Annotated in this window: 51 protein-coding genes and 2 pseudogenes (1 of these 53 cut by a window edge); 19 read left to right on the top strand and 34 right to left on the bottom strand. The window is 53.0% G+C overall.

Annotated features, from left to right (window positions below; genetic code table 11):
- Together H0248_RS22600 and H0248_RS04825 are read right to left on the bottom strand one after the other, a co-directional pair.
- A pseudogene (locus tag H0248_RS22600) lies at positions 1-46 on the bottom strand (IS110 family transposase) (it extends 967 nt beyond the left edge of the window).
- Positions 47-144: 98 nt separating this feature from the next.
- Positions 145-306, bottom strand: a pseudogene (locus H0248_RS04825) (IS630 family transposase); the annotation flags it as partial.
- 292 nt (positions 307-598) lie between these two features.
- On the opposite strand from H0248_RS04825, the gene mutS reads away from it, so the two are divergent.
- Positions 599-3,163: a DNA mismatch repair protein MutS gene (gene mutS / locus H0248_RS04820; RefSeq protein WP_180784955.1), complete on the top strand. Its 2,565-nt coding sequence runs from the start codon at positions 599-601 to the stop codon at positions 3,161-3,163.
- 56 nt (positions 3,164-3,219) lie between these two features.
- On the opposite strand, the gene nlpE is transcribed toward mutS, so the two are convergent.
- Positions 3,220-3,915, bottom strand: a complete 696-nt coding sequence (nlpE, locus tag H0248_RS04815; RefSeq protein ID WP_180784962.1) for an envelope stress response activation lipoprotein NlpE — start codon at positions 3,913-3,915, stop codon at positions 3,220-3,222.
- A 73-nt stretch (positions 3,916-3,988) separates the two neighbouring features.
- A complete protein-coding gene (locus tag H0248_RS04810) occupies positions 3,989-4,543 on the bottom strand; it encodes a YaeQ family protein (RefSeq protein WP_180784954.1) in 555 nt (184 codons plus the stop codon).
- Positions 4,544-4,783: 240 nt separating this feature from the next.
- Here H0248_RS04810 and H0248_RS04805 point away from each other — a divergent pair, with 240 nt between their 5' ends.
- Together H0248_RS04805 and rof are read left to right on the top strand one after the other, a co-directional pair.
- A complete protein-coding gene (locus tag H0248_RS04805; RefSeq protein ID WP_010285748.1) occupies positions 4,784-4,984 on the top strand; it encodes a YaeP family protein in 201 nt (66 codons plus the stop codon).
- Complete coding sequence (gene rof / locus H0248_RS04800; protein WP_029367608.1) at positions 4,971-5,231, top strand: Rho-binding antiterminator; 261 nt, start codon at positions 4,971-4,973, stop codon at positions 5,229-5,231. Before H0248_RS04805 ends, rof begins: the two co-directional genes overlap by 14 nt.
- A 141-nt stretch (positions 5,232-5,372) precedes the next feature.
- Here the strand turns inward: rof and tilS are convergent, their stop codons facing one another.
- From tilS to rpsB, 19 genes are all read right to left on the bottom strand, one after another.
- On the bottom strand, positions 5,373-6,707 hold the full coding sequence (tilS, locus tag H0248_RS04795; RefSeq protein WP_180784953.1) for a tRNA lysidine(34) synthetase TilS: 1,335 nt from the start codon (positions 6,705-6,707) through the stop codon (positions 5,373-5,375).
- The gene (locus H0248_RS04790; RefSeq protein ID WP_180784952.1) at positions 6,697-7,086 is read right to left on the bottom strand and encodes a VOC family protein; all 390 of its coding nucleotides are present in this window, start codon (positions 7,084-7,086) and stop codon (positions 6,697-6,699) included. Before H0248_RS04790 ends, tilS begins: the two co-directional genes overlap by 11 nt.
- 126 nt (positions 7,087-7,212) lie before the next feature.
- Entirely contained in the window at positions 7,213-8,172 is a 960-nt protein-coding gene (gene accA, locus H0248_RS04785) for an acetyl-CoA carboxylase carboxyl transferase subunit alpha (protein ID WP_010296434.1), read from the bottom strand.
- A gap of 12 nt (positions 8,173-8,184) precedes the next feature.
- A complete protein-coding gene (gene dnaE / locus H0248_RS04780; protein WP_180784951.1) occupies positions 8,185-11,667 on the bottom strand; it encodes a DNA polymerase III subunit alpha in 3,483 nt (1,160 codons plus the stop codon).
- Between the two features lie 85 nt (positions 11,668-11,752).
- Complete coding sequence (gene rnhB / locus H0248_RS04775; protein ID WP_180784950.1) at positions 11,753-12,349, bottom strand: ribonuclease HII; 597 nt, start codon at positions 12,347-12,349, stop codon at positions 11,753-11,755.
- A gap of 20 nt (positions 12,350-12,369) precedes the next feature.
- Positions 12,370-13,521, bottom strand: coding sequence for a lipid-A-disaccharide synthase (gene lpxB, locus H0248_RS04770; protein WP_180784949.1), 1,152 nt, complete (start codon positions 13,519-13,521; stop codon positions 12,370-12,372).
- Positions 13,522-13,524: 3 nt separating this feature from the next.
- Positions 13,525-14,313, bottom strand: coding sequence for an acyl-ACP--UDP-N-acetylglucosamine O-acyltransferase (gene lpxA, locus H0248_RS04765; protein WP_010284845.1), 789 nt, complete (start codon positions 14,311-14,313; stop codon positions 13,525-13,527).
- 4 nt (positions 14,314-14,317) lie between these two features.
- Positions 14,318-14,791 (bottom strand): 3-hydroxyacyl-ACP dehydratase FabZ, encoded by a 474-nt coding sequence (gene fabZ / locus H0248_RS04760; RefSeq protein ID WP_172644777.1) that lies wholly within the window; start codon positions 14,789-14,791, stop codon positions 14,318-14,320.
- An 83-nt stretch (positions 14,792-14,874) separates the two neighbouring features.
- A complete protein-coding gene (gene lpxD, locus H0248_RS04755; RefSeq protein ID WP_180784948.1) occupies positions 14,875-15,897 on the bottom strand; it encodes a UDP-3-O-(3-hydroxymyristoyl)glucosamine N-acyltransferase in 1,023 nt (340 codons plus the stop codon).
- A 3-nt stretch (positions 15,898-15,900) separates the two neighbouring features.
- Positions 15,901-16,398 (bottom strand): molecular chaperone Skp, encoded by a 498-nt coding sequence (gene skp / locus H0248_RS04750; protein ID WP_180784947.1) that lies wholly within the window; start codon positions 16,396-16,398, stop codon positions 15,901-15,903.
- Positions 16,399-16,575: 177 nt separating this feature from the next.
- The gene (gene bamA, locus H0248_RS04745; protein WP_180784946.1) at positions 16,576-19,020 is read right to left on the bottom strand and encodes an outer membrane protein assembly factor BamA; all 2,445 of its coding nucleotides are present in this window, start codon (positions 19,018-19,020) and stop codon (positions 16,576-16,578) included.
- Positions 19,021-19,055: 35 nt separating this feature from the next.
- Positions 19,056-20,411: a sigma E protease regulator RseP gene (rseP, locus tag H0248_RS04740; RefSeq protein WP_180784945.1), complete on the bottom strand. Its 1,356-nt coding sequence runs from the start codon at positions 20,409-20,411 to the stop codon at positions 19,056-19,058.
- Positions 20,412-20,432: 21 nt separating this feature from the next.
- Positions 20,433-21,290 carry a phosphatidate cytidylyltransferase gene (cdsA, locus tag H0248_RS04735; RefSeq protein ID WP_010296412.1) on the bottom strand — a complete coding sequence of 286 codons (858 nt, stop codon included), beginning with the start codon at positions 21,288-21,290 and terminating at the stop codon, positions 20,433-20,435.
- A gap of 9 nt (positions 21,291-21,299) precedes the next feature.
- A complete protein-coding gene (gene ispU, locus H0248_RS04730) occupies positions 21,300-22,061 on the bottom strand; it encodes a (2E,6E)-farnesyl-diphosphate-specific ditrans,polycis-undecaprenyl-diphosphate synthase (RefSeq protein WP_039467050.1) in 762 nt (253 codons plus the stop codon).
- A 198-nt stretch (positions 22,062-22,259) separates the two neighbouring features.
- On the bottom strand, positions 22,260-23,456 hold the full coding sequence (gene ispC, locus H0248_RS04725) for a 1-deoxy-D-xylulose-5-phosphate reductoisomerase (RefSeq protein WP_180784944.1): 1,197 nt from the start codon (positions 23,454-23,456) through the stop codon (positions 22,260-22,262).
- A gap of 236 nt (positions 23,457-23,692) precedes the next feature.
- Positions 23,693-24,250: a ribosome recycling factor gene (gene frr / locus H0248_RS04720; RefSeq protein WP_005975911.1), complete on the bottom strand. Its 558-nt coding sequence runs from the start codon at positions 24,248-24,250 to the stop codon at positions 23,693-23,695.
- A 124-nt stretch (positions 24,251-24,374) separates the two neighbouring features.
- Complete coding sequence (gene pyrH, locus H0248_RS04715) at positions 24,375-25,100, bottom strand: UMP kinase (RefSeq protein WP_005975910.1); 726 nt, start codon at positions 25,098-25,100, stop codon at positions 24,375-24,377.
- Positions 25,101-25,269: 169 nt separating this feature from the next.
- Positions 25,270-26,121: a translation elongation factor Ts gene (gene tsf, locus H0248_RS04710; protein WP_010296401.1), complete on the bottom strand. Its 852-nt coding sequence runs from the start codon at positions 26,119-26,121 to the stop codon at positions 25,270-25,272.
- Between the two features lie 134 nt (positions 26,122-26,255).
- Positions 26,256-26,981, bottom strand: coding sequence for a 30S ribosomal protein S2 (rpsB, locus tag H0248_RS04705; protein WP_010284816.1), 726 nt, complete (start codon positions 26,979-26,981; stop codon positions 26,256-26,258).
- A gap of 344 nt (positions 26,982-27,325) precedes the next feature.
- On the opposite strand from rpsB, the gene map reads away from it, so the two are divergent.
- The 4 genes from map to H0248_RS04685 all read left to right on the top strand — a co-directional run bounded on the left by map (position 27,326) and on the right by H0248_RS04685 (position 32,207).
- The gene (gene map / locus H0248_RS04700) at positions 27,326-28,120 is read left to right on the top strand and encodes a type I methionyl aminopeptidase (protein ID WP_014914446.1); all 795 of its coding nucleotides are present in this window, start codon (positions 27,326-27,328) and stop codon (positions 28,118-28,120) included.
- A 42-nt stretch (positions 28,121-28,162) separates the two neighbouring features.
- Entirely contained in the window at positions 28,163-30,877 is a 2,715-nt protein-coding gene (glnD, locus tag H0248_RS04695; protein ID WP_039502955.1) for a bifunctional uridylyltransferase/uridylyl-removing protein GlnD, read from the top strand.
- A gap of 28 nt (positions 30,878-30,905) precedes the next feature.
- A complete protein-coding gene (gene dapD / locus H0248_RS04690; protein ID WP_039276072.1) occupies positions 30,906-31,733 on the top strand; it encodes a 2,3,4,5-tetrahydropyridine-2,6-dicarboxylate N-succinyltransferase in 828 nt (275 codons plus the stop codon).
- Between the two features lie 84 nt (positions 31,734-31,817).
- A complete protein-coding gene (locus tag H0248_RS04685; RefSeq protein ID WP_010296391.1) occupies positions 31,818-32,207 on the top strand; it encodes a DUF3461 family protein in 390 nt (129 codons plus the stop codon).
- A 72-nt stretch (positions 32,208-32,279) separates the two neighbouring features.
- On the opposite strand, the gene H0248_RS04680 is transcribed toward H0248_RS04685, so the two are convergent.
- The 4 genes from H0248_RS04680 to syd form a co-directional block, all read right to left on the bottom strand.
- Positions 32,280-32,735, bottom strand: coding sequence for a flavodoxin (locus H0248_RS04680; RefSeq protein ID WP_039284042.1), 456 nt, complete (start codon positions 32,733-32,735; stop codon positions 32,280-32,282).
- 67 nt (positions 32,736-32,802) lie between these two features.
- Entirely contained in the window at positions 32,803-33,588 is a 786-nt protein-coding gene (gene truC, locus H0248_RS04675) for a tRNA pseudouridine(65) synthase TruC (protein WP_010284807.1), read from the bottom strand.
- Positions 33,581-33,931, bottom strand: coding sequence for a YqcC family protein (locus H0248_RS04670; protein WP_039467057.1), 351 nt, complete (start codon positions 33,929-33,931; stop codon positions 33,581-33,583). The genes truC and H0248_RS04670 overlap by 8 nt, the downstream gene beginning before the upstream one ends.
- Positions 33,932-34,752: 821 nt before the next feature.
- On the bottom strand, positions 34,753-35,301 hold the full coding sequence (gene syd / locus H0248_RS04665) for a SecY-interacting protein (protein ID WP_039467062.1): 549 nt from the start codon (positions 35,299-35,301) through the stop codon (positions 34,753-34,755).
- 70 nt (positions 35,302-35,371) lie between these two features.
- Here syd and queF point away from each other — a divergent pair, with 70 nt between their 5' ends.
- From queF to xni, 3 genes are all read left to right on the top strand, one after another.
- Complete coding sequence (gene queF / locus H0248_RS04660) at positions 35,372-36,220, top strand: NADPH-dependent 7-cyano-7-deazaguanine reductase QueF (protein ID WP_180784943.1); 849 nt, start codon at positions 35,372-35,374, stop codon at positions 36,218-36,220.
- 311 nt (positions 36,221-36,531) lie between these two features.
- Positions 36,532-37,896, top strand: coding sequence for a nucleotide 5'-monophosphate nucleosidase PpnN (gene ppnN / locus H0248_RS04655; protein ID WP_014914436.1), 1,365 nt, complete (start codon positions 36,532-36,534; stop codon positions 37,894-37,896).
- Positions 37,897-37,963: 67 nt separating this feature from the next.
- On the top strand, positions 37,964-38,746 hold the full coding sequence (gene xni, locus H0248_RS04650; RefSeq protein ID WP_180784942.1) for a flap endonuclease Xni: 783 nt from the start codon (positions 37,964-37,966) through the stop codon (positions 38,744-38,746).
- 53 nt (positions 38,747-38,799) lie between these two features.
- On the opposite strand, the gene rlmM is transcribed toward xni, so the two are convergent.
- From rlmM to H0248_RS04630, 4 genes are all read right to left on the bottom strand, one after another.
- Complete coding sequence (rlmM, locus tag H0248_RS04645) at positions 38,800-39,900, bottom strand: 23S rRNA (cytidine(2498)-2'-O)-methyltransferase RlmM (protein ID WP_039276084.1); 1,101 nt, start codon at positions 39,898-39,900, stop codon at positions 38,800-38,802.
- Positions 39,893-40,288 (bottom strand): DUF423 domain-containing protein, encoded by a 396-nt coding sequence (locus H0248_RS04640; protein WP_039276086.1) that lies wholly within the window; start codon positions 40,286-40,288, stop codon positions 39,893-39,895. The genes rlmM and H0248_RS04640 overlap by 8 nt, the downstream gene beginning before the upstream one ends.
- Before the next feature lie 323 nt (positions 40,289-40,611).
- Positions 40,612-41,535 (bottom strand): transcriptional regulator GcvA, encoded by a 924-nt coding sequence (locus H0248_RS04635; RefSeq protein ID WP_010296350.1) that lies wholly within the window; start codon positions 41,533-41,535, stop codon positions 40,612-40,614.
- Between the two features lie 536 nt (positions 41,536-42,071).
- Positions 42,072-42,293 (bottom strand): YgdI/YgdR family lipoprotein, encoded by a 222-nt coding sequence (locus tag H0248_RS04630; protein WP_005975888.1) that lies wholly within the window; start codon positions 42,291-42,293, stop codon positions 42,072-42,074.
- A 183-nt stretch (positions 42,294-42,476) separates the two neighbouring features.
- On the opposite strand from H0248_RS04630, the gene csdA reads away from it, so the two are divergent.
- Both csdA and csdE read left to right on the top strand, forming a co-directional pair.
- Positions 42,477-43,682 (top strand): cysteine desulfurase CsdA, encoded by a 1,206-nt coding sequence (csdA, locus tag H0248_RS04625; protein WP_180784941.1) that lies wholly within the window; start codon positions 42,477-42,479, stop codon positions 43,680-43,682.
- Positions 43,683-43,685: 3 nt separating this feature from the next.
- Complete coding sequence (gene csdE / locus H0248_RS04620) at positions 43,686-44,159, top strand: cysteine desulfurase sulfur acceptor subunit CsdE (protein ID WP_110163567.1); 474 nt, start codon at positions 43,686-43,688, stop codon at positions 44,157-44,159.
- 15 nt (positions 44,160-44,174) lie between these two features.
- Here the strand turns inward: csdE and tcdA are convergent, their stop codons facing one another.
- Complete coding sequence (gene tcdA, locus H0248_RS04615; protein ID WP_010284764.1) at positions 44,175-44,993, bottom strand: tRNA cyclic N6-threonylcarbamoyladenosine(37) synthase TcdA; 819 nt, start codon at positions 44,991-44,993, stop codon at positions 44,175-44,177.
- 68 nt (positions 44,994-45,061) lie between these two features.
- Positions 45,062-47,320 (bottom strand): molybdopterin-dependent oxidoreductase, encoded by a 2,259-nt coding sequence (locus H0248_RS04610; RefSeq protein WP_180784940.1) that lies wholly within the window; start codon positions 47,318-47,320, stop codon positions 45,062-45,064.
- A gap of 534 nt (positions 47,321-47,854) precedes the next feature.
- Here H0248_RS04610 and H0248_RS04605 point away from each other — a divergent pair.
- From H0248_RS04605 to H0248_RS04575, 7 genes are all read left to right on the top strand, one after another.
- Positions 47,855-49,441, top strand: coding sequence for an ABC transporter substrate-binding protein (locus H0248_RS04605; protein ID WP_180784939.1), 1,587 nt, complete (start codon positions 47,855-47,857; stop codon positions 49,439-49,441).
- 53 nt (positions 49,442-49,494) lie between these two features.
- A complete protein-coding gene (locus H0248_RS04600; RefSeq protein ID WP_180784938.1) occupies positions 49,495-50,481 on the top strand; it encodes an ABC transporter permease in 987 nt (328 codons plus the stop codon).
- A 1-nt stretch (position 50,482) separates the two neighbouring features.
- Positions 50,483-51,418 (top strand): ABC transporter permease, encoded by a 936-nt coding sequence (locus H0248_RS04595; RefSeq protein ID WP_180784937.1) that lies wholly within the window; start codon positions 50,483-50,485, stop codon positions 51,416-51,418.
- The gene (locus H0248_RS04590) at positions 51,415-53,136 is read left to right on the top strand and encodes an ABC transporter ATP-binding protein (RefSeq protein WP_180784936.1); all 1,722 of its coding nucleotides are present in this window, start codon (positions 51,415-51,417) and stop codon (positions 53,134-53,136) included. The genes H0248_RS04595 and H0248_RS04590 overlap by 4 nt, the downstream gene beginning before the upstream one ends.
- Positions 53,137-53,185: 49 nt before the next feature.
- Positions 53,186-54,394: a M20 aminoacylase family protein gene (locus H0248_RS04585; RefSeq protein WP_205558279.1), complete on the top strand. Its 1,209-nt coding sequence runs from the start codon at positions 53,186-53,188 to the stop codon at positions 54,392-54,394.
- Between the two features lie 85 nt (positions 54,395-54,479).
- Positions 54,480-55,181: a TetR/AcrR family transcriptional regulator gene (locus tag H0248_RS04580; RefSeq protein ID WP_104213236.1), complete on the top strand. Its 702-nt coding sequence runs from the start codon at positions 54,480-54,482 to the stop codon at positions 55,179-55,181.
- Positions 55,182-55,224: 43 nt separating this feature from the next.
- Entirely contained in the window at positions 55,225-56,142 is a 918-nt protein-coding gene (locus H0248_RS04575) for a 4-hydroxy-tetrahydrodipicolinate synthase family protein (RefSeq protein ID WP_014914423.1), read from the top strand.
- 87 nt (positions 56,143-56,229) lie between these two features.
- Here H0248_RS04575 and mltA read toward each other — a convergent pair whose 3' ends face one another.
- Complete coding sequence (gene mltA / locus H0248_RS04570) at positions 56,230-57,360, bottom strand: murein transglycosylase A (RefSeq protein WP_180784934.1); 1,131 nt, start codon at positions 57,358-57,360, stop codon at positions 56,230-56,232.
- Positions 57,361-57,671 lie beyond the last annotated feature (311 nt).

Genomic DNA, 57,671 nt, shown 5'->3' with positions numbered 1-57,671 from the left:
CGATATGTACTTGGAAAACTCGCTTTGCCAGGTCAATTCCGATAATTTATTCCATGGGACACCTCTTCATTTTGCTGTTAGTTTGCACTTACAGCATGGTTCACTGAAGCCGGTATGGGGAGGTGTCCATTTCATTATTGCATATTACCGCTCCACTTTAGCTAAACCATGTTGATTGCCGGGGAACGGCGAAGCGGCATTCATAAATCGCTTTACCTGTTCCAGTAACTGCCACATATACCGGCACTGATGGTTACGCGTTATGGCTTCGTATCACGACAGCCAGAGCAATTCGATTGTATTCAGCCTTCGCTTTATTGAATGAATACATCAGCCAAACTTGCGAACCGCCTCGCGCGCCTAAGCAATAGAGGAAAAATCGCATACGCATCTCGGTCCCAGTCTGGTAACGTCGTCTGACGCCAAATAACGGCCACCAGTGATAAGATAGCGCATTCGCGGGTGATGTTTTTCATCCGTCAGTCAGTATACTTCTGGCATTCCATTTCAATGCTCAGGTGATGGGCCATCAGCAAGGTTGACCATCACTGCGCCGTCACCTGAACGAACAAAAGCGTTAAGACTGAGTAAAATCAATATGAATGAAGCCACAGAGAAGGACTTCACTGCCCACACTCCCATGATGCAGCAGTACTTTAGGTTAAAGGCTGAACATCCGGAAATCCTGCTGTTTTACCGCATGGGCGATTTTTACGAGCTGTTCTATGACGATGCCAAGCGGGCTTCTCAACTGCTGGATATCTCGCTGACGAAGCGCGGTGCCTCCGCAGGGGAACCGATACCGATGGCGGGCGTTCCTCATCATGCCGTTGAAAACTACCTTGCCAGACTGGTGCAAATGGGCGAATCCGTCGCTATCTGCGAACAGGTTGGCGATCCCGCCACCAGCAAAGGTCCGGTAGAACGCAAAGTTGTACGTATCGTCACGCCAGGAACCATCAGTGACGAAGCGCTATTGCAGGAAAAGCAGGATAACCTGCTAGCCGCAATCTGGCAGGACGGTCGGGGGTTCGGTTATGCCACTCTGGATATCAGCTCAGGACGTTTCCGCGTGAGCGAACCAGACGATCGGGAAACCATGGCGGCTGAGTTACAGCGCACCAATCCGGCAGAGTTACTCTACCCCGAATCTTTCGAGTCCATGGATTTGATCGAAAATCGCCACGGGCTGCGCCGTCGTCCGCTGTGGGAGTTTGAACCGGATACCGCACGCCAGCAGCTTAACCTGCAATTTGGCACCCGCGATCTGACCGGTTTCGGCGTAGAGCAGGCCAAGCTCGCATTACGGGCCGCTGGCTGCCTGCTGCAATACGCAAAAGACACCCAGCGCACCTCGCTGCCGCATATCCGCGGGATTACCATGGAGCGCCAGCAGGACGGCATCATCATGGACGCAGCCACCCGCCGTAACCTTGAACTGACGCAGAATCTGTCCGGCGGCGTGGAGAATACGCTGGCCGCTGTACTGGACTGCACCGTGACGGCAATGGGCAGCCGAATGCTGAAGCGCTGGATTCATATGCCCAGCCGCGATATTGATGCGCTCACACAGCGCCAGCAGGCCATCAGCGCGTTGCAGGACATCACGCCCGATCTGCAACCCTATCTGCGACAGGTCGGCGATCTGGAGCGTATTCTGGCACGGCTCGCGTTGCGCACGGCACGCCCGCGCGATCTGGCTCGTATGCGCCACGCTTTCCAGCAGTTCCCCGATATTCGTGAGCAGCTTGCGCCACTGGATACCGATTCCGTTCGTCGTCTGGTCAGCCTGATTGGGCAATTTGATGAGCTACGTGATTTACTGGAACGCGCCGTTGTCGAAGCACCGCCCGTGCTGGTACGTGACGGCGGTGTCATCGCGCCGGGCTACCATGCAGAGCTGGATGAGTGGCGCGCGCTGGCTGACGGTGCCAGCGATTATCTGGATCGTCTGGAAATTCGCGAACGCGAAAAACTGGGGCTCGATACGCTAAAAGTCGGCTTCAATGGCGTACACGGCTATTACATTCAGGTCAGCCGTGGTCAAAGCCATCTGGTGCCGATCCACTATGTACGCCGCCAGACGCTAAAAAACGCCGAACGCTATATCATCCCCGAACTGAAAGAGTACGAAGACAAGGTTCTGACCTCGAAGGGAAAAGCGCTGGCGCTGGAAAAAGCGCTCTATGATGAGCTTTTCGATCTGCTGTTGCCTCATCTCGCCGAACTTCAGCAAAGCGCCGCCGCGTTGGCAGAATTGGACGTTCTGACGAATCTGGCTGAACGTGCCGATACGCTGAATTACGTCTGCCCGACGCTGAGTGATAAGCCCGGCATCAAAATTACGGGCGGTCGTCACCCCGTCGTCGAGCAGGTGCTTCGTGAGCCGTTTATTTCTAACCCCCTATCGCTAGCACCACAGCGTCGTATGCTGATTATCACCGGCCCCAACATGGGCGGGAAAAGTACCTATATGCGTCAGGCCGCACTGATTGTGCTGATGGCGCATATCGGCTGCTTTGTGCCTGCGGATCAGGCGGTCATTGGCCCCGTCGATCGTATTTTCACTCGTGTGGGTGCCGCCGACGATCTGGCTTCCGGCCGCTCTACCTTCATGGTCGAAATGACAGAAACAGCGAATATTCTGCACAATGCCACGGAAAACAGCCTAGTATTGATGGACGAAATCGGTCGCGGAACCTCAACTTATGACGGCCTGTCGCTGGCCTGGGCCTGTGCCGAAAATCTGGCGAACCGCATCAAAGCGATGACGCTGTTTGCAACACACTACTTTGAACTGACCACTCTGCCGGAAAAAATGGAAGGCGTGGTGAATGTGCATTTAGATGCGCGCGAACACGGTGATACCATCGCCTTCATGCACAGCGTACAAGATGGCGCAGCCAGCAAAAGTTATGGCCTTGCCGTCGCCGCACTGGCTGGCGTACCAAAAGAAGTGATTAAGCGCGCGCGCCAGAAGCTGAAGGAGCTGGAAACGCTATCGAATAATGCGTCATCCAGCCATATCGATGGCGCACAGCTAGCGCTGCTGAGTAATGACGAACCGTCACCAGCAATGGAAGCGCTGGAAGCCATCGATCCTGATGCGCTCACGCCGCGTCAGGCATTGGATTGGCTTTATCAGCTAAAGAAAATGCTCTAACGCGTAATCGATACAAAAAGGCACTGGAATCAGTGCCTTTTCTTTTTAACGCTGCGTTAGTCTATCTGTGTATTGCAGTTTGCTCGCGCGTTCATGCGGGCGTTATCGCTGCTGTTAGGGACCACCGCTTTCACCCTCTGCCCTTCTTCCATTGATGGAATCACGGCAAAATGCGCGGTAAAGGAAACCAGCACCGGTTCACCTGCCGATGCCGTCGTACGAAGATACAGCCTTTCCAGCACGGCATTACTCGCCACCACAAACGTTTTTCCGGTTGCGCAGTCAGAGAACGTTGCTGCATCCGCCAGATAGCGGTACATGCCCTTCATCGACATCGGCGTATCCGGCAATGCCTGCTTGGTTGCCGTCAGTTGGCGAGGAAGAGAAGAATTAATGGGCAACCCTTGCTGATCCAGCATTTCAAGAGAGTTATCAACCGGGCGGAAGTAACGTTTTTCGCCCGCGCTATCCGTCAACACCAGCTTGTCTGCGGTACGTCGCCATTGCCCATAGGACGCGAACGTGTTGTTGCCCTCTCGTGTCGTTTGATACTGTTCGCGAAGAACAAAAGTCCCGTCTTTTTCCAAAAACAGTGACGTATCAATCCCTCCGCAGTCCGCGCAGGGTAAAACGCCACGATAACTTTGTGCCATTGGTTTAAGGGGTTCTTCCTGAACTTGCGAGCGGGTATGACACCCGATCAACCCAGAAATCCCTGCAATCAACAGCACACCGATAGCCAGTTTTTTCATCATTATTTTCCTGCCGTCTCTGCCCTGTTTTTATCGTTCTTACTCAACGATCTGGAATATATCCAATCTGTTATCATCCCTGAGTCTGAGGAATTTTCCACTCAGAAAATGCTATTTCCAGACTATTCTTATCGTCAGACAACCAGATCGTGCCGTCCTGTATCGTTGCCTGCAATGACATAGTGCGCTGAACCAGTCCGGCAAGCTGAGCCAGCTGATTATCATCCAGAAAACGGATAGCCAGATTCTTGTACCCGGAGACCTTACTCGATATCGCATTCCACCAAACCTGCGCCGCACGCTCACTATAGGCGTATAGCACCACGGAACGGGACTGGTTGCAGGCTTTCTTGAGCCGTTTTTCATCCGGCAGGCCCAGCTCAATCCACAATTCCAGTTCCATCGTATCGTTACGTCGCCAGATTTCCGGCTCATCATCTGCGCTGAGCCCTTTGGTAAAACGCAGATTTTCATCAGCATGGCAAATCCACGCTAAAAGCCGCAGCATCATACGCTGCTCGGTTTCAGACGGATGCTGCGCTATCGTCAGGTTCGCGTCGTGAAAAAAATTCCGATCCATATCGGCAATATTGATTGCTGCTTTGTAAACCGTTGCTTTTAATGCCATCAGTGACCTCGTATTTATTCCCCCCTAGTTTACTTGAGTTAGCGCCATCCTCACAGTAAAGGTGATATCTGCCACGTAACCGATAGATTAGGCCTCTAAGGACTACTGATATCCTGTTAGTGCCTATGCTATAGTCGGTTTGATAAATAGAGTTTATCTTCGTAGGCTTACAACATCGCGCACCGCAGCTAGTGATGATGCATGAATATCTACCGAGCTAAGCTTTTAAGGGAGGATATAGTGCAAGAATACTGTGAATTAGTACGTCGCTTATACGCAGAGATCGCCAGTGGCGATCTGGGCTATATACCCGATTCGCTGGGTTGTGTTTTAAAAACCCTGGATGGCATTGCCGCGAATGATGCGTTGCCATCCTCCGTCAGGGAACAGGCCGCTTTTGCCGCCGCTAACTTATTGGTGAGTGATTATGTCAATGAGTAATGAATATCAACCCATCAACTGTGATGATTACGACAGCCTGGAAGCCACCTGTCAGCAGAATTTGACGCTGACGCTGGAACTACGCAATGGTGAAGTTGTGACCGGTAAAGCCAGTGATATGATCTCACGTAAGCAGGTCGAATATCTGGTGATTGAAGCCTCAGGCACAACGCGCGAGCTACGTCTCGACCACATCGTCAGTTTCAGTCATCCTGAAATCGGGAAGGTCGTCGTCAGCGAATCCTGACAGATTTCTCCTTTCATTCAGCGGCAAACGCTGAACCAACGCTTCCAAAACGGACAACGCAGGTTGTCCGTTTTTATTTCAGCGCTTGCCTCAGCGTCAGGCTTTTCCCTCAGTTTTTTCCCTAGCTTATTTTTCCCAAACTTACTTTTCCCAAACAATGCGCCATACAGGCTGGTTTTCTCTCGCCTGCCCTTCTCGCGTGACGAATCGTCCCACTGCCGCAATCAGTTGCTCGTTGTAGAACACCAGCGGCGTACGGTCGCGCCACCAGGGCGGGACGCTCAGCTCCTGCCAGAGTTTCTTGATTTGTCGCCCGTGGGCTCTGCCGACAATATGCACAGTTCCTTGGGTCGAAAAACGGATACTCACTGACTCATCGTTTTCCGGCGCGCGAATCTCCACGCCGCTATCGGCCAGTGACAGCGTGCCCAGATTATCGGGTAGCGACAACGGGCATGACGGCGACTGCCACGGGATAATTTGGTCTTTGAGTGACGGCATCAGCGGCAGCAGATAGAGATGCTGACGAAAACGACGGATCTGCATCTGATTCAGTTGCAATACCGGTTCCGCATCCTGACGGCTCGTCGCCACCTCATCCCAGAGGCGTTGTAGCTGTTCACGCGCGGGCATCATCGCCCCTCGCTGCGCCAGCCAGCGACGCAGGAGAGCAAAACGACGCACCGGACTTAGCGTTACCAGACCGTCAATATTCAGCGCGCCATCCGGCTGGCATAACGCCTGCAATGACTCCTCCAGTAGCTCATCTAGCAGCTGTTCCTGTTCGGCACAAAGCTCGGCGCTACGCGCGACGGCGGAGGAGAAATGCGGCCAGCGCTGCGTCAATCGCGGCAAGATCTGACGACGTAGAAAATTGCGGTCGAAACGTTCATCCTGATTGCTGTCGTCTTCAATCCAGTCAAGCTGATGCCGCTGCGCATAGGCTTCCAACTGCAAGCGAGAAATGCCTAACAGCGGACGTACAAGACGATGATGACCGAGCGTACTTTGAGCCGCCATCGCAGATAACCCAGCAGGCCCGCTTCCGCGTTTAAGCGCCAGTAAAAAAGTTTCGCTCTGGTCGTCAAGGTGCTGCGCCGTCAGCAAGGTTTCCCCGTCTTGCAGATGCGCTCGCAAAGCCTGATAACGTGCCGTTCGGGCCGCGGCTTCGATACCGCCGTTCTGCGCCTCAACCGTTACCAACAGCGAGGCAAAGGGCACCTGCCAGCGTTCACACTGCTGACGACAATGTCCAGCCCAGCTATCAGCCAGCGGATTTAAGCCATGGTGAATATAAGCCGCACGAATGGGTAGCCCAAAACGCTGACGCAGAGCCACCAGCAGATGCAATAGCACGCTAGAATCCAGACCACCGCTGTAGGCCAGCAGGATCGACCCGCATCCGGCTGTTTGCGTCGCGATAGTCTGGAGCAATCGATCATCAGGTTCGGTGCGGTCCACGGTATCAGATCTCATACAGTTCTAAAGGCAAGCCGTCAGGATCGGAGAAAAAGGTGAAGCGCTGCTGCGTTTCAGGATCGATCCGGACAGGTTCACACATAACGCCAGCCTGTTCCAGCGAGGCGACAGCTTGTTCAATGTCAGCCACCGCAAAAGCCAGATGGCGCAGGCCGCAGGCTTCCGGGCGGCTCACGCGCGCAGGTGGGTGGGGGAAAGAAAATAGTTCAATGGTATAACGCCCATTCAGCGAGAGATCCCCTTTCCACGACTGCCGCGCTTCACGGTAGACTTCGTTATTCAACGTAAACCCCAGCACATCACAGTAAAACGCCTTGCTGCGTGCATAGTCAGAGGCAATCACCGCAATGTGATGGACATCGAGCAGCTTCAGCATGCTTCAAACCCTCATAGCAAAAAATCCGCTGTCATTTCTGACAACGGATTTTCAAAGTAACGCCAGAATCGCCTGATTGATAACACATCAATCAGACAATCTCCTTATCAGCAATCACCGCTGTACTTAACAGTAACCATAGTTCATCAAACGCTGATAACGGCGGTTCAACAGCTCTTCTTCTGTCAGGCCATCGAGGTCGAGCAGATCGGCCAGCAGCTGTGCTTTCAGAGATTCTGCCATCGCTGGGACGTTACGGTGCGCCGAACCCAACGGCTCAGGGATCACGGTATCGATCAGTTTCAGCTCTTTCAGACGCGGCGCAATAATGCCCATGGCTTCTGCTGCCAACGGCGCTTTATCTGCGCTCTTCCACAGGATAGACGCACAGCCTTCCGGTGAAATCACCGAGTAGGTGCTGTACTGCAGCATGTTGACCTTGTCGCCCACGCCGATAGCCAATGCACCACCGGAACCACCTTCACCGATAACGGTACAGATGATTGGCACACGCAGCGTCGACATTTCACGCAGGTTGCGCGCGATAGCCTCAGACTGACCGCGTTCTTCTGCGCCCACACCCGGATAAGCTCCCGGCGTGTCGATGAAGGTGATGATCGGCATCTTGAAGCGATCGGCCATTTCCATCAGGCGCAGCGCTTTGCGATAGCCTTCCGGTGCAGGCATGCCGAAATTACGGCGAATCTTTTCTTTGGTCTCACGCCCTTTCTGATGACCAATGATCATCACCGGACGCCCATCCAAACGAGCAATCCCGCCAACAATGGCTTTATCATCGGCATAGGCACGATCGCCAGCCAACTCATCAAAGTCGGTAAAGATATGCTTAATATAATCAAGCGTATAAGGACGTTGTGGATGGCGCGCTAATTGCGCAACCTGCCAGGCACCCAAATCGGCGAAGATTTTGCGCGTCAGTTCAACGCTCTTCTCACGCAGGCGCTGGACTTCTTCGTCCAGATTAATATCTAATTTTTCGTCTTGACGGCTGACTGCGGTCAGCGAGTCAATTTTCGCTTCCAACTCTGCAATCGGCTGCTCAAAATCAAGAAAATTCAGACTCATAGTATTCCTATATTAGTCAAATTCCAGTTCCACCTGCTCATTACCCACTAATGTGCGCAGCTCGTTCAGTAGCGCATCGGCAGGCGTTACACGCCATGCTGCGCCGAAACGTAGTCGGGCGCGCGCATCTTCACGCTGGTAATAGAGATGCACTGGGATCGTCCCCGATCGGTGGGGTTCCAACGATTGGCGGAGACGGTTTAATAGCTGGTCATCAATTTGCCTGTCAGTCAGCGAGATAGCAAGCCCGCGCGCGTATTTTTCCCGCGCTTCACTGATATCCATTAACTCTCGGACGGTCATTTTAAGCCCGCCGCTGAAGTCATCAAAGCTGACCTGTCCACTGGCGATAAGGATACGGTCTTTCTCAAGTAAATGCTGATATTTTTCCAATGCATCGGTAAACAGCATTATCTCAAGACGACCGGAACGATCGTCCAATGTACAGACACCAATACGGTTACCCCGCTTGGTGACCATGACGCGGGCCGCTAACACCAGCCCAACGGCAGTGGTCATTTTACCCCGATCCGTCGGGTGCATATCTTTCAAACGCACGCCACCGGCATAGCGTTCAATTTCCTTAATATATTGCGTGATCGGGTGGCCGGTCAGGTACAGCCCCAGCGTTTCCCGTTCACCATCCAGCACCACCTGCTCCGGCCACGGCGGCACCGTACTGTAGGATTGCTCAACCTGTTCAGGCGCATCGGCCAGCACGCCGAACATATCCACCTGACCAATCGCTTCCGCTTTCGCATGCTGATCGGCAGCCTTCAGCGCATCAGGCAATGAATTCATCAACGCGGCGCGATGCGGCCCCAGACGGTCAAACGCCCCAGACATAATCAGCTTTTCCAGCACGCGGCGGTTCAGCTTTTTAATGTCAGTACGCGCGCAGAGATCAAACAGCTCTCTAAAATAGCCGCCCTCATTACGCGCTTCGATAATCGCCTCAATCGGGCCTTCACCCACGCCTTTAATCGCACCGATGCCGTAAACAATCTCGCCATCGTCATTAACGTGGAAGTGATACAGCCCGCTGTTGATATCCGGAGGCAGGATTTTTAACCCCATCCGCCAGCATTCATCAACCAGGCCGACCACTTTATCCGTGTTGTCCATATCGGCCGTCATTACGGCCGCCATGAATTCTGCCGGATAGTGCGCCTTCAGCCATAGCGTTTGGTAAGACACCAACGCATAGGCCGCGGAGTGAGATTTATTAAAGCCATAACCGGCGAATTTTTCCACCAGGTCAAAAATCTTAACCGCCAATTCGCCGTTCACGCCGCGAGATTTGGCACCATCTTCGAAGCCACCACGCTGCTTCGCCATTTCGACTGGGTTCTTTTTCCCCATCGCACGACGCAGCATATCCGCGCCGCCCAGCGTATAGCCTGCCAGAACCTGCGCAATCTGCATGACCTGTTCCTGATACAGGATAATGCCGTAGGTCGGCTCCAGCACAGGCTTAAGTGACTCGTGCTGCCATTCGATATCAGGATACGAAATCGCTTCACGACCGTGCTTACGGTCGATGAAGTTATCTACCATGCCGGATTGCAACGGGCCGGGGCGGAACAACGCCACCAGTGCGATCATATCTTCAAAGCAGTCGGGCTTAAGGCGTTTGATCAGGTCTTTCATGCCGCGCGATTCAAGCTGGAATACCGCTGTGGTTTCCGAGCGTTGCAGCATGTCGAAGCTTTTCTTATCGTCGAGCGGAATCGCCGCAATATCAATCGGCTCCAGCCCTTGCTTCGCGCGACGGGCGTTAATCATCCCCAGCGCCCAGTCGATGATGGTCAGCGTACGCAGGCCAAGGAAGTCGAACTTCACCAGCCCAGCATATTCCACGTCGTTCTTATCGAACTGGGTAACCGGATGGTTCCCTTCCGCATCGCAATACAGCGGCGCGAAATCGGTAATCTTGGTGGGGGATATCACCACCCCACCCGCATGTTTACCCGCGTTACGCGTTACCCCTTCGAGCTTACGCGCCATATCGATGAGAGCCTTAACTTCCTCATCGGCTTCATAAATTTCCGGCAGTTGCGGTTCAGCTGCAAACGCTTTTTCGAGCGTCATGCCCGGATCGGGCGGCACCAGCTTTGAAATACGATCGACAAACCCATAAGGGTGCCCAAGCACGCGCCCTACGTCACGAATAACCGCTTTCGCCGCCATCGTACCGAAGGTGATAATCTGCGATACCGCATCACGCCCGTACATTTCCGCGACGTGATCGATGACCTTGTCGCGTTTTTCCATACAGAAATCGACGTCAAAGTCAGGCATGGAAACACGTTCAGGATTGAGGAAGCGTTCGAACAGCAGGTCGAATTCCAGCGGATCCAGATCGGTGATTTTCAGCGCATAGGCCACTAACGAACCCGCACCGGAACCACGTCCCGGTCCAACAGGCACATCGTTATCCTTCGACCACTGAATAAATTCCATTACGATCAGGAAGTAGCCGGGGAATCCCATCTGGTTGATAACGCCCAGCTCAATATCCAGACGCTCATCATATTCAGGCCGGCGCTCAGCGCGCACTTCCGGATCGGGGAACAGGAATTCGAGACGCTCCTCCAACCCCTTTTTCGAGCACTGAACCAGAAAATCTTCCGTACTCATGTCGCCCGTTGGGAACTGCGGCAGGAAATATTCACCCAGACGAATCGTTACGTTACAACGCTTGGCAATTTCAACGCTGTTCGCCAGCGCTTCGGGGATATCCGCAAACAGCTCGCACATTTCCTCTTCGGAACGCATGTACTGCTGTGGGCTGTAATTGCGTGGACGCTTGGGATCGTCAAGCGTGTAGCCATCATGAATGGCCACACGGATTTCGTGAGCGTCAAAATCATCGGTGCTGATAAAACACACTTCATTGGTTGCCACCACGGGCACCCCGTGCTTCGTCGCCAATTCGACGGCAGCATGCAAATAGCTTTCTTCATCGGGGCGGGACGTGCGGATCAGTTCCAGATAGTAACGCTGGGGGAAGTGTTCCTGATAGAAGGCCAGACACTGTTCGGCCTGCGTCTGGTTACCACGCAGCAAAAATCGACCGACATCACCCCGGCGGCCGCCAGACAGTAAAATCAGCCCTTCCTGATGTTCAACAAGCCAATCCCGGTCAATCGTCGGCCCGGCAGCGCCATAACCTCGTTGATAAGCATGGGAAATCAACAGCGTAAGATTTTGGTAGCCAGCATTATTCATGGCCAGGACGGTAAGATGCGCGAGCTCATCCCCCAATTCGTCGCTTTCGACACAGAAATCTGCGCCGATAATGGGCTTGATTCCCGCGCCATGCGCGCCGCCATAGAATTTAACCAGCCCACACAGGTTGGTAAAATCAGTAATCGCCAGCGCTGGCATCCCGAGTGCCGCCGCTTTTTTTACCAGCGGACCGACTTTGGCTAGCCCATCGATCATGGAATAGTCACTGTGCACACGCAGGTGAACAAAACGTGGTTCGGCCATCTCCAGATCCCAGAATTTATCGATTAGTCAGCATGGCAACGGCACGCTTACGTGCCCACGCCATACCGAGAGTTAATGATGATGTTTACGCCAGACCTAATGCACGTCTGACTGGCGCGAAGCTCCGACGGTGAAACTCAGTGGCGCCCAGTGCGGCCAGTTTCTCCAGATGAAAAGCCGTTGGATAGCCTTTGTGTTGGGCAAAACCATAAGCGGGGAAGCGTTGATCCAACTCGACCATCTCACGATCGCGAGTCACTTTCGCCATAATCGAGGCCGCGCTGATTTCTGCCACGCGGCTATCCCCTTTTACGACCGCCTGAGCGGGCATCGGCAAAGCCGGGCAACGATTGCCATCAATGAGAACAAAATCAGGCACGACAGACAACCCGGCAACCGCACGCTGCATTGCCAGCATGGTAGCATGCAGGATATTCAATTGGTCAATCTCTTCCGGCTCCGCACGGCCAAGGCTCCACGCCAATGCCTTCTCTTTGATTTCATCATAGAGCGACAGTCGACGTTTTTCACTCAGCTTTTTGGAGTCCGCCAGCCCGACAATTGGCCTAGTCGGGTCAAGAATCACCGCAGCCGTCACGACCGCACCAACCAAAGGGCCACGGCCCACTTCATCAACACCAGCGATACAGCTCGCCTGCGGATAGACGAATATTTCACTCATGGTCTTATTAACATGGTTTATTAACACGGCTTGACTAATTCCAGCACCGCCTGAGCCGCTTGCTCATCGGCGTTACAGCGGATTTGCTGATGCAAATCCACAAACGTCGCGCGTAGCTCAGCCATTTTTTCTGTATCGGCAAACAGAGGCAGCAGCGCAGCGGCCAGCTTGTCCGGCGTACAGTCCGTCTGTAGCTGTTCGGCCACCAGCTCACGTCCCGCCAGTAAATTCGGCAGAGACACCCACGGTGTTTTGACCAGGCGCTGCGCCAGCCAGAAGGTAAAGGGCTTCATGCGATACCCTACAACCATCGGACATTTAGCCAGCATGCACTCCAGCGCTGCCGTACCCGATGCCAATAGAGCGGCATCACTGGCAATCATCGCTTCTCGCGCTTGCCCATCCAGCAGATGGACGCGTAGATCGGGCGCCACGCTACTTTTTATCCGCTCGAACTGTTCACGGCGCTTGCTGTTGACCAGCGGAACCACGATTTCCAGATCGGGAAAATGCTGGCGCAGTAGCACAGCCGTATTGAGAAAATCTTCACTAAGCATTTCAACTTCTGCACCGCGACTGCCCGGCAGCAACGCCAGACAAGGCACATCCGGTGCAATTCCCAACGTCGCGCGCGCTGCTAGTTTATCGGGATACAGCGGCATCGCATCAGCCATCGTATGGCCGATAAAGCGGCAAGGTACATTGAAACGATCGTAAAACGCTTTTTCAAAAGGCAAAAAAGCCAGCACCAGATTGGTCGCTTTACCTATTTTGAAAACGCGTTTTTGACGCCATGCCCATACGGAAGGGCTGACGTAGTGAATGGTATTGATACCGCGCTTTTTGAGGTTGCCCTCTAGCGTGATATTGAAATCAGGGGCATCAATGCCTACGAAAACATCGGGTTGAAGCTCGCTAAAGCGCTGGGTTAAATCTCGCCGAATTTTCAGCAGGCGGGGAAGTCGTCCAAGCACCTCAACAATGCCCATGACAGCTAGCTCTTCCATCTCGTACCAGGCTTCACAGCCTTCGGCCTGCATACGTGGCCCAGCAACGCCGACAAATCGCGCATCAGGCACCTTTTCTTTAAGCGCTCGGATCAGGCCTGCGCCAAGGATGTCGCCGGAAGTTTCTCCGGCGACCAGCCCAATAGTCAAAGGACGTGATGACATAGATTAACGAATGATGCCGCGAGTAGAACGGGCAAAGAAATCGGTAAACGCCTGCACAGCCGGGTGTTCAGCCGCCAGCGCTTCAATTTCCGGTTTCACTTCGTCCAGTGTTCTGCCGCTGCGGTAGAGGAGCTTGTACGCGTTACGAATCGCGTGCAGGGTGTCTTTTTCGAATCCACGACGCTTCAGGCCTTCAATATTCAGGCCAAACGGCGTGGCATGGTTACCCTGTGCGATCACATATGGCGGCACGTCTTGCGCCACACCGGAACATCCACCAACCATGACGTGAGCACCGATAATGCAGAACTGGTGCACGGCCGTCATCCCACCGATAATCGCAAAATCATCGACGGAAACGTGGCCACCCAGCGTCGCGTTATTCGCCAGAATACAACGATTGCCCACTACGCAGTCATGTGCGATATGCGTGTTGATCATCAACAGGTTATCGCTACCGACTTTAGTCAACCCGCCGCCCTGTGTCGTGCCACGATGAATCGTGACGCTTTCACGGATGCGGTTACGATCGCCAATCTCAACGCGGGTCGGTTCCCCGGCATATTTGAGATCCTGATTCACTTCACCAATTGACGTGAACTGATAGATTTCGTTGTCGCGACCAATTTTAGTGACGCCATTGACGACGACATGTGATTTCAGCACCGTCCCCGCACCGATCTCAACCTGAGAACCGATATAGCAGAACGGGCCAATATGAACGCCAGCACCAATAATGGCACCGTCTTCAACAATCGAACTAGGGTGAATAAAGGCGGTTTGATCAATCACGTTATCAGGACTCCCGACGGCGAGCACACATCATTGACGCTTCACAGGCCACTTCGCCATCAACTTTGGCAACACCTTTAAAGCGCGCAACGCCGCGACGCTCTTTGATGAATTCAACTTCAAGGATCATTTGATCGCCTGGCTGCACGGGGCGCTTAAAGCGCGCTTCGTCTACAGCGGCGAAATAGTACAGCTCACCCGGTTCCAGTTTACCTACGCTTTTAAACGCAAGAATACCAGTGGCCTGAGCCATGGCTTCCAGAATCAGCACGCCGGGGAAAATTGGTTTGCCCGGGAAATGGCCCTGGAAGAAGGGTTCGTTGAAAGAGACGTTTTTCACCGCCCGCAGAAACTTCCCTTCTTCAAAATCCAGTACCCGATCAACCAGCAAAAACGGGAAACGGTGCGGTAATAATTCTAAAATCTCTTCAATATGCAGAGTATGAGTGTCAGTAGTCAAAATACTCTTCCTGTCCATAAAAACTGATGCCATCAACAACACGGCCTGCGCAGACCCTAAATTAGGTGTCTTCAGGCAGGCCGCAAATAAAACGCGAGTGATTAAACGTTATCGACTTTTCGTTCAACGGCTTTCAACCGTTTGCTTATCTCATCAATATTCATCACCAGCGCTGCAGTTTTGCGCCACACTTTGTTGGGTTGCAAAGGAATGCCCGAAGAGTATACCCCAGGTTCTGTGATGGGTCGCATGACCATCCCCATTCCCGTTACCGTCACTTTATCGCAGATCTCCATGTGCCCGTTAATTACGCTGGCACCACCGATCATGCAATAACGACCAATTTTCAAGCTCCCCGCCATAATGACGCCACCCGCTACCGCGGTATTGTCGCCAATCACAACGTTGTGCGCAATCTGACATTGGTTATCAATGATAACACCATTACCAATGACCGTATCATCCAACGCACCACGATCGATGGTTGTGCTCGCACCGATCTCAACCCGATCGCCAATTCTGACTGTACCCAGCTGTGGGATCTTCACCCAGTTGCCGCGATCGTTAGCATAGCCAAAGCCGTCAGAACCGATCACGGTTCCCGACTGGATCAGGCAATGCTCACCCAGCTCAACACGGTGATAAATCGTTACATTTGCCCATAAACGCGTACCGGCACCAATGCGGGCATCTTTACCGATAAAACAGCCAGGGCCAATGACAACACCATCACCCAGCTGTGCGCCAGATTCGATAACGGCATTTGCACCAATGGACACGTTCTGACCCAGCGTCGCGTCTGGAGCAATAACCGCACTCGGTGCAATATCGGTTGCTGGTTGCGGTGTCGTATCCAACAGTTGCGCCATACGCGCATAGGTCAGATAGGGATTCTTCACTACCAGCGCCGCAACCTGACAGTAAGGTAAATCCGCTTCCGTCAGCACGACCACTGACGCTTGCGTCCCGGCCAGTTGCTCACGGTAACGACTGTCGGAAAGAAACGTAATTTGCCCAGTTTTTGCTGAATGCATAGAAGCAACACCGGTGATGACGATATCGCCATCACCGTGTAATTGTGCATCCAACTGTTGAGCTAACGCGTCCAGTCGAATTGAATACATGTATTATTTAACCTGTTTCAGCACATCGGCAGTAATGTCTTTCGCATTGGCGACATACGCAACAGCGTTAGCGTCAATCACAACATCATAACCTTCTTTGGTTGCAACGGCTTTCACGGCATCCTGAATACGGCTCAGGATTTTGTTACGTTCTTCCATCTGACGGCGGCGGTTGTCTTGATCAAAAGCCTGCGCTTTAGTCGAGAACTGCTCGCGCTGCGCCATGACGTCCTTCTCCATTTTGCTGCGATCGCTCGCTTTCATGGTAGAACCATCACGTTGCAGTTTCTGCATCTTGCCCTGTAAATCGTTTTCCATCGATTGCAGTTCAGAAGCACGACCTTTGAATTCATTTTCCAGCTGTTTGCCAACGGTTTCACGCTGCGGCAGCTGTTGGAAAATGCTGGAAACGTTAACAACGGCAATTTTGTCAGCAGCCTGAACGCTGGCTGAAGCAGCCAATGCTAAACCGAGGCCTGCGGCACATAACCACTTTTTCACTATAAACTCCTCAACCTAACCTAATTTGTGTCTTAACACTTTAATTATGAGCATCGCGTCATGGTATGAAGGTCTTATGTTCGACCATTCATACCCATGAACTATTCATATCAACGAAAGGCTCATCTCAACGAATCATGATGCGACATTCCCTGCATACGACCTATTGACGTCACACTACCAGGTTTTACCAATGTTAAACTGGAATTGTTCCGACTTGTCTCCATCGTACTTTTTAACCGGCTGGGCATAGGAGAAGACCAATGGCCCAAGCGGAGACATCCATTGCAACGCGATACCGCTGGAAACACGGAAGTTGCTCGCTTTGCTGTAATCCGGCACACCTGCGTCAATTGTTTCCTGTGTATTTTTCCAGTTGGTATCCCATACCGTACCGCCATCCACAAAGAAGGACGTACGGACGGAGCTCGCGTATTTGTCACTGATAAATGGCGTCGGCACGATCAGTTCCGCACTCAATACCGCCATTGCGTTGCCGCCAACAGCGTCATCTATATTGCTTGAGTCAATCGGGCAACTGGAGTAAGAGTTAAACCCAGAGCCAACAAGGTTCGCTGGACATTTATAATACGCTGCTTTAGGACCAATCGTATTCGACTGGAAGCCACGTACCGTACTGGAACCACCCGCATAGAAGTTGTCGTAGAATGGCACCTCTTTGCTACCGATACCATCCGCAAAACCTGCACGCGTCCGGCCCATCACCACCCAGTTACCGCTGTCGCTCAACGGGTAGTAGCTCGCTGAATCAAACGTCAGTTTGTAGTATTCGTTATCCGAACCCGGTACGGCAATCTTGGCATTCGCAGATGCACGTGTGCCTTTCGTCGGGAAGTAGCCGCGATCCAGATTGTTATACGACCATCCGGTATTCAGGAAGAAGTCGTTCGCTTTGAAGTCAGCGCTGGATTTGACATTCTCGCCAACCACAGATGGATTAACGCCCACGGAATCCAGATAACGCCACATTGCCACCTGCGGTCTCATATCCGACAGATCGTTATGTACATAATCCAGACCGACACGCAGTGAGTTATTCTCGTTAATCGGGAAGCCCAAAGTGCTACCAACGCCATAACTCACGTTAGTGTAGTCGGACAGATCGGCGTCTGATGCCTCAAATTTGTTATAGAATATGCGGCCACCGAGGCTAACGCCATCGACGGTAAAGTACGGGTCGGTCAGTGACAGCTCAACATACGTCTGGTAGTCGTTTTTAGTCCCGCTGATACCAACGGAGTTACCCGTTCCCAGCCAGTTGTCCTGTTGGACCCCAGCCTGGAAGCTCACGCCACTTTCTGTACCGAAACCAACACCAAAGTTGAATGTCCCCGTATTACGCTCTTTGACTTTATACGTGACATCAACCTGATCGGCCACGCCGGGAACACGCTGCGTTTCTACATCAACGCTTTCAAAGTATCCCAGTCGGTTTAAACGCTCTTTGCCCTGCTCAACCAGATCGTTGCCTAACCAAGCACCTTCCATCTGACGCATTTCACGGCGCAGAACGGAGTCTTTAGACGTGTCGTTACCGTCAAAGCGAATATGACGCACATAGAAACGGTTACCGGCATCAACGTTGATGTTTAATTTCACCGTCTTGCCTGCATCATTAATTTCCGGCTGTGTGACCACACGCGGATAGGCATAACCATAACGACCCAGCAGCTTCTTGATGTCCTCTTCCATCCGGGTCACTTTCGTCCCGTTGTAGAGTTCACCCGGTTCAATCTTCGTCAACCCTTCGATTTCCGCAGAGTGACCAGCCAGATTGCCTTTCACCGCTACGCCGGACAGCTTGTACTGCTCGCCTTCCGTCATATTGATGGTGATGTAGATGCCTTTTTTATCTGGCGTCAGGCTCACCTGTGTGGAATCGATGTTGAAACGCGCATAGCCGCGATCCAGATAGAAACTCCGTAACGTTTCCAGATCGCCAGACAGTTTTTGTTTCTGGTATTTACGATCGCCGACCACGTTCCACCACGGCACTTCATCACGCAGTTGGAAACGAGAGATCAATTCGTCGGAACTGAACGCTTTGTTACCGACAATATTAATCTGCTGGATCTTGGCGGAAACGCCTTCCGTGAAGACCAGTTTCAGGTCTACGCGGTTACGCGGGAGTGGCGTGACAACGGCTTTAACCGACGCACTGTACTTGCCCACGCTGTAGTAGAAATCTTCCAGTCCTTTTTCGATGCTGGTGAGCGCAGTGCGGTCTAACGCTTCACCGACGCGCACGCCAGAGGCCTCCAGGTTTTCTTTCAGCATGTCGTCTTTGACTGACTTATTGCCGGAAAACGTGACGCTGGCGATGGTTGGACGTTCTTTCACCTGCACAATCAGCGTTTCGCCATCGCGCAGGACACGAACATCTTCAAAATTTCCGGTCGCAAACAAGGCACGGATGGTGTTACCGATATCATCGTCACCGATGGTATCACCAACGCGGACTGGCATACTGAGTAATGCCGCCCCGACGGCAACCCTTTGCAGGCCCTCGAAATGAATGTCCTTCACTACGAACCCGTCTGCACCGTATACGGTTGCGCTGCTAAACAGCAGCGACGCTATGAGCAACTTTTTGATCGCCATCGTTGTTATGCGTTTTTCCTAACCTAATCCCGCGCCTAGAGACGAGAGAAATCATTGAAAAGTGCGAGTCCCATTAACAACATCAGCAACACTGTACCAATGCGATAGCTAACGTCCTGCACACGCTCAGAAACCGGCCTGCCCTTCAACTTTTCAACCGCAAGAAAGAGCAGGTGTCCACCATCCAATACCGGCAGAGGGAACAGATTGATGATCCCCAAATTGACGCTGATTAAGGCCAAAAACATCAGGTAATAAATCAATCCATAATCTGCTGACATTCCTGCGCCCTGAGCAATCGAAATGGGACCACTCAGGTTGTTCAGCTTAACATCCCCCATAACCAGTTTCCCTAACATACTGACGGTCAATTTCATCAGTTGCCAGGTTTTATCTGTTGCCTGGTAGATCGCACTGAACGGCCCATACTGGCGCACAGTCCTGTATTCTTCAGGCAGCGGCGTCACACTTGGCATAACGCCTGCCAACCCTTCAACTCTGCCACTTCCCACAGATTTGCTGTCTGGCGTTAACGTCAACGGGACGGTTGAGCCGTTGCGCTCCACCTCCAGAGCAATAGAGTGTCCGGGGTTGTCACGCACGGCGATAACAAAATTACGCCATTGCGCTAGCGCATGCCCGTCGACTTTAACGATCCTATCTCCGACTTGCAAACCTGCTTTTTCCGCCGCCGACCCGACCTGCACCTGATGCAGTACCGGCTCAATTTGCGGCCCACGCGGAATAATCCCGAGCGAAGCGGCAGGATCTTGCTTATCAGGCTCAAACTGCCACTCGCGTAAATCCAGCGTTTTCTGAACGACACGATCAGAGCCTAAAGATGCGGTTCCGATCACAACATCGCTATCGCCGATTTTACCGATCAGGGCCAGACGCGCAGTATCCCAATCAGGCGTTTCGATACCGTCAACGGACTTTAGTTCCGTTCCCGCCGACATTTCCGCCTGCGCCGCAATGGAGTTGGGCAGTATTTCACCCACTACCGGACGCACGCCCGGTACGCCGAGAATAAACACCAACCAATACGCCACAATGGCAAACAGGAAATTGGCAATCGGACCCGCGCTAACGATAGCCGCACGCTGCCAGACCGTTTTGCTATTAAATGATTGGTGACGAAATTCTGGCGCAACGGTGTCGACGCGCTCATCTAGCATCTTCACGTAGCCGCCAAGTGGGATCAGCGCAATCACGAATTCTGTACCGGTACGATCGCGACGACGCCATAGCGCGCGTCCGAAACCGACGGAGAAGCGTTCGACCTTCACACCACAGCGGCGCGCTACCCAGAAATGTCCAAATTCATGGACAGTGACCAGCACACCCAGTGCGATGATAAACGCGGCAAGATTCCAGAGAAAACTCAGCATAAATAGCTCTACCGCTTTATTCTAAGCCACTTTAAACAGCAGCAGCATCAGGCAAGAGAACACAGGAACCGCAGCAGTCAGGCTGTCGATACGATCGAGCACACCACCGTGCCCCGGAATCAAATGGCTACTGTCTTTGATGCCCGCCTCGCGTTTGAACATGCTTTCTGTCAAATCCCCCAACACCGAGGCCAACGCAGCGGCGATAGAACAAATCAACAACGTCGATGGCGCGACCGTTAATGGCGCATACAGGCTAAACAGCACAGAGATGAGCGCCGAGGTTGCCAGGCCACCAAGAAAGCCTTCCCAGGTTTTGCCCGGCGAAACTTTTGGCGCGAGTTTACGCTTACCAAACAGTTTACCGAACATGTAGGCACCGCTGTCCGCGCCCCACACCAGCAGCATGACGTACAGCAGCCACCAGGCACCAGCAAATGGGTTAATCGCGTAATTGTAATGACGAAGCGCGACCATGCCCCAGAAAAACGGCACGATCGTCATGATACCGAACACCAGTCGCAATGTACGTGAATGACGCCAGAATGAGGCGGAAGCCGGATAGAACAGCACCAACAGCAGCGCGACACCCCACCACACCAGTGATGACCAGAGCGCGATACTGATTTGCGGAATATGGACGGAATAATGGTAGGCCGGGAGTGATAACAGCATCAGCGCCAGCAAGAAACCACACAGGATCGCGAGCCACAGGCGTTGACCATAAGAGGCAAACCCTGCCAACTGACCCCATTCCCATGCCGCCAGCATACAGACAGCCAGCGTAACAAGCGTGAATCCCAGAGGAGGCAGCAAGAAAAGTGCTGCAATAACAATCGGGATCAAAATAAAAGCAGTAATCAGGCGATACTTCAGCAAAAGTTCCCCCTAGGATGCATCAGCATCGATAGGTGTTGTTCCCCCGAAGCGGCGCTCGCGTTGTGCAAAAGCATTCAGCGCACCTTCAAAGACTTGTTCATCGAAATCAGGCCAGAGGACATCAGTAAAGTAAAGTTCAGCATAAGCAATTTGCCACAGAAGAAAATTACTGATGCGGTGTTCTCCACCGGTTCTGATCACCAAATCAACCGGAGCCAGATCATGCAGACAGATGTACTGACATAATGACGCTTCATTAATGCTATCAGGGCGTAGAATGCCTTCCTGCACCTGCTCTGCAAGTTGCCGTACTCCCTGAATAATATCCCAACGGCCGCCATAATTCGCGGCAATATTCAGTGTGAGCCCCTGATTCTTTTCTGTCAGTGCTTCTGAACGGCGGATTCGCTCTTGTAAACGCGGACTGAAGCGGCCGATATCGCCAATGACCCGCAAGCGAACATTGTGTTTGTGCAGGCTTTTCACTTCACTGTCCAGCGCTCTAACAAACAGTTCCATGAGTGCGGAAACTTCCTGCGCCGGACGGTTCCAGTTTTCACTGCTAAATGCGTAAAGTGTCAGCGCGTCCAGCCCTTGGCTCACTGCAAAACTGACTGAACGCCGCACAGCCTTTACACCAGCCTGATGGCCAAAAATCCGCATTTTCCCCCGGTTTTTTGCCCAGCGACCATTGCCATCCATGATAATGGCAACATGCCGCGGCCCGGCGGGTGGCAGATCGTTAGTATTTTTTTGATTATCGGACGGCATAACGCGTACTTATTTCCTCAAGCAAGAAATACAACAGTCCTTCCGTAACATCAGACCCCGTTAGCGCAAAAAAAGCCGTGAACGATCACGGCTTAGCTTCACGGTCGATTAAACTACTTTCGCATAATCAACCATTGAGTGGCGCAGACTATACCACCTCCACCGCACATGAACAAATTGTGCCACGGCGCTATCCCGCTATCGCGCGTAATGTGTCAGGGTCTGTGTTGCGACCTGTCTGGCCCAGCGGTCGATAAACAGAACATCATCAACGCTGGTGGGTTCTGGTAATGTAAGTTGTTCAATAACATGCCGATTTACCGCCGCAATATCCGTAAAACGGATCTGCGACTGCAAAAATGCCGCTACCGCAATTTCATTTGCGGCGTTTAATGCCGTGGTGGCAGACTGACCATGATTACAGGCATCAATCGCGAGCTGTAAACAAGGATAGCGTGCATAGTCCGGTGCCAAAAATGTCAGCGCGCCAATATGGCAAAAATCTAACGTTTTTGCACCCGATGTCACACGTTCGGGATAAGCCATTGCATGGGCAATCGGCGTGCGCATATCGGGCGATCCCAACTGCGCCAGAACGCTGCCATCACGGTAACGCACCATCGAGTGAATCACCGACTGCGGATGAATAATGACTTCCATCTGTTCGGCAGAAGCATTAAACAACCAGCGCGCTTCGATATACTCCAGCCCTTTGTTCATCATCGTTGCAGAATCGACCGAAATTTTGCGCCCCATTGACCAGTTTGGATGCGCACACGCCTGATCTGGCGTCATGTCTGCCAGCGCCGACACTGGCGTTTCACGAAACGGCCCACCAGAACCGGTCAGAACAATACGTTCGACCCCATGCTGTGACAATGAAGCGTAGCCTAATTGACGCTGAATTTGCTCAGGTAAACTCTGAAAAATCGCATTATGTTCGCTATCAATCGGTAAAAGCTGTGCGCCACTGTGCGCCACGGCGTCCATGAACAGACGTCCGCAGGTAACCAGTGATTCTTTATTCGCCAACAAAACCTGTTTTCCGGCATGGATTGCCGCTAGTGTTGGCAATAACCCCGCCGCACCCACAATCGCGGCCATGACCTGATCAACACCCTCTAATGCAGCAAGGTCACACGCGGCCTGCTCACCAGCCAGCACTTCCGTTTTGCAACCATATTCCGCCAACTGCTGGCGCAGGGCAGTTGCTGAAGCTTCATCAGCCATTGAGGCATAGGCGGGTTGGAAAGTGAGGCACTGCTCCAGCATCAACTTGACGTTGTACCCAGCGGATAACGCGCGAACAGCAAATTTATCGGGATTGGCTTTAATGACGGCCAGCGAACTGACGCCAATAGAGCCAGTGGAACCAAGAATTGTCAGTTGCTTCATTAAAAATGCTCTGAATAACCGGATTTGATGACAGGAAGGTACACGAGTCTGAGACGATTACTATGATATATCTCTGCTGCCGATCACAGTCACGACAGCCGCAGGCACATACACAGCAAAAAATTGTTTACTACCCAGAGGGGCTAGCCTTCACCCATTGATTACATAATACGCATTATATAAAAATAAAGCGCCGCCGGAAAAAACATCCTGCGGCGCAATATTTAACAGGCTGATTAGAACTCCATCAGCTCCGCTTCTTTTTCTGCCAATGCGACGTCCACTTTCTTAATGAAGTTGTCGGTCAATTTCTGCACATCGTCCTGAGCACGACGTTCTTCATCTTCACTGATCGCTTTGTCTTTCAACAGTGCTTTAAACTTGTCGTTAGCATCACGGCGCACGTTGCGTACAGAGATACGCCCCTGTTCTGCTTCGCCACGGACGACTTTGATCAGATCTTTACGACGTTCTTCCGTCAGAGGTGGCAATGGAACACGAATTACGGTGCCAGCAGAAGACGGGTTCAGGCCGAGGTCGGAGGCCATGATCGCTTTCTCAACCGCTGGGCCAAGCGAACGATCGAATACCGAAATCGCCAGCGTGCGGGAGTCTTCTACCACGACGTTAGCGAGTTGGCGCAATGGCGTTGCGCTGCCATAGTATTCAACCTGGATGCCATCAAGAATACTAGGCGATGCACGGCCAGTACGGATTCTGTTGATCTGGTTTTTAAACGCTTCAACACATTTGTCCATGCGCGTTTCAGCATCTTTTCTGATTTCATTAGTCACGTTGTGAACCCTTGAAAACTGGTTGCCTGGCAGGCCATGTCAGTACATGACCCGGTGAATAATTAATGCCAGCGCGCGGCTGGCATGGGCGCAATACTGGGGATATATTACCCCATAATTTGAGTTACTGACTAATCAACGTCCCTTCTTTTTCACCCATGACAACGCGACGCAGTGCGCCAGGCTTGTTCATGTTGAAAACGCGGATCGGTAAATTATGGTCGCGTGCCAGCGTGAACGCGGCAAGATCCATGACTTTCAGCTCACGTTCTAACACGTCTTGATAGGTTAGCGTTTCGTACATCGTCGCTGAAGGATCTTGTACCGGATCGGCAGAATAGACGCCATCGACTTTTGTCGCTTTCAATACGACATCCGCTTCAATCTCAATGCCACGCAGACAAGCCGCAGAATCCGTGGTGAAGAAAGGGTTGCCTGTTCCGGCGGAGAAGATCACTACGCGGTTATTACGCAGCAGGCTAATCGCCTCTGCCCAGCTGTAGTTGTCACAGACGCCATTCAGCGGAATAGCAGACATCAGGCGAGCGTTCACATAGGCACGGTGCAACGCATCACGCATTGCCAGACCATTCATGACGGTCGCCAGCATTCCCATGTGGTCGCCCACAACGCGGTTCATACCCGCTTTAGCCAGACCTGCGCCACGAAACAGGTTACCACCACCGATAACCACACCGACCTGAATGCCTAACTCAACCAGTTCTTTCACTTCCTGAGCCATGCGATCCAGAATGCTCGCATCGATACCAAAACCTTCAGTTCCCTGTAAAGCTTCGCCACTGAGCTTCAGCAGGATTCGTTGATAGACGGGTTTTGCATTGGTTGCCATGGTGTTCTTATCCTACAGGCTGTCGTGGTATTGGGGGGTTTTATAAATCAATACTGTAAAAATCAAAACTGTTCTACTCGACTCCTATCTGAATGCAGGAAACCAAGCGAACTAAAACTCTTTGGGCTGGATAAAAAGGAACCGCCAACTGGCGGCTCTTTTTTTGCTATTAAGACTGCTTACTCATTGCTGCAACTTCAGCAGCAAAGTCAGTCTCAACTTTTTCAATACCTTCACCCACTTCGAAACGGATGAAGTTAGTCACGTCAGCGTTGTGCTCTTTCAGCAGTTGACCAACAGATTTAGCTGGATCCATAACGAAAGGCTGACCCGTCAGAGAAACTTCGCCGGTGAATTTCTTCATACGGCCTTCAACCATTTTCTCTGCGATTTCTTTCGGCTTGCCAGACTGCATCGCGATTTCTAACTGAACCTGGTACTCTTTCTCTACCACTTCAGCAGACACGTCTTCTGGCTTAACGAATTCTGGTTTGCTTGCTGCAACGTGCATAGCCAGGTGTTTAACCAGCTCTTCGTCAGCGCCTTTAGCGGCAACCAGAACACCGATGCGCGCACCGTGCTGGTAGTTACCCAGAACTTCGCCTTCCAGAGCGGAAACGCGACGAATGTTGATGTTCTCACCAATTTTCGCAACCAGTGCAACACGCTCTTCTTCGAACTGTGCTTTCAACACGTCAACGTCAGTGATTTTGCCTGCAACCGCAGCATCCAGCACTTTGTCAGCAAATGCCTGGAAACCACCGTCTTTAGCAACGAAGTCAGTCTGGCAGTTAACTTCCAGGATCACAGCGTAGTTACCGTCGATCTTAGTCTTGATCACGCCATCAGCAGCAACGTTACCTGCTTTCTTAGCTGCTTTAATTGCGCCAGATTTACGCATGTTTTCGATTGCCAGCTCGATGTCGCCATTAGCTTCAACCAGCGCTTTCTTACATTCCATCATGCCCGCAGCGGTACGCTCACGCAGCTCTTTTACCAGGGATGCGGTAATTTCAGCCATTCTAAAATCCTCGGAAGATTTGTTCTGCCTGGTCGTCACGACCAAACAGCTTTAAAAGTGAAAAAGGGGCCATAAAAAGGCCCCTAACCAAACTAGTACTACCTGGTTAATAAGGGCTCAACGAGCCAGACTTATTATTCAGCTTCTACTAAGCCTTCTTCTGCCTGCACAGCCAGATCTTGAGAACGGCCTTCGCGGACAGCAGTAGCAACAGCGCTCAGGTACAGGCTAACTGCACGGATTGCGTCATCGTTACCAGGGATGATGTAGTCAACGCCATCTGGATCGGAGTTGGTATCAACCACTGCGAATACCGGAATACCCAGGTTGTTAGCTTCTTTGATTGCGATGTGCTCGTGATCGGCGTCGATAACGAACAGCGCGTCTGGCAGACCGCCCATATCTTTGATACCGCCCAGGCTGTTTTCCAGCTTGTCCAGTTCACGAGTGCGCATCAGCGCCTCTTTTTTGGTCAGCTTGTCGAACGTGCCGTCTTGAGATTGGGTTTCCAGATCTTTCAAACGTTTGATGGACTGACGAACGGTTTTCCAGTTAGTCAGCATACCGCCCAACCAACGATGGTTCACGAAGAACTGATCGCAGTTGTTGGCTGCATCTTTTACCGCTTCGCTTGCTGCGCGCTTAGTACCAACGAACAGAATTTTGCCCTTGCGAGAAGCAATTTTGCTCAGCTCAGCCAGAGCGTCGTTGAACATTGGTACCGTTTTTTCAAGGTTGATGATGTGAACTTTGTTACGTGCACCGAAGATGAATGGCTTCATTTTCGGGTTCCAGTAACGGGTCTGGTGACCAAAGTGTACGCCAGCCTTGAGCATATCGCGCATGGAAACAGTTGCCATGATTACCTCTATTAATTAAGTATGGGGTTATGCCTCCACATGTCCCATTGCGCCGACCCCATCCGGTGAAACACCTCAGGAGCACCCCGGCGAACGTGCCGACATGTGTGTGTTATTTACACAAAGTGAGTTTAGTCGATGTGGTTGAATACCGTATAACCGATATCCAGCCGGATCATCGGCGCGCTTTATACCATAAATCCCCCAGCGACACCAACATTTGTTATTCAATCGTCCACAAATCAGAATGATAGTTTGGCAAGCCAGCGGCATGGCTGGTAACATAAGTTATTAGTTATCGCTCTTAATTTTTGTGCTTAACAGGCACCTGCGGACAATCATCAATGGCAATTTCAATTAAAACTCCTGAAGACATCGAAAAAATGCGCGTAGCTGGCCGTCTGGCTGCCGAAGTCCTGGAAATCATCGAACCCCACGTGGTACCCGGCGTGAGCACTGCCGAATTAGACAGAATCTGTCACGATCACATCACCAACAAGCAGCAGGCCATTTCTGCTTGTCTGGGCTACCACGGCTTCCCGAAATCCGTCTGCATCTCCATCAATGAAGTGGTGTGCCACGGCATTCCTAGCGAAGAACGCATTTTGAAAGACGGTGATATCGTCAACATCGACGTTACCGTAATCAAAGACGATTTCCACGGCGATACGTCAAAAATGTTTATCGTCGGCAAACCCACCATTCTGGGTGAGCGCCTCTGCCGCATCACGCAGGAAAGCCTCTATCTGGCACTGAAAATGGTTAAGCCGGGCATTCGCCTGCGCACGCTGGGCAAAGCGATCCAGCAGTTTGCGGAAGGGAATAATTTCTCCGTAGTGCGTGAGTATTGCGGTCACGGCATCGGTAAGGGCTTCCACGAAGAGCCACAGGTGCTGCACTACGATGCAGACGACGGTGGCGTCGTGCTGCAAGCGGGTATGGCATTCACGATCGAGCCTATGCTCAATGCCGGTGATTACCGTATTCGTACGATGAAAGACGGCTGGACGGTAAAAACCAAAGATCGCAGCTTGTCGGCACAGTACGAGCATACTATTGTGGTAACCGATAACGGCTGCGAAATAATGACGTTGCGAAAGGATGACACCATCCCCAACATCATCACGCATGAACAGTAAACACTAAGCCGGCAGATGCCGGCTTTTTTTATGGGCTGCGCTATGACAGATAACCGCTTTTCGCCAGACAGTACACCACCTGACGCTGCCTCATCAAACAGCCCTATAGACCCCATTGCACCCGCGCAACTGCCCGCTTCACCGCTGACCTACGCGGATGACATGCTAGATTGTCAGACGTTAAAACAACAGTTGGAACTGTTTCAGCTTTGGCTCGGTTCAGAATTCCGCTCCGGCGTCAGCGCAGAAAAGCTGATTGATGCCAGAACCTTGTTCATCGATCGCCTGTTGCAGCGGCTATGGTATTTCTACGGCTTTGAAAATATCGCGCAAACGTCGCTGGTCGCCGTAGGCGGATATGGCCGCGGTGAGCTACACCCGCTTTCCGATATCGACGTGCTGGTATTGAGCCAGACCGCGCTGAGTGAAGAACATTCCCAGCGCGTCGGCCAATTCATCACCCTACTGTGGGATTTGAAGCTGGAAGTCGGCCATAGCGTCAGAACGCTGGAAGAGTGCTTACAGGAAGGTCGCGCAGATATTTCCGTTGCCACCAACCTGATCGAATCCCGCATGATATGCGGCGACGTCGCCCTCTTTCTCTCGCTGCAAAAAAACGTATTCAGTGATGAATTTTGGCCGTCAGACACGTTTTTCCCGGCAAAAATCGCCGAACAACAAGAGCGCCATCAGCGCTACCACAGCACCAGCTACAATCTGGAGCCCGACATCAAGAGCAGCCCGGGCGGGCTACGCGACATTCACACGCTGCTGTGGGTCGCGAGACGCCACTTCGGCGCGACGTCGCTCAATGAAATGGTCGGTTTCGGCTTTCTAACCGAGGCGGAACGTAAAGAGCTGAACGAGTGCCAAAGCTTTTTGTGGCGCATCCGCTTCGCCCTGCATCTGATCCTGCCGCGTTACGACAACCGTCTGCTGTTCGACAGGCAGTTGAACGTCGCACAGCTGCTGCAATATCAGGGCGAAGGCAACACGCCAGTCGAGCGCATGATGAAGGATTTCTACCGTATGACGCGTCGCGTCAGCGAGTTGAACCAGATGCTGTTGCAGCTCTTTGACGAAGCGATTCTGGCGCTGGACGCGAGTGAAAAGCCCCGCCCGATTGACGATGAATTTCAGCTACGCGGCAATCTGCTGGACCTGCGCGATGAAAACCTGTTTATCAAAAAGCCGGAAGCCATCATGCGCATGTTCTACCTGATGGTACGCAACCGTGACATCAGCGGTATTTATTCCACCACGCTGCGCCAGTTGCGTCATGCTCGTCGCCATCTCGCCAGCCCGCTTTGCACCATCCCAGAAGCGCGCCAGCTGTTCATGAATATTCTGCGCCATCCGCATGCAGTAAGCCGTGCGCTGCTGCCAATGCATCGCCACAGCGTACTGTGGGCATATATGCCGCTGTGGGGGAACATCGTCGGTCAGATGCAGTTCGATCTGTTTCACGCCTATACGGTGGATGAGCACACGATCCGCGTTCTGCTCAAGCTGGAGAGCTTCGCCGACGAGGATACGCGACCACAGCACCCGCTGTGCGTCGAGCTCTACCCTCGCCTGCCGCAGCCCGAATTATTGCTGCTGGCCGCGCTGTTCCACGATATCGCAAAAGGCCGCGGGGGCGATCACTCGGAACTGGGCGCGCAGGATGTGCTGGAGTTTGCCGCGCTGCACGGGCTGAATTCGCGTGAAGCTCAGTTGGTTTCCTGGCTGGTGCGCTGCCACCTGCTGATGTCCGTCACCGCACAGCGTCGTGACATTCAGGATCCCACCGTCATTCAGCAATTTGCTACGGAAGTGCAGAGCGAAACTCGTCTGCGCTATCTGGTTAGCCTGACAGTTGCCGATATCTGCGCCACCAATGAAACGCTGTGGAATAGCTGGAAACAGAGCCTGTTGCGTGAACTCTACTTCGCGACGGAGAAACAGCTGCGCCGCGGCATGCAAAATACGCCAGATTTACGCGAACGCGTCCGGCATCACCGCTTGCAGGCACTGGCGCTGCTGCGTATGGACAATATTGATGAAGAAGCGCTGCACCACATCTGGAGCCGCTGCCGGGCCGATTATTTCCTGCGCCATTCGCCAAATCAGCTTGCCTGGCACGCGCGCCACTTGCTGGAGCATGATGTCAACAAACCGCTGGTGCTGATCAGCCATCAGGCCAGCCGTGGCGGTACAGAGATCTTTATCTGGAGCCCGGACAGGCCTTATCTTTTCGCGGCGGTCGCCGGTGAACTGGATAGACGCAACCTCAGCGTGCACGATGCGCAGATTTTTACCAGCCGCGACGGCATGGCGATGGATACGTTCATTGTGCTGGAACCGGACGGCAGCCCGCTGGCGCAGGATCGGCATGAAATGATACGCCACGCGCTGGAACAGGCGCTGACACATCGGCACTATCAACACCCGCGCGTGCGCCGACCATCTCCCAAGTTGCGTCATTTCAGCGTGCCAACCGAAGTCAACTTTCTGCCGACACATACGGACAGACGCAGCTACATGGAGCTCAGCGCGCTTGACCAACCAGGGCTGCTGGCACGTATCGGTGAAATTTTTGCCGATCTCAACCTGTCGCTGCACGGCGCACGCATTTCCACGATCGGCGAGCGGGTAGAGGATCTTTTCATTCTGGCCGACAGCGACAGGCGGGCATTAAAGCCGGATTTACGCCTTAAATTGCAAGAACGGTTGACAGAAGCCCTTAACCCAAACGATAAAGTACCATTGAGTTAATTTTTACAATCAGGAAAGAGAAATCAGGATGCACCAACAATTACAGAACATCATTGAGACGGCTTTCGAGCGTCGCGCTGAAATCACTCCGGCAAACGCAGACACCGTCACGCGTGAAGCCGTCAATCAGGCTATCAGTCTGCTGGATAGCGGCGCCCTGCGCGTTGCAGAGAAAATCGACGGCCAGTGGGTTACCCATCAGTGGCTGAAGAAAGCCGTGCTGCTCTCTTTCCGCATTAACGATAACCAAGTAATGGAAGGCGCGGAAACTCGTTATTACGACAAAGTGCCGATGAAATTTGCAAACTATGATGAAGCCCGTTTCCAGCGTGAAGGGTTCCGCGTAGTGCCTCCCGCCAGCGTGCGTCAAGGTGCGTTTATTGCACGTAATACCGTACTGATGCCGTCTTACGTCAACATCGGTGCTTACGTTGATGAAGGCACCATGGTGGATACGTGGGCAACCGTCGGTTCTTGTGCTCAGATCGGTAAAAACGTTCACCTGTCCGGCGGCGTCGGCATCGGCGGCGTTCTGGAGCCGCTGCAGGCTAACCCGACTATCATCGAAGACAACTGCTTCATCGGCGCGCGTTCTGAAGTGGTAGAAGGCGTGATCGTAGAAGAAGGTTCCGTCATCTCCATGGGCGTGTTCATCGGCCAAAGCACCCGTATTTACGATCGTGAAACTGGCGAAATCCACTATGGCCGCGTACCGGCTGGCTCCGTTGTGGTTTCCGGCAACCTGCCGTCCAAAGATGGCAGCTACAGCCTGTACTGTGCTGTTATTGTGAAGAAAGTGGATGCAAAAACCCGCGGCAAAGTGGGTATCAATGAGTTATTACGCACCATCGACTAAACTAGAAGCGGCGGGTTAATCACCCGCCGTTTTTTTATGTACGAACGATAATCAGGACTATCTAAAAACCGAGAAGGTGACGCTATGTATGACAATCTAAAAAGCCTGGGCATTACCAATCCCGATGATATCGATCGCTATAGCCTGCGTCAGGAAGCGAACAACGACATCCTGAAGATCTATTTCCGTAAAGATAAGGGCGAGTTTTTCGCTAAAAGCGTGAAGTTCAAGTATCCGCGCCAGCGCAAGACCGTTGTGGCAGATAACTCTGGACAGGGCTACAAAGAGATCAACGAGATCAGCCCGAATCTGCGCTATGTGATTGATGAATTAGACAAGATCTGCCAGCAGGAACAGGTTGAAGTCGATCTGAAACGCAAAATCCTTGACGATCTGCGTCATCTGGAAAGCGTCGTTTCCAACAAAATTACCGAAATCGAAGCGGATTTAGAGAAGCTGACCAAGAATCGCTAAGCGCGATTATCTCAACAGACCGCAACGAAAACGGGAGCACATCAGGCTCCCGTTTGTCATTTCAGCACGGCATCATTGCGCATCAACTAAATCCGCCCATGCTTCAACCCACGGGCATGACATCACTTCTGGTTCTGGATGCTCGACAGCATCAATTTCCAAAACATCACCCAGGCGCTTAGCACCGATTTCCTGCAACAGCGCATCGAAAAGATGGCCACCCGCGCAGAAGTTCGGGTAACTGCTGTCACCCAGCGCAATCACGCCATAGCGCAGCGCGGGCTGGTAACCGCCTTTTTCACGCAGTGCGGCGTAAAGCGGAACAATAGAATCAGGCAACTGGCCTTGTCCCGTCGTCGACGTGACAACTAAAACCGTCTGCTCGCGGTAGTCCAGCCAGGATTCCAGCGTCGCATCTTCAAAGACCTTAACTTCGTGTCCACGATCTCTGAGAATATTTTCGGCTTCTTCGGCCACCAGCAATGCATTCCCGTAGACCGTACCAACAAAAATACCAATCTGCGCCATGCTTCTGACTCCCTTTTTAATTCGATATATGTAATACAAAAATAAGACGGTGGTAATAAGACCGCTATTACTCGACGAAATGCTCGCTATCCTGACCTGAGTCGGCAGGAAACTCAACCCCTTCAAACTCAGGGAGAATCCCCTGCCAGCCAAACTGAGTCATCACCCCCTGCCACGGCGCATCCCAACGCGCCTGCAACGTCAATGGCTGCCCACTCACCGGATGATTCAGCTGCAACTCGCTGGCATGCAGCATGAGCCTGCCGCAGGAGAAGTGCGATTCCATACCGCGATTGTGTCGCAAGTCGCCGTGCGCGGTATCGCCGATAATCGGATGGTGGATATGTGACATATGTCGGCGGAGTTGGTGCTTGCGTCCGGTCTGTGGTTTCAGCTCCATCAGACTGTAGCGTGCCGTTGGGTAGCGGCCGATGGCAACCGGCATCTCGACCTGCGCCAGAGAACGGTAATGCGTGACAGCAGGCTGCGGTGCCTTATCAGGATTGGTAAACTTGTCGGCGATCTTGTCCAGCTCTTCGGTGAGCGCATAATCGATCACACCATCATCCAGCACATAGCCCCGCACAACGGCATGATACATTTTCTGCATCTGATGCGATTCAAACTGCTGGGATAACGCACGTGCGACCTCGCTGGACAGCGCGAGCAGCAACACACCGGATGTCGGCCTGTCGAGACGATGAACGGTATACACGTGCTGGCCGATCTGATCGCGCACGGTCTGCATCACCACGACTTTTTCTTTGCGATCCAGCCAGCTACGATGGACTAACCAGCCACTGGGTTTATTGACGGCAACCAGATGCTCATCCTGATAAATAATCTCAAGCATCGTGCGCTGTGCCATCCTGTGCATCCGGGCGGAACAGCTCATCAAGCAGCCCGATACGCAACAGAACCGCCGCCGTCTCTTCTGGCGACCCTTCCAGCGCTTCTTCAAAATAAGGCAGTAAAACCAGCTCAGCGGGCAGTGCTAGCTCGCTGTCCAATAAGGCATGCATGCGCGGCAAAAAGACCCACTGCAACCACTCTTCGGGTTTCATGGTATCGAGGCTGAAGGGCTCCGTGCTGTTAAACGCCTCCTCTTCCGGCGGAACAACCTGCCAGAAAGGGCTTTCCCTCAATGCGCGCTCAATATCGAATAATGACTGACGAACCTGGTTCTCTCTACTCATGCGGTTTCTCGCCCTTGACGCGAACAGTAATGGCGGCAAAGCATAGCACTGATATCAGCCTGACCCAATCGTCGCATTTTGGCTATATGCTATCGATGATAACCCCTCAATCCGATCGTCAGAGGCAAAAAATTGGGGGTACTGATTGCTCAGTACCCCCGGTTCGTTTTATAGCTATCCCGCTACACATGTGCATCCCTGCTCATCCGTGAAAACTTTTCCTTTTTGGTCGTCCTAACCCACAATCCTTGCTGGCGTCCCACTTTCTTCCTGACGTTTCCATCCTGTATCTTCCGTGATTCCATCCCTTTAGGCTCCTGCCCCACCGATATTCCTAATCGGCTCTCGGTCTCCTTCCTGGAGGTGTCCCTGATTTCATCCTGAAACCATGTTTCTTCCTGAAAACTGTTCTTCTTCCTGAAAACAACGCTTCGTCCTGAAACGACTGTTTCTTCCTAAAACAGTGTTTATCCTTAAAACAGCGTTTCTTCCTAAAACAATGCCTCTTCCTGAAACCATGTTTCTTCCTGAAAATAACCCAAGTGCAGTAACGTTATTTTGTTACCTATAGTAACGATTACACACACTGTAACCGGTTACTAACTTAAGTAATAAGATGTATTAATTGTCAGCTTTCAGCAAGGGGTAATTGACAGTGTTTCTCAACACCCCTTAAGTAACACTGCGGATTTTTATTATAATTAGCTAATTAGTAATGAAAAAATAAAAATGAAACCTATTTTCAACATTAAAGATAAGATATTTCTTACAGATAATGTAAGAGATCTCTCACAAGGCGGAAAGTGAAATTCGATTAACCATTAGACCGCTAATGGATTAAGACCAGAAAGAAACACCGCTAGCGTTGGCGCTAAGGTCTGACGTTTTTTAGTGCCGAATTCTTCCAGGATGATTTCTCCGGAAACATTACACAGCGACACCATTGTCAGCTCTGAATCGGTCGTTGCTAAAAACAGCGTCGGCGTGAGCTTAAGGCGCTTCTGCGTTAATAAATGACCAATCAGATTCTCCTGCATCCGAGTGAAATCCTCTTCGCTCCATACCTGCAACAGCTGGCACGATAGCGAATCAAACTGCGCCGTCATATCCCCAGCATACTGCGCGGTGTAAAAAGCATGGACATCAGGATGCAGGCTGATTTCCAGCGCACGCTCAACACCATCCAATGCGGCTGAAGGCACAAAAGGCTGTGGCAACCAGTAAACAGTATCGTCATGATTTTCGACAATACACGGGGAAGGTATACCGTAAAGCGCTTCACTGGCGGGCAAATGCCCCTTTTCCTGCTGCCAGCAGGCAACATAGCGCTGGGTGAACGCCGTCAGCGCTGAAACGACCTCATGCTCCATAATTTTTCTCATCACTCTTTTAGTCAGGTTACACTATTCGCCATCACACTTATCACATCAAGGTAACAGCATGTCCGTCTATGACAAGCATCAAGCCCTGAGCGGGCTGACACTGGGCAAACCCACTCCCTATCATGAACGCTATGATGCCGCACTTCTGCAACCCGTACCACGTAGCCTGAACCGCGATCCACTCGGCATTTATCCTGACAGCCTGCCTTTTCATGGTGCAGATATCTGGACGCTCTATGAACTTTCCTGGCTGAACAATCGCGGTGTGCCTCAGGTGGCCGTTGGTGAAATGCATCTCAATGCGGAAAGCCTGAATCTGATTGAATCAAAAAGTTTTAAGCTGTATCTGAACAGCTTTAATCAGACGGCATTCGACAGTTGGGAAAGCGTACGCGCAACGTTAGCCAAGGATCTGGCGCATTGCGCACAAGGGGATGTCAGCATCACGCTTTTCAAACTCAGCGAGCTTGAAGGCCAGCAGATAGCGGGGTTCACAGGCGAGTGCATCGACGACCAAGATATTCAGATCGACAGCTACGACTTCAACGCCGACTATCTGGCAGCCAACGAACAGGACGCGCCTGTTGTTGAAGAAACGCTGGTCAGCCACCTGCTGAAATCCAACTGTTTGATCACCCATCAGCCCGACTGGGGCTCAGTACAGATTCAGTACTGTGGCAAGCGCATCAACCGTGAAGCGCTGCTGCGCTACATTGTCTCATTTCGTCATCATAACGAATTTCACGAACAGTGTGTGGAACGAATTTTTAACGACATCATGCGCTACTACCAGCCGGAAAAACTCAGCGTGTATGCCCGTTATACCCGCCGCGGCGGGCTGGACATCAATCCGTGGCGCAGCAACACACCGTTTAACGCGCCAAATGGACGCCTGCCGCGCCAGTAACCGACCGATGAATCGCAGGCTTGCACGATAATATGCGTAGCGTCACGCAAGTTAGGGGAGAGACTGCCGCCAACATTGGAAAAAATGATGGCAGCGCGTTAAGGTGGTGTGCCAGACAACAAAAGATCCATAACGTCTGAACGGTGCTCAAGTAGGTTTCATTTAGGCTCGCGGTATTTAACGCATGCGCGTAGCGCCTTAAATGAATGACATTCGTGCCGTGCTGCTGAAACGTCGAGCGTGTAACAACGGAACGTGCTCTCGGCAGCCAGCATGGCATCGCGAATTATATTGCGTTTCAAGGAGCAAAATTGATTACACATATAAGCCCATTGGGATCGATGGATTTGTTATCGCAGTTGGAAGTGGACATGCTGAAAAGCACAGCCAGCAGCGATCTCTACCGTTTGTTTCGCAACTGTTCCCTCGCCGTACTGAATTCCGGTAGCCAGACAGATAACAGCAAAGAGCTGCTGTCTCGTTATGAAGATTTTGATATCAACGTGCTGCGCCGCGAACGCGGCGTTAAACTGGAATTGGTGAACCCGCCGGAAGACGCCTTCGTTGACGGCAACATCATTCGCGCCTTGCAGGCTAACCTGTTCGCCGTATTGCGCGACATTCTGTTCGTCAATGGCCAAATCGCCAGCGCAGGTCGCTATCAGAACCTGAATCTGGAAAATTCCGCCCATATCACCAATCTGGTGTTCTCTATCCTGCGTAATGCCAGAGCGCTCCACGTCGGGGAAGAACCAAACATGGTGGTCTGCTGGGGCGGCCACTCGATTAATGAGATCGAATACCAGTATGGCCGTAAGGTAGGCAGTCAGCTCGGCCTGCGTGAACTGAATATCTGCACGGGCTGCGGTCCGGGCGCGATGGAAGCGCCAATGAAAGGTGCCGCCGTCGGTCACGCGCAGCAGCGCTATAAAGAAGGACGCTTCATCGGCATGACTGAACCGTCCATCATTGCCGCTGAACCACCGAATCCACTGGTCAATGAACTGATTATCATGCCGGATATCGAAAAGCGTCTGGAAGCCTTTGTCCGTATCGGACACGGCATCATCATTTTCCCCGGCGGGGTCGGAACGGCGGAAGAGTTCCTCTATCTTCTGGGCATTATGATGAACCCGGAAAACAGCGAGCAGGTGCTGCCGATTATCCTGACCGGGCCCGAGGAAAGTGCAGACTATTTCCGCGTGCTGGACGAATTCATTGTTAGCACGCTGGGCCGTCAGGCACGTCGTTACTACTCGATCATCATTAATGATGCCGCAGAAGTCGCCCGTCAGATGAAGAAAGCGATGCCGCAGGTGAAAGAAAGCCGCCGCCACACGGGCGATGCCTACAGTTTTAACTGGTCACTGCGCATCGCACCCGATCTGCAACTGCCCTTTGAGCCGACACATGAAAACATGGCCGACCTCAACCTGCATCCGAATCAGCCCGCTGAAGAGTTGGCTGCCGCGCTGCGTCGGGCGTTCTCCGGCATTGTGGCTGGCAATGTGAAGGAAGTCGGTATTCAGGCGATTGAGCAACGTGGGCCGTACAAAATTCACGGCGACCCGCAGATGATGAAAAGCATGGATACGCTGCTACAGGGCTTTGTCGCACAACAGCGCATGAAGCTGCCCGGCAGCGCCTATATCCCCTGCTACGAAATCTGCGCCTAACGGTTCACCGATCGTACCAACGCGGGGAAGCCTGGCTTCCCCCTCTTATCACATCAGGAATTACGCGATGTCCGTCCATTTGCTGATTGTCGACGCGCTCAATCTGATACGTCGCATTCATGCGGTACAAGGTTCGCCTTGTATCACGGCATGCCAACATGCGCTGCATCAACTCATACAAAACAGTCAGCCTACGCATGCTGTCGCCGTCTTTGATGATGAAGATCGCGATACCAGTTGGCGTCACCAGCTCCTACCGGACTACAAGGCAGGACGCACGCCAATGCCGGAGAATCTGAAGCAGGAACTCCCGCAGATTAAAGCGGCATTTGCCGCCGTTGGCGTAGCAAGCTGGCATAGTCCCGGCAATGAAGCCGATGATCTGGCGGCTACGCTGGCCGCCAAGCTGTCATCCGCGGGTCATCAGGCAACGATAGTGTCGACTGACAAAGGGTATTGCCAGCTACTGGCACCACACATTCAGATCAGGGATTACTTTCAGAAACGCTGGCTGGATCTGCCGTTTATCGAACAGGAATTTGGTGTGTCACCGCAGCAGCTTACAGACTACTGGGGGCTGGCGGGCATTAGCAGCAGTAAGATTCCGGGCGTCGCAGGAATCGGCCCTAAAAGTGCCACACAGCTTTTGCAACAGGCAGGGAGTCTGGAGGCGTTGTATCAGCAGTTGGATACCGTACCGGAGAAGTGGCGTAATAAGCTGGAACAGCATAAGGAAATGGCACTGATCAGCCGTCAGGTTGCGACGCTGCGTACCGATTTAACGCTTAATGGCAATCTTCAACAGTTGAGGCTGCCGGTGCAGAATAGCGCTCAGCCGCATTCTCACTAGCGGATGAAGACGGATGCGTACCTGAGTGGCCTCAGATACGCACCTGTTCGAGACTATCGCTCGTCGCGACGGCCGGGCACCGCGCTCCAGAAACGACGAACATGCACGGTGATTTCTTCACGATCATGATACAAATGCTTGGCATGCACTTCAGCATTAACACCATTTTCGCTCAGGCGCTCACGCAGCATGGCCAGATTCTGTGACACCTCTTCATAGCGCTTCTTCATCGGCAATTTCAGATTGAATATCGCTTCACGACACCAGCCCTTGATTAGCCAATCACTCATCAGGCTGGTGACTTTCGCAGGCTTCTCCACCATATCGCACACCAGCCAATACACGTTATTACGCGGTACTTCGAAGCGGAAACCATCCGCCTGATGATGCATCACCTGTCCGGTATCCATCAGGCTCGGTGCCATTGGTCCGTTGTCTACCGCATAAACCATCATGCTGCGTTTAACCAGTTGGTAGGTCCAGCCGCCGGGGCAGGCACCTAAATCCACCGCGTACATGCCGCTGCCCAGACGCTCATCCCACTCGTCGGCAGGAATAAAGACGTGAAACGCTTCTTCCAGTTTAAGAGTCGAACGGCTTGGTGCATCAGAAGGGAACTTGAGGCGTGGGATCCCCATATAAAACGGTGAATTGTTATTGCTATAAGAGTAACCGGCATAGCAGCAGCCGGGCGCAATGAACAGCACATGGAGCACCGGACGATCTGCTTTTTCATAACCCAGCAGAATTTTGTGTTCGCGCAATGCCGCGCGCAGCGGCACGGTGAATTTACGGCAGAACTTCATCAGCTCTTTGCTTTCATTGGTATCGGGAACTTCGACGCGCAGCTCTCCCGCGCGTTCAATGGCTCCCGTCAGCATACCAACGATGGGCGTGATGCGGTCTTCTGGCGGCAGGTCGCGCAGCAGTTCACCGCTCACGAACATCTGGCGAGCAAAAATCAGCTCATGAAACGGCAGCGTTTTGACCAGACGTTCGGCATCTTCATGCTGGTAGCATTCAAACACGACGTAGCCACTGTTCTCTTTTACCCGTGCGAAGCCGAACGCATTATGCTGCGTGGCTTTTTCCGTTATTTCTGCCGCACACTCTTTCTCAAACCCAGGACGACAATACAAAATGACTTTATTCATGGCGTTCAGCCTTTCTCTTCAGACGCAGTGCGCCAATCAATAGTAATATCCACCCCACCAGAAAACAGGCTCCGCCAATCGGCGTCACATAAACCCACAGTTTCAGGTGAGAAAGCGCCAGACAGTACAAACTTCCGCTGAAGAGTACCGTTCCTAACGCCAGAAAAACGCTGCTCCAGTAAAACCACAGATTGGTTCGCTGTTGCATCGCAACCGCTAGCGCCAAAATCGCCAGCGTGTGAAATGCCTGATATTCAAGGCCGGTTTTCAACCAACCCAGCTCCGTTACACCCAGCGTTTTGCTGAGAACGTGAGAGCCAAACGCGCCCAGCGCGACAAAAGTGAAGCCACTGATAGCAGCAAACACCAGCATGAAACGACTATTCATCGTTATTACCTATACGTTATTACCTATAAACGAGGTTGCTGACAAAGACCGACAAGCGGTAGTAACGGATAGATCGTAAAGTCGCTGTGAACACATCCCTGTGCGCTCGGATTGCGCAGATATGAATCTCATCCATGAGATTCACCCTTTCAGGGCCGTCGCTAGCGACGTTCAAAAACGTTCCTGACGTTTTTGTCCCTGGCGCAAACGCTTTACTCTTCTACTCCGTTACTCCCGTTTTCGTTCGGCAAATAGATCTGTCATCAGCCTGATACGTAGTTACCTACGTGAGTTATTCGGTTAATCAGCCAGCTGACACGGCTTCAGCGCGTGCCGTTGTCATAGCGGAAGCGAAATTTTTCCTGTTCGCTGGCTGCCCGCGCCAGAATCCAATGGCGAAAGGCGGCTATTTTACCCAGTTCTGCCTGACTGTCATGACATACCAGATAAAAAGCATTCCGGCTGACCAACACATCGTTAAACGGGCACACCAGTCGCCCCGCTTCGATTTCCGTCTGCGCCATCACATTATTTGCCAGCGCGACGCCCTGCCCGTGAATCGCCGCCTGCAATACCATCGCGCTGTGGCTGAAAATCGGCCCTTGCTGCACGTTAATCTGCACGCCAAGCTGGCGCGTATAGGACAGCCAGTCACGACGCGATGCATCATGCAGCAATGTATGTGCAACCAGATCGTCCGGCGTTTTTAACGGATGATTCCCCGTCAGCAGCACCGGCGAGCAAACTGGCAACAGATATTCGGCGTACAGCTTTTCTACCCGCAGCCCCGGCCAGTTTCCCCGGCCGTAGAAAATCGCGACATCCACATCATCCGCCAGACGATCTTCATCACGGTCCACCGCCTGAATACGCACATCAATCCCTGGGTAGTCGGAGTTAAAACTCGAAAGACGCGGCACCAGCCAATGAATGGCAAAGCTGGGCAGCAGGCTGACCGTTAACGCGCCTTTGGCGCTGCGGGATTGCAGCTTACGGGTTGCCTCATTCAAAGAGGAGAAGATCTCTTTGATATCAAGATAGTAACTTTGCCCTTCTTCCGTCAGTAGCAAGGAGCGATTACGACGGCGGAATAATTTAAGCCCCAGGAAATCTTCCAGTGACTTAATCTGGTGGCTGACGGCAGCCTGCGTAACAAACAGTTCTTCTGCCGCTTTGGTAAAACTTAAATGGCGAGCCGCCGCATCAAAAACGCGCAATGCGTTGAGCGGAGGGAGACGTTTTGACATGAATGAAATCTTTTGGTTTACGCTAAATCAGCGATTTATCAGGCACATTCGTACCCAATAACGCTTAAGATGCAGAAAGGCGACAATCGGAAATCGCCCCAGCCGAGCCGCTGTCTACACGATCAAAATAATCGACAGCGACCAACCTCTCCACAACGAAAAGATGACGGGTACATATATTAGTTTTTGTAATCCGAGACATTATAATTTGTCCGTTGAGGATGTACCAGCAAATACCTATATTAGCGCAACTTCCTGGGCCGGAACGAAAAGTGCGGAGGGGTGACCTGAGGTGCTTTTGGCTTGTGGTTGTGATGTTGTGTTTGCTATTTGTTTGTCTGCCTTTTGCAGATGTGGTAGCGAGTCTACCCTATTCACTTCCTGTACATTTACCCTGTCTGTCCAAAGTGATTTTTTGTGTAGCACCGCAAATTGCGGTGCTTTTTTTGCTTACGATTCACGCCTGAATGCCATGGCACGCTGATCTAGCATCTGGCACAGCTTAACAGGCAACGTGTGATGATGGGCAAGCGGCACTATTTCCCTTTCGCCATTTCTTTCACATTATCACGGTTAATTTGCTGCTGCTGACCGTAGGCATCGGTATAGCTGATCATACCCGTCTCATCGTCAACCTTCGGTTTCCCCTCTGCGACGATGGTACGACCGTCATTGGTATGCATGACGTAATTACTGGAACAGGCTGCCAGAGAAAACGCCATCACGATAGCGGCAAAAATAGAAATTTTATTCTTCATAGTTAACCCTCAATGAATTTAAATGTCTTCTAGTTAACCTTATTCATCAGGAAATCCTGAAAATTAACACTTTAAAGCGTAGCAATAGTTGCTTTTTTTTCCATAAAATCGCATTAGGCATAGTCCTAAACTTGTCTCTCTCGACAAAATGGGACAGGATCTGCCCTCCAAAAGAGGATGCTCATGACACCGTTTAACCCCGCCACCTTCCGCCAACAGTTCCCCGCACTCCAGCATTCGACTGTCTATCTTGATAGCGCCGCGACCGCACTGAAGCCGCAGCCCGTTATTGATGCTGTGCAGGCGTTCTATGGCAGCGAGAGTGGTACGGTGCATCGCAGCCAGCATCGCGGCGCGCAGGCCTTAACCCAGCGTTTTGAAGGCGCTCGTGAGCAAGTTGCCGCGTTGCTCCACGCAGACGATCCGCGTTCCATTGTCTGGACCAGAGGCACGACGGAAGCGATCAATCTGGTCGCGCAGAGCTATGCGCGCCCTCGCCTTCAACCGGGCGACGAGATCGTCGTGAGCGAAGCGGAACATCACGCTAACCTCATTCCGTGGCTGATGGTGGCGCAGCAAACGGGCGCGAATATCGTGAAGTTACCGATAGGCGCGGACTGGTTACCAGATATCGAACAACTCGCCACGCTGATCACGCCAAAAACCCGCCTGCTGGCGCTGGGACAGATGTCAAACGTGACAGGCGGCCAGCCCGATCTGGCGCGTGCGATTGCGCTAGCTCACCGCTATGGTGCAGTCGTGATGGTTGACGGCGCGCAGGGCATCGTTCACTGCCCGCCCGATGTACAGGCGCTGGATATCGATTTCTACGCGTTTTCCGGGCACAAGCTTTATGCCCCAACCGGGATTGGCGTGCTGTACGGCAAAACCGCCTTGCTGGAAAGCATGCTGCCATGGCAAGGCGGCGGGAAGATGATGACGCAGGTGTCCTTTGACGGTTTCAAACCGCAAGCGATTCCACAGCGCTTTGAAGCGGGAACGCCGCACATTGCCGGCGTGCTTGGCCTGTCTGCGGCACTCGACTGGCTGACTACGCTGGATTGGCACGCCGCAGAGCAGCATAGCCAGCAGTTAGCGCAGCTTGCCGAAACGTATTTAGTGCAGTTCCCCGGCTTTCGCAGCTTCCGTAGCCCGCATTCCAGCGTGCTGTCCTTTGATATTGCCGATGTGCACCACAGCGATCTGGTTACGCTGCTAGCCGAAAGCGGTATCGCACTGCGTGCCGGACATCACTGTGCGCAGCCGCTCATGGACGCGCTCGGCGTCAGCGGCACGCTCCGCGCCTCGTTTGCCCCGTATAACAACCAACAAGATGTTGCTGCGCTGATCGCCGCGGTAGGCAACGCCCTTGAATTACTGATCGACTAAACCATGACCCAGACAACTGACACTATGCATCCTTTTGACTACATGCATCCTTTTGGTCACCACACCACTGTCGCCGACCTGCTGGCGCGCTTCGATGCCTGCCGCGCATGGGAAGATCGCTATCGGCAGCTCATTTTGCTGGCAAAGGCATTACCAACGTTGCCAGACGAGCTGAAAACCGAGGAGATTTCATTATCCGGCTGTGAAAATCGCGTCTGGCTGGGTTATCAACGTCAGGAAGACGGCAGGCTACATTTTTACGGCGACAGCGACGGGCGCATTGTGCGGGGATTACTGGCGGTCTTGTTAACCGCCGTAGAGGGAGAAACGCCAGAAGCGCTATTGCAGCACGATCCGCTGGCGCTGTTCGATAAGCTAGGGCTTCGCGCGCAGCTCAGCGCTTCGCGTTCAAGCGGACTGGCGGCGCTGGCCGCCAGAATCAAGGAGATTGCTGAACAAGAGGCTGCGGACCAATAGCGGTATTCGCGCTATTTATTTCTGCGGCGCAGACGCTCTTTCCCTTTTCGCTATCATCTTCTTCAGCGCATGAGATACCGCAACAAACCCAAAGGTTGCGGTGACCATCGTCGCAGCGCCAAAGCCTGACGCACAATCCATACGCATCACCCCATCAGCCGTACTGCGCGACGCGCAAACGGAACCGTCAGGCTGCGGATAAACCAGCGGTTCACTGGAAAACACGCAGTCGATGCCCAGCTTTCCTTTGCTGTTCTTCACCACGTTAAAATCGTGCTTTAACCGCTCACGCAGCTTGGCGGCCAGCGGATCCTGAATCGTTTTCGCCAGATCGACGACTTCAATGCGGGTCGGATCGATCTGCCCGCCCGCACCGCCGGTTGTCACCACCGGGATCTTATAGCGGCGGCAGTAGGAGAGCAGCGCCGCCTTCGGGCGCACGCTGTCGATGGCGTCAATCACATAGCTGAAGTTCTGGTCGAGCAGCTCGGCCACGTTTTCCGCGCTGATAAAATCGTCCACGCAGGTGACGCGACATTCCGGGTTGATCGCCAGAATACGTTCGGCCATCACTTCCGTCTTTGACTGTCCGGTGTGCTGACGCAGCGCGTGAATCTGCCGGTTGGTGTTACTGACGCACACATCATCCATATCGATCAACGTGATCGCGCCGATGCCGGTACGTGCCAGCGCCTCAGCCGCCCAGGAGCCGACGCCACCAATACCAATCACGCAAACGTGAGCCTGAGAAAACAGCGCCAGCGCCTGTTGACCATATAACCGCGCGGTGCCGCCGAAGCGTTGCAAATAGGCTTCGGATAATTGCGTACTCATTCAACCAACCTTACGAAAACAAAATCACAGGAAAATAAAACCACGAGAAAAAGCGGCTCAGGATAGCGCTAAACCCGCACGACATCCACCAGACAGCTCATGGCGTTCGGTCCCTGCGTCAGCGGCGACGTGCCGATATCCAGCGTCAGTACATTCGCATTGCCAGACTGCTCAACCGGATGCCACGTTTTCTGGCCGAAGCCGGGCTCAAACCAGGCACCAGTGGACATAATCACCACGCCCGGCGTGACGCCGTCGGTAATCTGTACGCCCGCCAGAATACGGCCACGCGCGTTTCTGACTTCCACCTGCGAGCGATCGACGATATCCCGCGCAGCGGCATCCTTAGGGTGCATGTAAAGCGTCTCTTTTCCTGCGGTCTTATTTGCGGCAACCTGCGGTGTAGCAGCCAGTTGGCTGTGCAAACGGTCGGACGGCTGAATGGAAATAAAGTGCAGCGGCCACTCTTCCGTGCTTTTGGCACCCAGCCATTCAACCGGAGGCTGCCATTCAGGATGCGGCGCAAAATCCGCATAGCCATAGCTGGCGATGGCAGAGCTAAACAGTTCAATTTTACCGCTTGGCGTACTCAAGGCATGCTGCTGCGGATCGCGGCGGAAATCCTCAAAGAACACAAACGGCTTTTCATCCATCGGGATTTCGACATGTCCCTGCTGCCAGAAATCCTCAAATGACGGCCAGCGGTCAGCGGTATCTCGCTGCCTTGCTCGACACTCGTCATAAAGATGTTCCAGCCACTGCCGTTCACTGCGATTTTGCGTGAACGCGTCGCCATAACCCAGACGCTCCGCCAGCTCGCTGAATATATCCACGTCATTACGCGCCTGATGCTGCGGCGTAATTGCCTGATGCATGGCAAAAATAAAGCGATCGCGGGATGAGCCGCCGATGTCATTACGCTCCAGCGTGGTGGTAACAGGCAGCACGATGTCCGCCATCCGCGCCGCTGGCGTCCAGACGATATCCTGCACAATCACCGTATCCGGTTTGCGCCAGCCGTCCACCAGACGGTTCAACTGCTGGTGATGATGGAACGGGTTACCGCCCGCCCAGTGAATCAGGTGGATATCAGGATAAGTATGGGTTTCGCCCTGAAAGGTATAAGGCGTTCCCGGATGCAAGAGCATATCGGCGATACGCGCCACGGGGATCGCCTTCCCCGCGTTCGGGGTTGACGGAGAAGCCGGCGCAGGCGTTGAAATACGCTCGTTGCCGACGCTGTTCATCGAACCGTGGCCGAAGGAGAACCCGCCGCCTGGTAACCCCACCTGTCCCAGCATGGAAGACAGCGCAATCATCATCCAGTAAGGCTGTTCACCACGATGGGCGCGCTGCACGGAGTAAGAACAGGTAATAAAGCTGCGTACGCCGATCAGTTGCTGCGCCAGACGTCGGATGCGCTCGGCGGGAATGCCTGTAATATCGCTGGCCCATTCGGGGGTTTTCACCACGCCGTCACCGCGACCATGTAAATAGTCACTCAGTTGTTCGTAGCCAACACAGTAGCGTTGCAGGAAATCCTTATCGTCAGCGCCCAAACGCTGAATCTCATAGCCCAATGCCAGCATCAAGGCGACATCGGTATTCGGACGGATAGGAATCCACTCGGCATTCACAAATTCAGGGCAGTCATCGCGCATCGGACTGATGTTGATGACCGGAATTCCTTTCGCCACCAGCGCTTCCAGCGCGGGCTTAAGCGTGTGGTGCCCGGCCCCACCGGATGCCACCTGTGCGTTTTTCAGCGCCAGACCGCCAAACGCGAGGAAAATATCACAATGCTCGGCGACGCTGCGCCATTCGGTGACCTTGCCCGTCAGCGGATGAAAGGTGCCAATCACGTACGGCAGGAAGAACTGCGCCGCACCCCAGCTGTAATTGCCCTGCTGATCGACCGCGCCGCCGCCGGAGAAATAGAAGCGTCGAACCTGAGAACGCGCATGGTGATAGCGCCCGGCAGACGACCAGCCGTAAGAACCGGCAAAAAGGCCGTCCGCACCGTAGCGATCGCGGATACGGCGATTTTCCTGCGCGACCAGATCGAGCGCAACGTCCCAATCCACTTCAACAAAATCTTCCCGACCACGCAGCGTTCTGTCGCTGTTTTCGCGTTTCTGAAGCCAGGAGCGACGCACCGAAGGCCGACGGATACGTCGGTCGGAATACACCAGCGGCACGATGGAATCGAGCATGGCGGACGGTGCCGGATCGTCGGCAAATGGCTCGCAGCGAATCAGCTTGCCGTCTTCAACCACAGCGGTAAACGCGCCCCAGTGCGCAAGATGTGGATAACATTTAATCGCCATGACAACCTCAGGATAAGTAATTAGCAGGCTGGATAATAACTCGAATTATCGGTGTCCCCAACAGCAAGAAGCGTGAATAGCTTATGCGTAATGTGACATTACTTATCCATATTTAAACGTTCGTTTAAAACACACGTTGGGCTAGGGTTTAACCAGAAAATAAAGAGGTGGCTCAGGATAATGCCGATCGCTTAAGAACCGAGATACACGGAGCGACCACGGGGCGAGGTATCCCTACGGGAACCTCATCCCCGTGTTTCTCCTAAAATGAGGCTTAAGTGATCCGCTTTAAAATTCAGGCAGTTTTATTATTTTTTCGTTATTCAAACCAGGAACACAGCATGAAACCCATTACGCCATACAGCAACGCTAATGACGCTATTTTACTGCCCCGATGTTGACTTAATTCAGCCTGATTTCTCTTCCTCCTGAAGAGAACGGTTTTTTGTCACCCAAAACACATCATTCAAAACACGCCATTAAAAAAATAAAGGCGGAGCGCACAACGCTGCCCTCTGCATACGGATGGGAAATATGAAAAAAAATCTATTCTTGTCAGCGTTGATTCTGACGTCCTCGCTCTTCGGCCTTGCCGCACAGGCAGAAACGCTGACGCCAAAGCGCGGCGGCACGCTGAACTTTTTGGCCGAACCTGAGCCGCCTGTATTAACCAGTCTGGTCAGCACCAGCGGCGCGGTGATGAAGGTCAACGCCAAGGTGATTGAAGGTCTGCTGAATTACGATTTCGATATGAAGCCGACCCCGCAGTTGGCAACCAGTTGGTCAGTAAGTCCAGACGGCAAACAATATACGTTCCATTTACGTAAAGGCGTGAAATGGCACGATGGGCAAGACTTCACTTCTGCGGACGTCGCATTTTCCATTCTGACCGTCAAAAAATACAATTCACGCGGTCAGGGCACGTTTGCTAACGTCACCGAAGTGAAAACCCCGGATCCGTATACCGCGATCCTTGAACTGTCAAAACCCGCACCTTACCTGCTGAGCGCGTTCTCCGCTAACGAAGCGCCTATCGTGCCGAAACACTTATACGAAGGCACAGACATTCTGTCGAATCCCCACAATACCGCACCGATTGGAACCGGCCCGTTCGTCTTCAAAGAATGGGTTCGTGGCAGCCATATCCTGTATGAACGTAACCCAAACTACTGGGACAGCCCTAAGCCTTACGTCGATAAACTGGTGGTGAAGATTATTCCCGATGCCGCCACTCGCACGATTGCGCTTGAAACCGGCGCGCTCGATCTGGGAAGCGACTCTCCCGTTCCGCTGAGTGAAATTGAACGCATCAAGAAAAACCCCAAGCTGGGCATTGAAACCGCTGGCTACGGTTACAGCCCAACGCAAACCCGCATTGAGTTCAATCTGGATAACCCTTACCTGAAGAATCTGAAGGTTCGCCAGGCCATTGCGCACAGCATCAATATTGATGTGTTGAAAAATGTGGTGTGGTACGGCTATGCGGTCAGTTCACCGACGCCGATTACGCCAGAACTGGCGCAGTTCCATGATGCAACGCCGTCACCTTATGGCTTCGATATTGCCAAAGCGAACAAACTACTGGACGAAGCCGGCTTCCCACGTCAGGCAAACGGTATCCGCTTCACGCTGGTACATGATTTCATGCCTTATGGCGATAGCTTCAAACGCGTGGCGGAATACCTCAAATCCGCACTGGCCAAAGTGGGGATTGACGTCACCATTCGCTCACAGGATTTCGCCACCTTCGTTAAGCGCGTTTATACCGACCGCGACTTTGACTTCAACAATGGTTCCATCTCGAACCTGTTCGATCCTGCCGTGGGCGTACAGCGCCTGTACTGGTCAAAAACCTATCAACCGGGCGTGCCTTTCGGCAACGGCTCACATTACAGCAATCCAGAAGTAGACCGTTTGCTTGAGCAGGCCTCGGTAGAAACCGATCCTGAAAAACGCGTGGAGCTGTACAAGCAGTTCCAGCGCATCATCGCCACGGATATTCCCGATTTGAACCTGCTCCAAATTAAGCGCCAGACGATTTACAACAAGCGCGTACATAACGTCGTCACAGATATTCAGGGCGTCAACGGCAGTCTGGCCGACGTGTGGCTGGATCAGTAATCGTAATACGGCATTCTCCTGCGCGGGCAGGGGAACTCTCATGAAGGTATGTGATGAATAAAGTAGAACGAATCGGGCGCGTACTGTGGCGTACCCTGCTTCACGCGCTGCCAACAGCGATTGGCATTATCATTCTGGTGTTTTTCCTGTTGCAGCTAGTGCCGGGAGACGCCGTTGATGTGCTGGCTGGAGAGGCAGGCAATGCAACCGAAGCGACCATGGCACACCTGCGCGCTCAGTTCGGTCTCGATCAGCCCATACTGCAACAGCTTTCGGTTTATTTGGGCAATTTGGCTCAGTTCAGCCTCGGCTTTTCGCCTCGCTACAACGCGCCGGTAATGGATCTGATCCTGTCACGGCTGCCGGGCACGCTGTTCCTGATGCTGCTGTCACAGGTCTTCGCCATCGTGATCGGCATAACGCTGGGAACGATCATGGCGGTGTGGGCGGGTAAATGGCCCGATCGCCTGCTCTCGCTGATCGCGCTGCTGCTCTACTCCACGCCGGGGTTCTGGATCGGCCTGATGACGCTGATTCTGTTTTCCGTTCATCTTGATTGGCTACCAAGCGGCGGCAATATCACCATCGGCGCGAACCTCACTGGCTGGGCATATTTCAAGGATATGTTGCAGCATGCCATCCTGCCGGTTGTGGCACTGAGCAGCTTTTTTATCGCCATTTACGCCCGCCTGACCCGCGCGGCCATGTTGGAAATTGCCCAGCAGGATTTCGTGCGCACCGCACATGCCAAAGGGCTGTCGCCGCTGTGGGTTACCGTCAGGCACATTCTACGCTGTGCGCTGCTGCCTATCACGACCGTTGCCGGTATGCACTTCGGCAATCTGCTGGGCGGAGCGGCGGTGGTCGAGACGGTCTTTAGCTGGCCGGGACTGGGCCGTCTGGCGCTGGAAGCGGTAATGGCACGTGACTTCAACGTCTTGTTAGGCGTCCTGCTGCTTTCCGCCTTCTTAGTCATTTTGGCTAACGTGCTGGTGGACTTACTGCAATCCTGGCTCGATCCCCGAATTAAGGCGCGCTGATATGAATCACCTTTCTCCTGAAAATCTCACACCGAAGAAAGCCGCAGCGGACGGCGTTAGCTCAGTAGCAACTCGCCCGTTAAAAATGCCTTTTCGCCTGTCACCGGAGGTACGTGCATTTATCCGCAACCCCGCCGGGATGGCTGGCCTGCTGTTGCTGATTACGGTATTTCTGATGGCCGCTTTCGCACCGTTGCTGTATCCCGGCGATCCGCTGGATATGGTCGCTCAGCCTTTCTTGTGGCCGGGCGAAAACCCTGATTTCCCATTGGGAACCGATTCGATGGGTCGGGATGTCGCCGCCGGAATCGTCCACGGTTCACAGGTTTCTTTGCAGATCGGCTTCTCGGCGGTCATCGTCAGTCTGTTAATTGGCACCGTCGTCGGTGCGCTGGCGGGCTATTTTGGCGGTCGAGTTGATGACCTGCTGGTTCACATCACCGAACTGTTCCAGACCTTCCCGACCTTTTTGCTGGTCGTGGTGCTGGTCGCCATCGGTTCGCCTTCGGTGACGCTGATTTCACTGGCCATCGGTATTGCCTCCTGGCCGACGATTGCACGTCTGGTGCGTGCCGAGTTTCGCTCGCTACGCGAAAGCGATTTTGTATTAGCCGCACGCAGTCAGGGATTTTCCAGCCTGCGTATTATCTTTCAGGAAATGCTGCCGAACGCGCTGCCGTCGATCATCGTCACCACGTCGGTCATGGTCGCCTCGGCCATTTTGATTGAATCCGCCCTCTCCTTCTTGGGCTTTGGCGATCCGAACCGCGTGAGCTGGGGCAGCATGATCGGCGCTGGCCGGGAATCGTTGCGTACCGCCTGGTTTCTTACCGCCTTGCCCGGCACCGCACTGGTCTTAACCGTGCTGTCACTGAATCTGGTGGGCGACGCGTTGAACGATGCCCTGAATCCACGGTTACGGGGGAGAAGCGCATGAAGCCGCTGGTCGATATTCAAGATTTACGCGTTGATTTTCCCGGTCATCAGGCCGTTCGAGGACTAAATCTGACGATTAACGCCGGAGAAACGCTGGCGCTGGTCGGCGAATCCGGCTGCGGTAAATCCGCGACGGCGCTGTCCCTGATGCGATTGGTCGCCGAACCGGGAACAATCAGCGGCCGCATCCTGTTTGATGGACAGGATCTGCTGACCCTGCCAGACCGGCAGATGCGCCAGCTACGTGGCAATGCGCTGTCGATGATTTTTCAGGAACCGATGACCTCGCTCAATCCAGTACTTTCCATCGGGCAACAGATTAGCGAAACACTGCGGTTGCATGAAACGCTGACGCCCGCACAAGCACGGACGCGCGCCATCGAGCTGTTGGATCTGGTCAAGATCCCTGAACCGGCACGCCGGGTGGATGACTATCCACATAACCTGTCTGGCGGACAGCGTCAGCGCGTCATGATCGCTATGGCAGTGGCTTGCCGTCCGCGTCTGCTCATTGCCGATGAACCGACCACGGCGCTGGACGTCACCATTCAGGCACAGATTCTGGCGCTGCTGGACAACCTGCGTCGTGAATTCTCGATGAGCCTGCTGCTGATTACCCACGATCTTGGGCTGGTGGCGCAATGGGCCGACCGTGTAGCGGTGATGTATGCCGGGCAAAAGGTAGAAGAAGCACAGGCAGCCGACCTGTTTCAGTCATCCACACACCGTTTCGCCCCCAAGCACAGCTACACGCGCGGGCTGTTAGCGACATCGCTGCACATGGATCAGGACAGGCACTACCGCACCCATCGGCTGGCGGAAATCCATCACGCGCCAACGGATGAAGGCTTTACGCTGCTGACGCCGCCCACCTTAATTCACCGAACCACCGATACGAGCCAGCCACCGCTGCTCTCGCTGAAAAATATTCATACTCGCTATTCAACCGCACAAGGCAAGGTGCTAGCCGTTGACGATGTGTCACTGACCATTTTGCCCGGAGAAACGCTCGGTCTGGTGGGCGAATCCGGCTGTGGTAAATCCACCCTGTCCAAAACCATTCTGCGCCTGCTACCGCCTTCACACGGGCAGATCGTGTTCGATGGGCAAGACATTACGACGCTAAAAGAATCACGGCTGAAAGCGCTGCGTCAGCGGGTACAGATGATTTTTCAAGACCCTTACGCGTCGCTGAATCCACGCCACAGCATTCAGCATATCCTTGAAACGCCGCTGATTGTGCACAGCCTTGGCGATCGTGCGCAGCGACAGCAGGCGATCAAAAATATCATCGATCGTGTCGGTCTGCCGCAAAGCAGCCTGAGCCGCTATCCCCATGAGTTTTCCGGCGGGCAACGCCAGCGTATCGGTATTGCCCGTGCGCTGGTGGTACGTCCTTCGCTAGTGATTTGCGACGAGCCGGTGTCCGCACTCGATGTCTCTATTCAGGCGCAGATCCTCAATCTGTTGGTTGAGTTAAAAAACGAAATGGGCCTGTCGCTGCTATTTATTTCCCACGATCTCGCGGTAGTACGCTATATCGCCGACCGGGTCATGGTGATGCAAAACGGGCGCTGCGTGGAAAGTGGCGATCACCACAGCATCTGGCATCAGCCACAGCACCCGTACACCCGCAAACTGATCGATGCCGTCCCCAGCGGCGGGCAGCGCGAAACGCCTGTATCTCCACAGTTGATGAGCAGGCAGGCGCATGGATAAGCACAGTGAACGCCAAGTGAATACATCAACCGCTATTGATCAAGCCGCGATGGAATCGGTCATTCAGGATTTCTTACCTGAGCTGATTGCGATTCGTCACCATATTCATCAGCACCCAGAAATCGGCTTTGAAGAGGTTGCTACCGCGCAATTGGTGGCAGAAAAGCTGACAGCATGGGGGCTTTCTGTCACAACCGGCATCGGTGGAACGGGGGTGGTCGCCACCCTACATGGCCGTTATCCCGGTGAAGACAGCATCGGCCTGCGGGCAGACATGGATGCGCTGTATATCAATGAGAAAACGGACCTACCCTATGCCTCGGTGCATGCTGGGAAAATGCATGCCTGCGGACACGATGGGCACACCACCATGCTGCTGGGTGCCGCACGCTATTTGTCTCAGTACCCCGACTTTGCTGGCACGGTACATTTTATTTTCCAGCCCGCGGAAGAAGGATTAGGTGGCGGACTTGCCATGCTCAATGACGGCCTGCTGACCAGGTTCCCCTGCAACCGGCTGTTTGGCCTGCATAACAAGCCCGGTATCGAGGTAGGTCAATTCGCGATTCTCAGCGGCCCTATGCTGGCGGCCAGCGACACCTGGCAGGTCACGTTTCACGGCACAGGCGGACACGGCGGTTCAGGCGTACACCTTTCTATCGACCCGACGCTGCCCGCCGCGCAATTTATGCTTGGCCTGCAAACCATCGTCAGCCGCAACGTCCCTGCGATGGAGGCAGCAGTGCTCAGCATCGGTCATATTCAGGGCGGTGATATCCATGCCCCGAACGTTATCCCGGATAGCGTCATCCTTAAAGGAACCGGACGGAGCTATTCGCCGAGCGTGCGCCACCTGCTGGAAACGCGCCTGCGAGAGCTGGCACACAGCACTGCGCAGGGCTTTGGCGCAACGGCCGACGTGCATTATGAACGGCAGTATCCCGCGCTGGTTAACGACACGCACGCCACGCAGTTAGCCGTTAACGCTGCCGCGCAGGTCGTGGGATTCGAACAGGTTAACACCGCAATGACGCCGCTGCTGGGTGCAGAAGATTTTGCCTACATGCTGGAGCAACGCCCCGGCGCCTTCATGATGCTGGGGAACAGCGACAAAAATGCGCCCAACGTGCATCACCTACATACCCCGCACTACGACTTTAATGATGCGCTGATCCCATTAGGGATCCGCTATTGGGCGACATTGGTTTATCAAGAACTGGGTTTACCAAGGACTGACGTTATCAGTAACCGAGTCTAGCGGGAGCGCATTTCCCCACGGCCTCAATCTAACAATGCATGACGTCGGTACATCCGACGGCAAGCGTGAGCAAAAAGGATGAATCATGGTGGCGTTATTGAAAACTAAAGATCAAAGCAAAGAAAAAGAGGCTGACATTAAGCAGCGTATCCTGCGTGAGGCCATCACGATCTTCGCCTGCAAAGGCAGTGAGCTAACGACGATTCGCGAAATAACGGAAGCCACCAACGTGAATGTGGCATCGGTGAATTATTACTTTGGTTCGAAAGAAGGGTTACTGCGTGCCGTATTGGACAACGTTCTCGGCCCGTTGAATGACGAAAGAACGCATCTGCTGGATGAGGTGGAAAAGGCTAATCACGGTGATGAACTGCCCGTTGCAGCGCTGCTGGATGCACTCTTGCGCCCGCTGGTTAAAACGGCTCGCACGCCCGACGGCGGGCGCATTGTCGTTCGCCTGTTACAACATCTGCGGGCTACGCCGGGTCTGGAAGTCACCGCACTGCTGTCGGCGCAGTTCGATCACGTCGCTCACCGTTTTATCGATGCCTTTTCTCGTGCGCTACCAGCGCTATCGCGCGCGGAAGTGATCTGGCGTTATGAATTTGCCCGCGGTGCCGCCATGCACGTGCTAACCGACGCCGATCCGCGTTCTGGCCGTCTGGCGTTGCTCTCCAAAGGGCTGTGTGACAACCGCGATGACGATCGCGTGTTATCGCACCTATTACGTTTTGTCGAGGCGGGTTTTACCGCCAAACCACTGACTGAGACATCCCTTCAGTCCTGATTTTTCGTTATTCGTAACACGTTTAAACCGACAGGAAACAGACATGAGCAGAGAAAAAATTGAAGGGTCATTCGTTGCCCTCATTACACCTTTCAATGACGATGGCAGCGTGGATTTCGGCGCATTTGAAGCGTTATTAAAATTCCAAGAAGACAACGGCACGGCTGCCGTTTTGATTATGGGTTCAACCGGGGAAGTGTCCATGCTGTCCCCAGATGAGAGGAAAGCGATCATCCGCCGAACCGCGCAATACAGCACCAGCAAAATGAAGCTGTTCTATGGCTGTACCGGTAACAATACCGATACCACCATTGACTATGTGCGCTATGCACATGACAACGGCGCAGACGGTGCCATTATCGCCGCCCCCGCCTATATTTGTGCCAGTGAGAGTGACATCGAAAGCTACTTTCTGGAAATTGCAGATGCGACCGATTTGCCATTAGGGATTTATAACAACCCGCCACGTGTAAAAACGGATCTGCACTGGACATCGCTGCTACGTATTTTCCAACACCCAAACTACGTCATTCATAAAGAATCCACCACCCGCGTGGGTCAGGTTGCACAAGTGCTGGCAGGCAATCCCGATGTGTCGGTAATGTGCTGCGACTCGCCCAATCTGGGTTTAGTCGTGCCAACAATGTCACTGGGAGGCCATGGAACCGCCAACATGACAGGCAATATTGCACCGGCAGAACTGGCCGAAATTTCTCGTCCGTGGAAAAACGGCGAGGATGCAGAACGCTTCCGTAAGGCGTATCAGCATTTGCTGCCGCTGCTGCACTATACCTACTCGGCAATCAATCCCGTGGCGGTGAAATCGTTGATGAAGGCAGTCGGATTACCAGCAGGCAGCCTGCGTCGTCCACTGCGGGGTTTGCAGGGCGAAGCGTTGGAGTCAGGCGTTCGTATCGTGAACGAATTAGGATTGAGCAGCAAATACGGCTTTAACCGCTGATTCTGTTCTGGCGCGTGGAGAGCAAGTGTTTCATCTCAGAAGTGGTTCATCTTAATGCCACTTCTGAGATTTCAGACGAAAGCACGATTACTGTGGATTGTTGACTAACAGCGATCCTGAACCGTTCGTCGGGCTGCTTTGCGCGTTCTTCAACACCCAGACTCGGCCATAGTGGTTGTAGAAACCCGCCGAGTGACCAGCATCCGGCCCAATGCCCTGATACATATCGAAGTGCTGGCCTTTAATCGCCCCACCGACATCCAGTGCGATCATCAAGCGCATTTCATACTTGCCGGTGAATTTACCCACGTTATCCAGCAGCGGCACTTCCATTAACAGAGCCGTACCTGCTGGGATCAGCGAACGGTCAGAGGCAACGGAGGCTTTCGCCACCAGCGGCACGGCGCTAGCCCCTTTGACGGGAGCAGACATCATTGGCTTAAAGAACACAAAAGAAGGATTCTGCTCAAACAGTTCACGCACTTCATATTCGGAATGCTGCTCCGCCCACTTGCGGATGGCCTGCATCGACATCTCTTCACGCGGCACTTCACCACGATCGATCAGCACCTTACCAATACTGCGGTAGGCATGGCCATTTTTGCCAGCGTAACCAAAGAACGTCAGCGGACGTCCATCGCCAAAATCAATATAGGCGCTGCCCTGCACTTCCATCATGAAGTTATCGACCAGCGAGTTAGTCCAAGCGAGAACCAGCCGTTCATCCAGCGCACCTGAATAAATACCGGCGCGATCTGGTAGCCGACGGCTATTTTTGCCCTTTGACGGCATGGCATATAAAGGATGGCGGAATTCCCCCTGACGGGTATGACGCGCCTGCAATACCGGCGTGTAATAACCGGTGAACTGCACGTTACCAAAGTTATCAACGCCTTCCATCTGCCAGGCATTCAGACCAAACTTGCTCAGCTCGCGGGTATCGGCACCGGACATCATCCAGTTTTCAATCGCCTGAAAGGTCGTATTATTGCGCGAGTACAGATTAGGTGACGCCGACCGAATTTCAGAAACCTGAGTCATAAAATCCCGTGCGTTGACCGGTTTTCCTTTGGCATTAGGTTCATTCACCAATTCCAGAGGCTGGTTGAGGTGACCATCTTTATATTGCTGCCCGCGATCGGTTGGCCTGGATTGGCACCCCGCCAGAATGGCAATGACCACTGCGGTCAGCACGTATTTTCCCCACCGTCCCTTCATCTTTGCGCTCGCTTTTTACATCAAAAAATTTACCGTCGAACGATAACAAACGGCTATCGAGAAAGGAATGGGAGAGCACATAAATCCACGGGTCAAACAAATGCCACTCTGCACACGGCATCGTAAAAAATCGATTTTTCTGTTAATCGTCGTATTCCGTTCACAAAACCATCCATTCGGTGACAAATCAACCCACTCGATGATAAATTAATCACCCAACAACCCAATGCTGCGTTTTTTACAGAAATAGGTTGCATCAATGTTCATGACGAGTATAGTGCGCATCCACGGACGCGGGGTGGAGCAGCCTG

The organism is Pectobacterium brasiliense, assembly GCF_013449685.1.
Lineage (GTDB): Bacteria > Pseudomonadota > Gammaproteobacteria > Enterobacterales > Enterobacteriaceae > Pectobacterium > Pectobacterium brasiliense_A.
This window is presented reverse-complemented; position numbering and strand designations above follow the sequence as displayed.

Excerpts from the sequence above, each read along its gene's own strand:
- H0248_RS04575 (WP_014914423.1), top strand. The coding sequence starts at position 55,225 with ATGAGCAGAGAAAAAATTGAAGGGTCATTCGTTGCCCTCATTACACCT.
- H0248_RS04590 (WP_180784936.1), top strand. The coding sequence starts at position 51,415 with ATGAAGCCGCTGGTCGATATTCAAGATTTACGCGTTGATTTTCCCGGT.
- mltA (WP_180784934.1), bottom strand. The coding sequence starts at position 57,360 with ATGAAGGGACGGTGGGGAAAATACGTGCTGACCGCAGTGGTCATTGCC.
- rseP (WP_180784945.1), bottom strand. The coding sequence starts at position 20,411 with ATGCTGAGTTTTCTCTGGAATCTTGCCGCGTTTATCATCGCACTGGGT.
- H0248_RS04810 (WP_180784954.1), bottom strand. The coding sequence starts at position 4,543 with ATGGCATTAAAAGCAACGGTTTACAAAGCAGCAATCAATATTGCCGAT.
- H0248_RS04630 (WP_005975888.1), bottom strand. The coding sequence starts at position 42,293 with ATGAAGAATAAAATTTCTATTTTTGCCGCTATCGTGATGGCGTTTTCT.
- map (WP_014914446.1), top strand. The coding sequence starts at position 27,326 with ATGGCAATTTCAATTAAAACTCCTGAAGACATCGAAAAAATGCGCGTA.
- H0248_RS04640 (WP_039276086.1), bottom strand. The coding sequence starts at position 40,288 with ATGAATAGTCGTTTCATGCTGGTGTTTGCTGCTATCAGTGGCTTCACT.
- H0248_RS04610 (WP_180784940.1), bottom strand. The coding sequence starts at position 47,320 with ATGGCGATTAAATGTTATCCACATCTTGCGCACTGGGGCGCGTTTACC.
- csdE (WP_110163567.1), top strand. The coding sequence starts at position 43,686 with ATGACCCAGACAACTGACACTATGCATCCTTTTGACTACATGCATCCT.
- fabZ (WP_172644777.1), bottom strand. The coding sequence starts at position 14,791 with ATGGACAGGAAGAGTATTTTGACTACTGACACTCATACTCTGCATATT.
- H0248_RS04595 (WP_180784937.1), top strand. The coding sequence starts at position 50,483 with ATGAATCACCTTTCTCCTGAAAATCTCACACCGAAGAAAGCCGCAGCG.
- rlmM (WP_039276084.1), bottom strand. The coding sequence starts at position 39,900 with ATGAATAAAGTCATTTTGTATTGTCGTCCTGGGTTTGAGAAAGAGTGT.
- tilS (WP_180784953.1), bottom strand. The coding sequence starts at position 6,707 with ATGAGATCTGATACCGTGGACCGCACCGAACCTGATGATCGATTGCTC.
- accA (WP_010296434.1), bottom strand. The coding sequence starts at position 8,172 with ATGAGTCTGAATTTTCTTGATTTTGAGCAGCCGATTGCAGAGTTGGAA.
- H0248_RS04685 (WP_010296391.1), top strand. The coding sequence starts at position 31,818 with ATGTATGACAATCTAAAAAGCCTGGGCATTACCAATCCCGATGATATC.
- tcdA (WP_010284764.1), bottom strand. The coding sequence starts at position 44,993 with ATGAGTACGCAATTATCCGAAGCCTATTTGCAACGCTTCGGCGGCACC.
- lpxB (WP_180784949.1), bottom strand. The coding sequence starts at position 13,521 with ATGTCATCACGTCCTTTGACTATTGGGCTGGTCGCCGGAGAAACTTCC.
- pyrH (WP_005975910.1), bottom strand. The coding sequence starts at position 25,100 with ATGGCAACCAATGCAAAACCCGTCTATCAACGAATCCTGCTGAAGCTC.
- rpsB (WP_010284816.1), bottom strand. The coding sequence starts at position 26,981 with ATGGCAACTGTTTCCATGCGCGATATGCTCAAGGCTGGCGTACACTTT.
- glnD (WP_039502955.1), top strand. The coding sequence starts at position 28,163 with ATGACAGATAACCGCTTTTCGCCAGACAGTACACCACCTGACGCTGCC.
- rof (WP_029367608.1), top strand. The coding sequence starts at position 4,971 with ATGTCAATGAGTAATGAATATCAACCCATCAACTGTGATGATTACGAC.
- dapD (WP_039276072.1), top strand. The coding sequence starts at position 30,906 with ATGCACCAACAATTACAGAACATCATTGAGACGGCTTTCGAGCGTCGC.
- ispU (WP_039467050.1), bottom strand. The coding sequence starts at position 22,061 with ATGCCGTCCGATAATCAAAAAAATACTAACGATCTGCCACCCGCCGGG.
- dnaE (WP_180784951.1), bottom strand. The coding sequence starts at position 11,667 with ATGGCCGAACCACGTTTTGTTCACCTGCGTGTGCACAGTGACTATTCC.
- queF (WP_180784943.1), top strand. The coding sequence starts at position 35,372 with ATGTCCGTCTATGACAAGCATCAAGCCCTGAGCGGGCTGACACTGGGC.
- nlpE (WP_180784962.1), bottom strand. The coding sequence starts at position 3,915 with ATGAAAAAACTGGCTATCGGTGTGCTGTTGATTGCAGGGATTTCTGGG.
- ispC (WP_180784944.1), bottom strand. The coding sequence starts at position 23,456 with ATGAAGCAACTGACAATTCTTGGTTCCACTGGCTCTATTGGCGTCAGT.
- mutS (WP_180784955.1), top strand. The coding sequence starts at position 599 with ATGAATGAAGCCACAGAGAAGGACTTCACTGCCCACACTCCCATGATG.
- H0248_RS04790 (WP_180784952.1), bottom strand. The coding sequence starts at position 7,086 with ATGCTGAAGCTGCTCGATGTCCATCACATTGCGGTGATTGCCTCTGAC.
- H0248_RS04605 (WP_180784939.1), top strand. The coding sequence starts at position 47,855 with ATGAAAAAAAATCTATTCTTGTCAGCGTTGATTCTGACGTCCTCGCTC.
- H0248_RS04585 (WP_205558279.1), top strand. The coding sequence starts at position 53,186 with ATGGAATCGGTCATTCAGGATTTCTTACCTGAGCTGATTGCGATTCGT.
- H0248_RS04635 (WP_010296350.1), bottom strand. The coding sequence starts at position 41,535 with ATGTCAAAACGTCTCCCTCCGCTCAACGCATTGCGCGTTTTTGATGCG.
- bamA (WP_180784946.1), bottom strand. The coding sequence starts at position 19,020 with ATGGCGATCAAAAAGTTGCTCATAGCGTCGCTGCTGTTTAGCAGCGCA.
- truC (WP_010284807.1), bottom strand. The coding sequence starts at position 33,588 with ATGCTTGAGATTATTTATCAGGATGAGCATCTGGTTGCCGTCAATAAA.
- rnhB (WP_180784950.1), bottom strand. The coding sequence starts at position 12,349 with ATGAGTGAAATATTCGTCTATCCGCAGGCGAGCTGTATCGCTGGTGTT.
- H0248_RS04670 (WP_039467057.1), bottom strand. The coding sequence starts at position 33,931 with ATGAGTAGAGAGAACCAGGTTCGTCAGTCATTATTCGATATTGAGCGC.
- H0248_RS04580 (WP_104213236.1), top strand. The coding sequence starts at position 54,480 with ATGGTGGCGTTATTGAAAACTAAAGATCAAAGCAAAGAAAAAGAGGCT.
- H0248_RS04600 (WP_180784938.1), top strand. The coding sequence starts at position 49,495 with ATGAATAAAGTAGAACGAATCGGGCGCGTACTGTGGCGTACCCTGCTT.
- xni (WP_180784942.1), top strand. The coding sequence starts at position 37,964 with ATGTCCGTCCATTTGCTGATTGTCGACGCGCTCAATCTGATACGTCGC.
- tsf (WP_010296401.1), bottom strand. The coding sequence starts at position 26,121 with ATGGCTGAAATTACCGCATCCCTGGTAAAAGAGCTGCGTGAGCGTACC.
- lpxD (WP_180784948.1), bottom strand. The coding sequence starts at position 15,897 with ATGTATTCAATTCGACTGGACGCGTTAGCTCAACAGTTGGATGCACAA.
- csdA (WP_180784941.1), top strand. The coding sequence starts at position 42,477 with ATGACACCGTTTAACCCCGCCACCTTCCGCCAACAGTTCCCCGCACTC.
- H0248_RS04680 (WP_039284042.1), bottom strand. The coding sequence starts at position 32,735 with ATGGCGCAGATTGGTATTTTTGTTGGTACGGTCTACGGGAATGCATTG.
- syd (WP_039467062.1), bottom strand. The coding sequence starts at position 35,301 with ATGGAGCATGAGGTCGTTTCAGCGCTGACGGCGTTCACCCAGCGCTAT.